Here is a 57,671-nt window from a genome sequence, read left to right as displayed (position 1 = left end):
TTGCCGATCGCCGCCAGTTTCTTCAGCGTTTCCAGGCGTCAAACGCGGAGTTCTCCAAGCATTTCGCCGGTGGAGAAGAGTTCGCGGATCCTGGTGTCGAAAACGCAGGGGAAAGAAAGATCGGCGAAAATATTATTCCTCATTTACTCTTCAAAAATCTGCGCTTGCGCCTGGCTGAGGAGAAAATTATCTGACACTGAATGGAGGATACGATGGAGTTCCCATTGTCTCTAAAGAAATTGCAGCATTCATCGCTATCAGGTAGTCTTTCGCTGCTGATAGCGATCACATTATCCAGTATATCCAGCACACCGGTGGTGGCGCAAACTGTCACTCCTAGGCTGTTTCTTTATGATGGAGGAGAGCTCTCTCACTTACGGGACGAAATGGCGGATGACAAGGATGGTGATGGACTCTTCTATCTGGCTAGCTGGAATCCAACTCCGTCAGAGGTAAATCGAGGGGGAGATTCGTCTTTTCTTGTGAGCTTCTGGGGGGAGGGTGTCGGGTGTGAGCCGTTGGCTGAAAACGGACCGGTGAGCAATGGACCATTTGATTTGTTTGGGAAAGCTAAAGTCTTGACCGGGGTTGCTTTGGATACCATGCATCCTCTCACTCGTTGGACACCTGTTGGAGAGCATCCTGGTTGCACCGGAACTGCGCGCTCAGCAACGAGTGACACATTTGTTCACGTGAATCAGCAAGGTCCGGGAGCCGGTGGCATCGGACTGTACACCTATACTGGACCGAGCCAGAAGGGAATACCTTTCTGGCAGCCTAGGGGCGTATTGGGTCAGTGGGGGTCGGGATTCAACCAATTCATTGAGGGGACCTTTGCAGTTTTCCGCCTTAGCAGGAAGGATAAAGACGCCATGGTGCCATGGGGCGGTAGGAATGGCACTCTGGAGATTACCACCAGACAATCCGTGCCTCAGCTTTATGTGGAATTACGGAGCGATGATGCCTCCGTAGTCCAGGCCAAGCAGGAGCTTACACTAGGTTTTGTCAATTCCGCATGTTCAGTGCCGGGCAAGTGGAAACGTGGTTGTCAGATCAAGTTCTTGTTCAATATTGCGATCCAGCGAGCGGGTGGATGGCGAGAACAGGAAAAGCGCCGCTTTTTTCGCGCGAAGGTGATGTTTGATCGTGGGCAAGGGGGATTGCCGGTGATAGGCGGGCCGCTGGGAGCATCGGGAAATACAACCACTGCCGCTGGTCGTGAGCAGGTACCATTGTGGACCTCCAATGGAGAACCGACGCAATTTGAATCATTTTCCAACAAAGTATTTTCTGTATCTATCTCTCACACTCAATTCAAGGATGCGCTGCGTTATGTCGCCGCCTCTAAGATGAGCAAAACGTTTAGTGACACAACGCCAGAGGATGTTGAAAAGTTGTTTGGCCAACACTGGAATGACCCACAGTCTTGGCGTTTATCCGGGGCTGCGTTAGGGCAAGAGGTACATAACCCGGTTCCTGGGCGGGTGGCCTATATTGGGGGGAGTGTAACCGAGATTCGGCTGGAGGCGCACTAATTCCACTTCTAAATCAAACCTGACTTTGTCGGCTCTCCTTGCCGTATTATTTATACTGTCTGCGGCTCGCCTTCGTGTCATGTTTGATTTAGAAATGGAATAACTATGTTGTTGCGGCCTGAAGTGGCGAGGTGGCCACGTACCTTCACCAATATCTGGCGGTATAGCTACGATAGGTTACGCGCGAGGACTGTGTTGTAACCATTAACCCAATAATGCATCCAGAAAGAATGTATATCGGAGCAGAGTGGGTCATGAAGGATTATCTGAACTAGTAGATCGTTCTAGTAAACTCTTTACCGTTCGCGGTGAGCTTGTCGAACCGCTAAGAAACTGATACCGGCCTTCGACTAGCTCAGGCCGAAGGTACTATTGTAAATGTTATTCTGGAACGATCTACTAGTACAATTCATAGTTGGATTACAAGAATCCAGATCAATTTGAATCTGAATTGCCAGAACTTGGAAAGGTTGCTTAACTGAGTTGCTATAGAATGCTTGACCAGGTCAAAAGCTACCTTCAGTAAATAAACCGCATACCAGGCAAAAATTTTCGCTCCCTTTAGAGCCTAATTTTTGTTGTCTAATATAAAGACCCACACCGATTGTACTTACAATACCTTCGTGTTCCTCATTATTTCATCCCGCTCAAGAGCAAATCTAGAGGTCCATTCCATGCTCTGGCGGTCTCCAATTTTCTTGAAAATCGACTCAACCGAATTTGTTGAACGAGCTTCATTCTTAATATTGAGGTAATTAAATATTCGATCGATAACATTACCAATATTTTCTTCGATTTCTTCATAAATAATGTAAAGGGGAAAAATATTTGTCAATAAAAAGAAACGTCGCCAACTGGACTCCTGTACGATTATATGCTTATACCACTTTCCCAATTTTCCGTAATTATAATCAAGCTTATTAAGCTTCAATTTTGCTTCTTCTTTATGTTCCACATTTGTATGGAATACGCCAGACTCAGTTGCCTTGTAGAGAGAAACTGATTGAAGATATAAATCACGGCGTATAAGATAGATATATTTGAATTGCCTAAATACTACTGCAGGTTTTTTCATCGCATTACAAAATTTTATGAACTGAAACCAGCTTGCATTCAAGCCTGAAACTTATTACTAGTGTTTAATTGCATTAATTCATTACAAGCTTTCTGAGGTTTATATCTATAAAAAACAACTGGTTAACTAAGATAATAAAATAACTTATTTTTGCAATTAAACACTAGATTGAGAATTTTTAAGCATATTTTTCAAATAATCATCAGCATTATTTGCTGGTACATTCTTTAATATTTCTGGTATAAATTGATGATTCAAGTACTCATCAGGGGTTCCCAATAAATGACTCTGCTTTATTAGATCGTACAAATAACTACTTCCTGAGCGGGGTGTCATAGCAATAATGTATTTCAACTTTGGATCTGTTATTTGATTAAATTTATCGGCCAATATTTGGTCCTTAGTTTCTTTAAGAAATAGTTCCGCAATATTTTTCTTCACGCTCATTCCTTAATTAATTTTGCAAGTAGTTTTTTTAAATGTGTATTGATCAATGTCTATATGCTTATTAACTTATTACTTTGGAGTTGATAAGAAAGAATTATTTCAGGCGTTATGAAATTGCATAGCCGTACTTCTTATTTGATCAACTGAATCCAGAAACGCTAAAATATCGTTTCTCCGTGTGCACTTTAGTGCGCCATGACATAAAATCTATCATGATTGCAACCAACGCTTGATTCTATTTTTTAGTATTTTATACTTCTTGATTCTGGCTAATAATTTTTCAATAAGAGGCATAATGCGGCATATGATGAGCTGTCTTCAATATGATCACAATAAATGCTTTATTATTGACATTAATAACAGGCAAAATGAACACTATATAGTGTACAAAAAATAAATGACCTTTTTGCTAAAGTGAAATATACGTAAAGCCGTATATTTAGTCAAACACGCACTGAATATGGTGACCAAATAAACTGAGGCACTTTATTAAGTTCTTTTTTAAATAAGGTAATTCCTGGATTTTTCTAGGAATTACCTTAATTATTCATAAATTATGAAACATCCAAACTAGATTGTGTGTTCTGGAAGTAAAATTCAAATGTACTATCTTAATGGAATTAGGGTAGTATCATGAAATTGAAATTCTAATAAAATTTTATATTGATTTCTGCTAAAGGAGATTCATAAGATGGGAAAAGGCATTCTACAAATTTTTTGGGAGAAGATACAGGAGGCTCTTGGTGGGCAGAAAGCTTCCTCAGAAGCTGCTTCTCCTCAAACTACCTCTCCTAAGGCTACTTCTCCGGAAGTAGTTATCCCTCCTAAAGCTATTTCTCCTGAAGTAAGAGAAGTAGCCAAAGTATCCGCAATACCAGTCAATCTGGCAGAGCAGCTTCGTGGCAAAATTGCGCAGAACGCCGCTTTCCTTTATGTTTTTGAAACGGGTGAAGCATCAACTACCCCGGTAGGGATGATCTGTTCAAGTCATGTCGGTACAAATGGCGAAACTGGTTATATTACTCTTGCCAATGGTAAAGCCAATGCTCCGACCGGTGGAATCACAGGTGGTTATAGTATTCGTCTTCCTGATGAAATCGAAGCTACTGCCAGTGGTCACCATATTACCGTGAGTATCATTGCTCGTGCTTCCGGCAGCGATCAATCACGCTTTGCCGTAGCTTATTCAACTAATGAGGTTGGCAATTCTGGCTGGCGCAGGTTCACTGGGGGTGCAGAATGGGCAGTTTACACCATGGAATTCGATGTGGGCGTCATGAAGGAAGGTCGTGGTGATTTTGTAGGCATTTTACCCGACAGTGAAGGTAATCCGGCTACCGATTTTTGTTATTTTGCTATCACCATATCCTGAGCTCTGAGAAGTTTACGCTTGCTTATTCATTTCCAAATCAATCATGACAGGAAGGCGAGCCGCAGTAGTATAAATAATACGGCAAAGCGAAGCTGACAAAATCAGGTTTGATTCAGAAATAGAATTCCTACTCAATACCCAGAAAAATACATACTAATTGATTGGAAGTCATATCAAAGCTGGCTGCAATTTCTATTGCGCCAGCTCGGTGAAATATCAATTCTCTTTGAAGTGAATCAACCGAGTAAGTATCCTGGAGTCGGCTAAATCTACTGATGAACGCTTCTACTCTTTTAGTCTGCGCTTCATTACTACCTAATTGAGCTACTCACTCCTCTGGTATTAGCAGCTTTGCAAACAGTTTGCTGTCAAGAGTAATCTTTCAGGTTGGGGCGTTATCAAGGATATATCAGCAATTCTTGTTCCTCTGCAATGCGATGAATGGCGCTTTGCATCAGATTGGGAGCACGTAACACGATATCGACCTTTCTGTCGCCAATAGTAATAGTAAGCACGCAATACACGGATGGCTAGCTGAGCAGAGAGCATTGCTGGATGCTCAATGGGATGGTCAAAGTTGAGCATGAGATCAGCATCTCCACCGCGTATATCCTTAGTTAACCATGATCCGAACAGCTGGATAGCTTGCGCATCCAGTGCTACGGATTAAATGATCTGCCGTAAGGCAGTAAAGCCTTAAGGGCTTAACAATAGCAATACACTCCACCTTAACTTAAGGGTGCCTCAAACAATCCAAACCTCATTACAGCATTTTCTTACTCGCAAGAAATATTTCGTGAGCTCACTTTTCGCTCATTTTCCACTTTGCCTGGTCCATTCATTTGGAAGAATGTGTAGAGCGCTCTTGCTGATGAAGAAAGTCATTTTCTGTCATCTGCTTCTGCTGGTGGCTTTGTGACAGCTTGGGAGGTGGCAGATTTCAGTTTAGCTTCCTGTTCGAGTGCAGCCAGATTTTCAATGGCGCCTTGATATCCAGGCTGGAGCTTGATGGCTTGTTCCAGTTCCTTGCGCGCGTTGACCAGATCTCCCTGAATGCGTAAGAGGTTGCCAAGATTGTTGTGCGCAGCCGAAGAGTTAGGTTGCAATGTAATGGCCTCGCGGTAGGCAGCAATGGCATCATCGAGCTTGCCCATGCGTTTGTAGGCGACACCAAGATTGATGTAAGCGGGGACAAAGTCTGCTTTAATTTTCAGAGCACGCTTATGGAAGCTGATTGCTTTTTCAAGCTCACCACGCTCCTGGAAGAGTATGCCCAAGTCATTGTAATAGTCAGCGCGGTCCGGCGCCAGCATAATTGCTTGTTGAAAGAGGGGGAGGGCGCCATCCAGATCTTTTTGAGCACGCAATGCCAATCCAAGCCCATGAAGAGCCTCCGGCTGGTCAGCATTGAGCTGCAGTGCAGCATGGTAGACCTTAACAGCTTCTTCCACCTTACCAGAACGTAGTAATTGGCTGGCCTGGATCAGCAGTTGGGCGATAGTATTTGGATTTTCGATGACACTTTCCAGTTTCTGGATACGCTCAGCTAGTTCGGCAGAGGGAAGCAAGACATTCGCTCGCCGAAAATTTTGCAAGGCTTCAATTGCTCGGCCCAGTTGTTGCTGCGCCAGACCAATCTGAGCAAGGACAGCTGCTTTTGGCGCGACAGCCTTTTTTCTTCTACTGCGTGAGATAGTTTTCCATACGCCCTGGAGAATTTTGAGCGCTTCCTCTGGTTGCCCTGTCCTGTTATGAATCATGGCAATGCCCATGGCTGCGGCAGCATTGCCAGGCTGTAATTTCATTGCTTCTTGGTAGAGGGATGTTGCGTTGGTGTAATCTCGACCTTCAAGGAGAGCGCCGGCTTCTTTTAAGATTTCTGTAAGTGTTTTAGTCATAGATTTTCACTACCATTCAAATTGTTTAATGAGCTGTTTGAATGCTGGATAGCAGATAGTATTAAAATCATAGCGAGAAACTACAGTTTGTCGCGCTGTATTGCGTAATTCCCGATACTGTTCTGGATTACTTAATGCTTCGATTGCATAGTTTGCCAGAGTGGCTGGTTGATTGAATGGAAATAACAGGCCATTTTTACCGTCAATTATAACTTCCTGTACCGTTGGGGTGGCAGAAGCAATGACCAGACAGCCACTAGACATGGCCTCAAGCATGGACCAGGAAAGAATGAACGGATAGGTCAGGTAAACATGTGCTCGAGATATCTGCAATACTTTGAGATAATCATTATAAGGGAGACGACCAGTGAAATGAACACGTGATTGATCGATTTTATCAGCGATTTCGTCGAAGTAGCGTTGACGATAAGTCTGGCCAGGCGGCGGTTGCTTGCCATAGCTGACGTTATCGCTGCCGACGATGATGACTTGACAATGAGGTCGCGCTTCAAGAATATGCGGCAGAGCACGCATGAACATATGAAATCCGCGATAAGGTTCAAGACTGCGGCTGACAAAGGTGAGTATTTCTTCTCCAGCGCGATGGGTAGAACCATCAGGAAGGGTGATTGCTGCACTCGCATCCGGTGCAACTATGGCGGTGTCGATACCGTCATGGATAACGCTGAGCCGTTCCTGATAATGAGCAGGAAAGCAACTACGCTGCCAGGCTGTCGGACAATAGCCGCTATCGCAGGATTCCAAGGCTAATAATTGGGTGGCATTGAGACTGTGCACTCGAAAGATATCATCGAAATTCATCGGGAACTCTGGATCAAAGCCAACATCGGCACCTCTTGCCCGATAGTAGTATTCGAATAAGCCAATGACTTTTGCCCCAGGAAAAATATCTTTTAGATAAAAAGCATCCCCCCAACCAGGATGGGCAATGATTAGGTCAGGCTCCAGCCCTTGTCGCTTATGGGTAAGAAGTGTCTGCACGATTTGTTGTCCACGCCTGACAGCGGCATCGAAGTTGCGTGCATAGGGATGAATATTGTTACCAGTCGCATTCGGTGTTGGGTAGGCGATAACTGGAATATCTGGCAAAGGCAATGTATCCTCCATCCATTTAGCATCGCCGACACCATGTATCCGCATTTCTGGCTCGCGTGCCAAAGCTGCCGCAAAACGGCGAAATTGCCCAGGGAAATTAGGATGAACAAAAAGTATTTCCAACTTCTTTCTCTAGTTCGTTGCGTAGCCAATCTACCTGCGGCATTTGATTGACGATTTGCCATCCTATTAAATTCTCGGTGCTTTGTGTTTGCGTGAGGTATGGTGCCCAGAGGATATTCAATGTGTGAGGCTGAGCTTCGGGTTCAATTTTCAGCAGTGATTTATTGAAACAAATGGCGATTCGTATATCCGCTAGTCGCGTTGATCCGTCAGGAGTATCGAATGGATCCTGCCAGACAACAGCGCCAGCAGCTTTCAGGGATTGTTGCAATGTATCGATACGAGTTTTGTGTTGGGCTGAGATTTTGTGCGGCATGAGCAGGGCAACTCGCAGTGGCGGTGATTGAGGGTTGAATAATGGTCCAAGGGGGGTTGCAGCTGTTGTTTGCACTATGGGGCTACTGACGGTGGGGGCAAGATATTTTATAGCATCGGCTTTAGCCGCAAGATAGCCATCAAAATGGGGCCACCAAGGAGCTTGACTCCATAGATCAGCATCATCCCTGATCCAAGCTAGGGTGAGGAGATCTTCGCGGCAAAATATAGTTTTACCAATATCGTATTCAGGATGCCCAACGATGAGAATGTGAATATTGCGTATATTGTACCAGCCACGACTGGGAGGCAGAAAAACAATTTGCACTGAGGGGTAACAATGAAGTACTTGCTTGGCCAGTTTGCTCGCGTCGGATCGTAAATGAGTAGTTTTACCGTTTGCCAGAGGCTCATCAACGATAAAACCAACGGTCGGTTTATCGACCGTGAGGTGTTGATCAGCATTGAAGAGACTTGTCCAATAACGTTGTTTTAGCCATAAGCCAGCGTGTGTCTGTAATACATCTGCGTTATTGATGAGACGATCAGTAATATCTCTGGCTCGCCCGGAAAGACGAGTATAGCCATGATGGTGTAGGGCCAGCAGATCGTTGCGGCAAATAATTTTCTTGTCGAGCCTGTTGCTAAGGCGCAGACAAAATTCTACATCTTCAAAACCATAAAAATAACTTGGATCAAACTTTCCCACATGAAAAAAATCTTTTTTGCGACAAAGCATGACAGCGCCCGTGACAGCTGGAACAGTCTGAGTAGAATATTCTGCTTCGTTGTTGTCGTCAGGGGTGGCTTCATAGGGCCAGTAGGCTACATGGGAAAGTTTAAAGCGTACTCCCAGGTGTTGCACTAATGGTTGACCAAATAGTTGTTTATTATCTGTTGATTTGATCAGTTTTAGACCAAGCACACCGATTTTCTGATCGTTTTCAAGAGTATCGACCATCGTTGGGAGTACATCCTGCAGCCAGATAATATCGTTATTTAGGAACAGTAGAAATTTGCCACGAGCTTCTTCCGCTGCACGATTACATGAGGCGGAAAAAGAATCGTTAAAGGATAGCGGTATAATGTGCAGCGGCAATTGAGATTGCCAACGATTAAGCAATCCCAGACTACCATCATCAGATGCATGATCAACGACAATGAATTCAACGTTGGTCAGGCTATTTTTTATTTTCCAGCTTTCGAACAGGGCAGCAAGTAGTTTTTCTCCATTACGGTTTAGAATGATTACCGAAACTACTGGTTTATTCGGTCGCGCAATTTTTCTTGCCTGCCGTACTATCCTTTTTGGCAGGGAAACAATTTCGTCAAATGTTAAATAGTTTTTGGGTATCTTAACCAGTTGCCCACTGCCGCGTAATGGATGGTTTAACCCGGTAAATTCGACACTGATACGATGCTCTTTACCATCGAATAGAATTTCTGGTGGTGTTAGTTGAAATCCGATAATACCCAGTCCTTCTTCTGGTAGTTTCAAGTGGTTTGCAACGTCGGGACGGTAAACATTAGGGCGAAAATGTTGGGCGGTCTGGCCATCGATTATTAGGGTCAGTTCTACTGGGTTTGTTGGTTGATTCATGTCAAAAGCCCAGCCGTGTATGGCGTGTGCATTGAATCTCTCAAGATGCCCGATCAGTTTTTTCTTCGGTTGACAAGGTGAACCGGTTAGTTCAATTTCTCCACAGAAAATTCGTAAAGGGAGCGGTAAATTTTTTTGCGGGATACGAAAATTTGCTAAATATTTATTTGGTTGTCCATTTTCTGTTGGCAAAGGAATCAGTGGTATCTGCTTACAAAAATTTCCCTCTTGATCACTTAGAATCAGTTGGGGTAGAGGAGTGGGACGATGACTAAAGGCAACCCAGCCCTGAAAATGGCCATCAACAAAGCTGACTTGACCATGACGGTCGCCATGCTGGAATGCTAATCGACTTTCAAGCAGCCAATATTGTGCTAAGTCGCTTGCTGTGGATTCGACAGTTTTTCGGTCAGGTTTGCACAACCGGGTAATCAGTTCATGTGGCGCCCCGTCAAATAACCGGGCTGGCAATGGTACAAGAAACCCCTTGGTAAGACCTGCTGGCCCACCTAGTGATTCCCGATAAATATCCGCTATGGGGAACTCGCAAAAAACTTTCGTCAGAATCTTACCATCTATCAAAACGGCGACTTGAGCCGGTTTTGTGCCTGGAATAAAAGCACATCCCCTCAATAACCCATTATGTATAATTATCGGCGAAAGATACGGTGCTAGGTTATTTCCTTTGGTTTTTTTCATAAAAAAGCCCGCATATTTCTAAGCGGGCTTTTAAAAGTGTATGTTTGTAAATTACGATAAGTTAAAGATTACCATATCATCAGTAATTTCACTAGCAGACATACCCACTAGCGTAATTGAAGCTTCACCATCGAGGAATTCAAAAGTGACGTTGCCATCTGCTTCAGAAATGTTAGTAACGAAAGGCAATATATCTGCAACGGTATGGATATTATCGAACTGGAAGGCAAGCTTGTCACTGTTGTCAATTTGAACAGTGTAATGACCTAATGCATTGAAACCTATGACGTCATCACCACCGCCACCCAGCAAGGTGTCATTACCGCCACCGCCAACCAAGGTATCATTGCCGCTGCCGCTAGTGATATTCTGATCACTATTGTCACCTTGCAAATTCACATCACCGTCATCACCCACTTTAACAGTACCAGAACCAATCAGCATTGCATTCTCTACACCCTTGAGTTCAAGTGTGTGGCCTTCCTGAATGCTATTCAATAGTAAGGCAAAAACTTCATTATCTGCTGAACCGCTCGCATCAAACTCAATTTCATTCTCATCGTGTGGCTCTATGCCTTGTGTGGTTTGTGCAGCAATAGTTGTTAGAGATTCTGAAAGTGAATCAGATATATCGGCGAAACTAATAATACTGAGAACACTTTCACCAACACCGCTGGCAATCAAACCGTCGAAGATATTGTTAAGCGCATTTGTTAAGCTAGCATTAAGCGCTAGAACAGCAGGATCTGAACTACTTGATGGTAATGCTTCTTCAATTCGTGCATTGAGATAAGCTGCTATCTCTTGGGGTGTTGCTTTATTACTTAAACTTTCAAAGGCAATGTGAACACCAGACGGTAACTGAATCGCAAGCTTCATCACGCCAGCTTCCATTTCTATAGCGATTGCGGCGTCACCAGTAACGATTGCACCTTGTGTTTCACCATGATGACCTTTGCCAATGATCTGTACAGCACCATTGCCTAGATCTGTTCGTACTACGCTATTTTCGTCGGTATCAGTTAAAAACTGATCCAATAGGGCTTTTACGTCATCTGCTAAATCGTCACCTACACCTCCCAATAAAGACTCTGCTGCCATAGGCCTTACCTCCCTTCAAAACGTCATTTAGAAAACTGCATGGCGAATATACGGTATTAATTAATATAATGCAAGTGTTATATGACATTTAAAAACTGATCCAGCAGGATTTTTACATCGTCTGCTAGATTGTCACCTACACTTCCCAATAAAGACCCTGCTGCCATAACTATTACCTCCATTTTGAAGCGTTTAGAAAATCGCCTGGCGGGTATACGGTATTAATTAATGCATTGCAAGTGTTATATATGACATTTTGCTTAAGTCTGTAGAAATCCAGCCTTTATGCGGTTTTGCAGTTCAGCGAGCTTGCTACGAACAAGAGCAGTTTTATTGGAATAACCTCTTTTTTTAAATTGCATAAAAAAGATGACAATTTACTTTTTCTATAATTTGGTTTCTGCGGTTAAATATAATTTTAGATATCGGCAGCTGCTAAAAAAACTTTAATCGATTTTGCTATCCAGTCCATTTTCAGCAATTTCTGCCGCACGTAATATGGCTCTAGCTTTATTTTGTGTTTCGATCCATTCGTTCCGAGGTACAGAGTCGGCAACGATACCGGCGCCTGCCTGGACGTATAGCTTGCCATCCTTGATAATGCCAGTACGGATCGCAATAGCAAGGTCCATATCGCCATTAAAACCTAGGTAGCCGACTGCACCTGCATAAATACCACGTTTGGAGATTTCCAGTTCGTCAATAATTTCCATTGCTCTGACTTTGGGCGCACCACTGACTGTTCCAGCGGGGAAGGTGGCGCGTAATACGTCAATCGCATTCAAACCTGATTTGAGCTTACCTTCTACGTTGGAAACTATATGCATGACATGTGAGTAATGCTCGATTTGCATATTCTCAGTAACTTTGACTGTGCCGGCTTGAGCGACGCGGCCAATATCGTTACGTCCTAGATCCATCAGCATGACATGTTCGGCCCGTTCCTTGGGATCTGCCAGTAAATCAGCCGCTAACGCTGAATCTTCCTGCATACTCTTGCCACGAGGACGGGTTCCTGCGATCGGGCGAACTGTAACCATGTCATTTTCAAGTCGCACTAAAATCTCGGGAGAGGCTCCGATGATATGAAAATGATTCAGATGATAATAGAACATGTAAGGGGAGGGATTGATGCTACGTAGTGCGCGATAAAGCGCAAGCGGAGAGGCTGAATAGGGCTTACTGGTGCGTTGTGAAAGGACGACCTGCATAATATCGCCCTCAACGATATAGTGCTTGGCTCGTTCTACGGCGGTGATGAAATCGGCTTCCTTAAATTCACTGACAGCAGTACCCGGCTTGCTTGGCTTTTCTATCGGTATGGATAAAGGTTGCCGCAGCCTGGTCAGCAGCTCTTTTAACCGATTTTTCCCTGCCTGATAAGCATTATCCGAATGTGGATCGATATAAATGATGAGATAGAGTTTTCCAGAAAGATTGTCCACTACGGCCAATTCTTCAGACAGCAACAGCAATACGTCCGGCGTATGCAAGGTATCGGACCGAGCATGGCCCGCTAGTCTCGGTTCGATATAACGTACGGTATCATAGCCAAAATAGCCTACTAATCCTCCGCAGAAACGGGGCAGGCCAGCGTAGGGTGCAATTTTAAAATCAGCCAGATAGGATTCAATAAAGTCCAGTACATTCCCGACATTGACTTTCTTAGAAGCGGAATCATTGATGATATCGACTTCATTGCCATACGCTTCTATGCGTGTCTTTGCAGGTAATCCAATGACGGAATAACGTCCAAAACGTTCACCACCCAGCACCGATTCTAACAAGTAGGAGTAAGGTTGATTAGCCAGTTTGAGATAAACTGAAAGCGGTGTATCAAGATCAGCAAAAGTTTCCAGTACCAAGGGAATGCGGTTGTAACCCTCTGCTGCCAGCTTATTGAATTCACTTTGAGTCACACGCTCACCTTTTTTTAAAACAGATGTAATTTAACGATGTGTTTCTTACTGATTATCATCGAGCAGATCATTTATATGCGGATGAGTAGAGTGACTATCATGAAAATTATTCAAATCCCTTTTAATTATTGTTTGATTAATTTCGTTGCCTCTAGTAGTGAAGAAATGATCGCATCGCAATCCAATTCATGAACATCCTGTCCCTCATTATAACCGTAGGGAACGCAGAAGATATTGCAACCCGCTGCACGCGCTGCAATCGCGTCATTGAGTGAGTCGCCAATTAACAACAATTCACATGGTTTAATTTGAAAGTGGTTGCAAGCATGTAGCAAGGGCAGGGGATCGGGTTTCTTTTTGGGCAGAGTGTCGCCTGACAATACAATCTCAAAATAATGCAGCAGGTTGGCTGCGCGTAACAAGGGCAAGGTGAATGCTTCAGCTTTATTGGTTATACAGGCTAACTTGAACCCATTCTTTTTGAGCGTATCCAATCCGTCAACGACCCCTGGGTAGGGACGAGTGTGGGTATATAAATTCTCACGATAATTTCGCTCATAAATAGGCAAAGCCTTATTGAATAATTCAGGTTCTGGTTCCTCATCCAGACTATTCGTCAATGAACGTTTTACCAGTTTCTGAATACCTTTTCCTATAAAGGTCTGGATCGTAACAGGCGGTAATTCTGGTTTGCCAAGTTCCGCCAGCATCTTGTTCGCGGCAGAAGCAAGATCCATCGCTGTATCAAGCAGCGTACCATCCAGATCGATGACAACAGCCTTAATGGGGAGAGGAAACTCAATTTCTGAAGGGTGCAAGTTGTTTTGATTCATTCGTTTTTATTCAGGTGATGGTAGTAAAAGATACTAAATTTTTGCTAACTCTGCTCGCATTGCCGAGATAATCGTATCATAGCGATGGGGGTCACTGTCTTTACCTGCACTATAAATGGCTGATCCAGCAACAAACGTATCGGCACCTGCGCGCGCGATTTCAGCGATATTATCAACTTTTACACCACCATCGATTTCCAGCAGAATGTCTTTGCCACTGGCATCGATGCGTTTCCGGACTTCTGTTAATTTATTGAGTGCTTCAGGGATAAATTTTTGTCCGCCAAAACCGGGGTTGACTGACATGATTAACACCAAATCAAGCTTATCCAAAACATGATCAAGATAGCTAAGAGGGGTGGCGGGATTGAATACCAATCCTGCTTTGCATCCTTGTTCTTTAATAAGACCAATAGTGCGGTCGATGTGCCTGGAAGCTTCCGGGTGGAAGGAAATAATATTGGCACCTGCCTTGGCAAAGTCAGGAACGATGCGATCTACTGGCTCAACCATCAAATGGACGTCAATCATTGCCTTGGTTAAAGGGCGTATCGCTTCACATACCAGTGGGCCGATCGTCAAATTGGGGACATAATGGTTATCCATGACATCAAAGTGAATGATATCTGCACCTGAATCAAGTACGTTCGTGATTTCCTCTCCCAGTTTGGCAAAATTTGCAGATAGAATGCTTGGAGCGATGCGATACATATAATTAGTCTCTCTAATAATTAAATGCTGCATTTTAACCATAAATGATCATTTCGCGGTAACGTTAATCATGTAGAGCTGACCGAATCTTTGAGAAAATTATCCTATCAGGGCTATTTGTTGCGTAACCACCGGCTATTTTAAGATTTATTCGCCTATCACTGATGCTGATTTCCTCAGCCTCTGAAATTTTCCGCCGTATATAAAAGACGATTCTTCTTTTTTGTTGATTGCAAAAATTCATTACACACCTTTTATTCTGTTTCCAAATCAAACATGACACGAAGGCGAGCCGCAGACAGTATAAGTAATACGGCAAGGAGAAGCCAGCAAAGTCAGGTTTGATTTAGAAATGGAATTACATGGAATCAAAAATTGCTGAGACAAATCTATAGCCTTGCCTTTGTCTTCGGTGTGTGCTTATTACAGCTTCAGGCTGAATTGCCTGAAATGCGATGGGTGGTAGTGTTATTTTCTGCCGCAGTATTGTTATCTTTTTACAGCTATTTTTACCCCAATACCTTCCTTGCTCTCCGAAAAACTCTGTCATTTGGCCTTTTTCTTGGGTTAGGTTTTTTCTGGGCGGCGATGTTTGCTTACTGGCGTATGGCAGATACCTTACCTCATGAATGGGAAAGTCGTGACATCGAGTTAATAGGCGTCATCGCAGAATTACCGCAAATAATGGATCGAGGTGTGCGTTTCCGGTTTGATGTCGAGCAGGTGTTGGCATCAGAAGCAGCGGTGCCTACACATATTTTGCTGACTTGGTACAAAATGGGTGGGAAATATGAGGAAATCAGCACGTCGACTCTTCCTCAAGTCAATGTCGGTGAGCGCTGGCGACTAACAGTACGATTAAAGCGCCCCCATGGCAATGCCAATCCCCATGGCTCTGATTTTGAAGCAAAAGCCATGGAGCGCAATATACGAGCGATAGGTTATGTACGCATATCAGCAAATAATGTGCGCCTGGATGGATGGGTCAATTATCCCAAATACCTGATTGAACATGTTCGTCAGCAGATTCGCACACGCTTTAGTCAAGTTTTGGCAGACCATTCTTATACGGGTATTCAAATTGCCCTGGCAATAGGGGATCAACAAGCTATTCCTCATGAACAGTGGCAAATTTTCACTCGTACGGGCACGAATCATCTTATGTCTATCTCAGGGCTTCATGTCACGATGGTATCAGGGATGGTTTTGGGGCTTGTTTATTGGTTATGGCGTCGAAGTTTGCATTTATCTTATTGGCTACCGGCACGTAAAATGGCTGTTGCAGCAGGCGTTCTGGCAGCACTATGTTATGCGTTATTGACTGGTTTCTCAGTGCCGACTAGGCGTACCTTCCTGATGCTGGCAATCATAGCCATTGCACTCTGGAGTGATCGTAGGGTATCGATGCCTGCTGTACTAGTGGGGGCGTTATTGATCGTAGTGGTATTCGATCCTTGGGCAGTGATCTCACCTGGTTTCTGGTTATCGTTTGGTGCGATTGCGCTGATTACGCTTGTGACGTTTGGCCGAATTGGCAAGATGGGTGCGATCATCAGTTGGGCTCGTGTTCAATGGGTGATTACACTGGGATTGAGCCCTTTATTGCTAGTCATGTTTCAGCAAGTGTCAGTGATTGCGCCGATAGCGAATGCTATCGCTATCCCGCTAGTGAGTTTGGTGGTAGTACCGCTGACGTTACTTGCAATTGTGCCATTATTTGATTTTCTACTCTTACCTGCTCATGAAATATTAAGTGCCGGTATGCTGCTGCTGAAATGGCTAAGTGAAACCCCTCAAGCTGTTTGGCAGCAACCTGCTCCTCCCTTATGGGCGTTAATTGCAGGTATGGCAGGCGTCGTCTGGTTGTTTTTGCCTGGTGGTTCGGGTATGGGAATTTTTTCTGGCTTTCCTGCCAGATGGCTTGGGGTGGTTGCATTGCTGCCAATGTTCATGATTTCTCCTCCCAAGCCAGCAACTGGTGAAATGTGGTTGACTATGCTGGATGTTGGGCAGGGGCTAGCTGTGGTGGTACGTACCGAACATCATACGCTGTTATACGATGCTGGGCCAAACTATGGAGAAACCGATAGTGGGGCACGTATTATCGTGCCATTTTTACGCGGTGAGGGAATCAGGCAGCTTGATCTCATGCTGATATCCCATGCTGACTCAGATCACAGTGGCGGTGCTTTATCGGTGCTGGCAGCAATACCCGTGCAATCATTGCTATCATCGCTAAATAGCGATCATCCAATTCAGCAGGCCGCTACAAATAGTAAACCATGTCATGCAGGTGAATCATGGCAATGGGATGATGTTCACTTTGAATTGCTGCACCCTTTAGCGCAAAGCTATAATCTTGCTAAACGAAAAACTAACGAAACCAGTTGTGTATTGAAAATTACTACACGCCATGGCAGTGTGCTGTTGCCTGCTGATATCGAAAAGGATACAGAGCGTGACTTGTTAGTGCGTGCGGGTCAACAGCTCTCCGCAACGGTTTTGATTGCGCCTCATCATGGCAGCAAAACTTCTTCGACGGAAACTTTTATCCGACAAGTCAATCCCTGGCTTACGCTATTTAGCGTTGGCTATCGTAATCACTTTGGGCACCCAAATGAGAAAGTGGTTGAACGTTACCGTGACCTGGGGAGTGAATTGATGCGCAGCGATCGCGATGGAGCAGTTTTGCTACAGTTTAAAGAGGATAGCATAACAGTGAGCAGTTGGCGTGAGATTAGTCGTCGCTACTGGTATGATCGCTAGTTATTCTAATTCCCAATAGAAAAGTAAAAATATTTAACATAAAACCTTTATTCATAGAATATTACCTTTTCCTGCTACTGCTATTTATATTAAAAATTGAAATAATTACAAACTTGGCTTTACAGGAGAAGGATAAGAGAAAAATATCCTTTAATCGTAACAATGTGATTATCGGTTAGCGATCGTCAATATCGGTTTGACAGCAATACGTTGTGTGATCTCATTAGCACTTTTTCTGGCGGATATTTCACTCGGATAGGGGCCTGTGCGGATTTTGTATAATCCATCCTCATTAGTGATGCCAGTTTGATGAGTGATTGAGGGTAATTCGGAACGTATTTGTGAAAGAAAGTTGTGCGCATTGCTGGCAGAACCAAATGCAGCCAGCTGTAAATAGATTTTAGTATTTTGTGTACTAGGCGGTTGGGTAGACACGATTTTTTCTGCTTGAGGAGACGATGCCACTCCTGGAATGATTGCTTCAACTTTAACTGGAGCGCTTCCCTTTGTGAGTACATCCAGTTTGTATGCTGCAGTATAGGAAAGATCAACCACTCGATTAGCCAAGAAAGGACCTCGATCATTAATGCGCACGACGATCGACTTGCCATTTTTAAGGTTGGTCACACGCACATAACTGGGAATGGGTAAAGTTGGATGAGCAGCTGTCATGGCAAACATATCATACACTTCTCCAGAAGCAGTTTGTTTACCGTGGTAACGGCGTCCATACCATGAGGTAATCCCTTGTGCTGTGTAAGGAGTGAGGGATGTCATGGGGGTAAATGTCTGCCCCAAGGCATCATAAGGACGCATGTTGGCTGGCCTTAAGGGTTCAATGCGGGGGATAGCGTCTGGAATAGAATCCAAATTGGCTGGTGGATTGTCGGGAGGGCCATCATCAAGATAATAGCCTCCCCCTTTGATTCTTGCAGAGAAAGTTGACGAAGTAGTAGAGCCTTTTTCCCGTGACCCAGCATATTGCGACAAGTTACTACAACCTGCCAGTATGATCAGGATAATGATGAATATGAGTGGAATGGGACAAGCTATCCAGCGATGAGAAAAAGAATGAAGTGTACTTGTCATCATGGGTATACCATCCTTATGTTTTTACCAGTTTAGGGTGCGTTTGTATACTCATCAAAATGCCAAAACCTAGTAACATTGTTACCAGAGATGTGCCTCCATAGCTGATCAATGGAAGGGGTATCCCTACCACCGGCAGGATTCCACTGACCATTCCCATATTGACAAATACATAAGTAAAGAAAGTCAATGTGATCGAACCAGCAACGAGGCGGGTAAACTGTGTCGGTGCATTGGCTGTAATGATTAAGCAGCGCCCGATGATTACCAGATATAACAATAATAACAAACCATTCCCGATTAAACCAAATTCCTCTGAAAATACTGCAAAAATAAAATCGGTGCTTTGCTCGGGTAAAAAATCTAGCTGGGATTGTGTTCCATTTTGCCATCCTTTGCCAGCAATACCTCCGGAGCCGATGGCAATGCTGGATTGAATAATATGATAGCCAGCTCCCAACGGATCTTGAGAAGGATCAAGCATGGTTAGAATACGCTTGCGCTGATAGTCATGCATTGCAAATGACCAGAATAGCGGCAGTATGCCGCCAGCGGTAACAAGCAAACCAGCCATGACCCGCCAGGATAAGCCTGCAAAATAGATAACATAAAAGCCGCTTGCTGTAATCAGTAAGGCCGTTCCCAAATCAGGTTGGCGTGCGATCAGAAGCACGGGTAAGAGTAAAATTAAAGCAGCACCAGCATAATCACGTAGGCGCAGGGCTATTTCCGATTTATCAAAATACCATGCCATCATAAGAGGGACAGCAATTTTTAACAACTCGGAAGGCTGTATCCTAGTGATTCCTAAGTTTAGCCAGCGTCGTGCTCCATTTTGTATCTCACCAAATAATGCCACGCTAATCAAAAGTATGATCCCCAGTATATACAATGGTAAGGCAAGGCGCATAATCTGCTGAAGCGGAATATTGGCTATTAACCACATAATTATCAGCGCCACGATCATATTTAAAATTTGGCTGCTAACCCGAACTAAATTTCCACCGCTCGCGCTATAGAGCACGACCAATCCAACCAGCATCAATAGAAAGATGCCCGCTAACAGGAAATTATCGATATAGCGTGTGAGATAATGCCATAAGCGTTTAAATTCAATCATAACAACTAATCATCAATACGATAATTGATCGATGGTAATGAACTGCTAAACAAGCAGTTGTTTTAGTTAATGTATGTTATTTCATTTCTAAATCAAATCTGACTTTGAGGTTATGAATAAATCTACTACGCACTCCAATTACTGTGTTGGGCGGTACTCGCTCCTCGCCTATCTACTCGATATGTCTCATCGCTGCGTTCCGTCCGCCTTGCGCTTGGAGTGTTCGCTACGATTTTTTCACAACTTCTTTGTCGGCTTCTCCTTGCCGTATTATGAATACTGTCTGCGGCTCGCTCTTGCGTCATATTTGATTTGGAAGTGGAATTGATCGTTTGTTATTTTCTTAATGTGATCGATTATTTGCTTTTTCAGTAAGCATTGGTTCAGGTGTTTTCCCGAGAAAAAAATAATCCAATACCTGGCGTGCAATGGGGGCAGCAGTCGAGCCACCAGAGCCGCCATTTTCAACCAATATCGTCAGTGCAATTTTGGGATCTTCTGCTGGTGCATAAGCTATAAATAGCGCATGATCACGATGACGTTCCTGTATCTTGCTAGCCACGTAGCGTTCGCCTTGCTTAATATTTATCACTTGTGAGGTGCCTGTTTTGCCGGCAAAAGTATAAGCGGCATTCGCACCAGCTCTTGCTGCTGTTCCACCAGGGCGAGTTACATCGACCAACGCATTTCTGACGCGTATCAAATTCTCTTTTTTTAAATTAAGCGTATACATCTGGCTGAGCTTATTCTCATATAAGCGGCCAGTCTCATTATCTTGAGTCTGTTTCACAAAATGCGGACGATATGCTACACCATTGTTGGCAAGAAGCATGGTGGCGAAGGTCAGTTGAGCCGGGGTGGCTAAATTATAACCTTGACCGATTCCAACGGAAATCGTGTCACCAGGAAACCAGTTTTGGTTAAACCGTTTCTTTTTCCAATCAGGTGAGGGGAGTAAACCAGTGACTTCACCTGGAATATCGATTTCGGTTTTTCTGCCAAACCCAAACTGACCGATAAAACTGAAAATGTTATTTATTCCCAGATCGTTTGCAAGAGTGTAGTAGTAGGTATCGCAGGAAATAACAAGCGATTTGTGTAGATTAACTCTGCCATGCCCGCCTGGTCTCCAATCCCGAAAGCGGTGGGAGCTACCAGGCAGGCTAAAATAACCTGGATCATTAATTGAATAGTCGGCCGTACGCTTGCCTAATTCTAGTCCAGCCAGCGCCATGAAAGGCTTAAAGGTAGAGCCAGGGGGATAGATGCCTCTCAGTGCACGATTATTGAGAGGTTTGTCAATGGATTCATTGAGTAAGCGCCAGTTCACATGATCGATGCCATCTATAAATAGATTGGGATCAAAGCCCGGTTTACTGACAAAAGCAAGAATTTCACCATTCCTCGGATCCATTGCTACCAATGCACCACGATAATCACCAAACGCTCTTTCTGCTGCTTGCTGTAATTTGAGATCAAGGGAGAGGATTAAATCATTCCCAGCTACGGGAGGGGTATGGGATAATGTTCGTACGAGTCGACCCGCTGCATCGGTTTCAACTTGCTCAAATCCGGTTATTCCGTGTAATTCTTTCTCATAGCTTTGTTCAATGCCTATTCTTCCGATATGCAGAGAACCGCGGTAGTTTTCAAGCTCATTATTGCTTTCGAGTTGCTCAAGATCCTTATCACTGATACGGCCAATGTACCCAATTACATGTGATAAAAGCTCGGCGTGAGGGTAATGACGAAGTAATCGTGCTTTGATTTCCATTCCAGGAAATCGGTAACGATTAACTGCAAAGCTCGCTACTTCAACATCTGATAAGCGCGTTCGAATGGGTAAACTTCTAAAGCGCGTGCTTTCCCGCCTCAGTTTATTAAATCGTCGACGATCTTCCGGTGAGATTTCAATCACAGTTGCTAATTCATCTATGGTCGATTCCAGATTGGGAACTTGATTCGGCACAATTTCCAGAGCATAGGTCGTATGATTCTGCGCGAGTATTTCCCCATTGCGATCAAAAATGAGGCCTCTGTTGGGAACGAGCGGCATGATGGATATGCGATTAGCTTCTGCCAGGGTAGTGTAATGCTCGCTTCGGAGTACCTGCAGATAAAAGAAACGAGCAAGCAGCAGGCAAAATAACAGCACAACAAAACCCGCAGCGATCGCAAGTCTGATGTGGAAATGTCGTAATTCATGCAAATGATTACGAAGCTCAACCCCATAATTCATAGTTCGTTAGGATCGCTCTTCGGTTTTTGAGGAATGCTCAGCAAGAATGAAATAACAGGCCACAATAATGCACCTGTAATGCTAGGAAAAAAGTAATACCAATCCGGAAAATAAGTACCCCCCAGCAAGCCTGTCAAGAATACCGCAAATTGAGCTATGAGCAATACCCAGAAAATTTGGGGTGCCTGTTTAAAGACATTGAATAATCGTAGACGTCGATGCAATATCATTCCAAAGAATGTGATCACGCAATAAGCCAAGGCATGCTGACCCAAAATGCTGCTATTACTTACATCCATTACTAAGCCAGCAATAAAAGCAAGGCTCATTCCGATACGCTGTGGGTGATGAATACTCCAATAAAGTAACGTAATCGCAACAAAATCCGGACGAAGTAACAGGATAATTTCTTGTAGAGGCAATAGATTGAACAAGAGCGCAATCAACAAGCTGAATAGAATAAAGCTGCTTTTTGCCTCTAGAGGAAGCTCCTGATCAAGATAATCATCGGGCACGGCTTTTCCTTTTTTGTTCAGCAGTATTTTTTGGCTCTTCTTTGGACTGCTCCGGTATGGGCGATGACAACGAGAGGATCAATACTTGTCTGTTTCTATTTACACCCGCGATAGGCGTGCACGTAATGATGGCAAAATCTCGTGAGCGATCATGCTCAATATTTTCTACTCGCGCTACTGGCAGACCGGGAGGATATACTCCTCCGATGCCAGAGGTGATAAGCAAGTCGCCTTTTTCGATATCTGCATTGACCGATAAATAGCGCAGCTCTAACTCATTATTTTTCCCAGTACCTGAAATAACTGAGCGCAAGCCATTACGGGCAGCCTGTACCGGAACAGAATGATCTTTATCCGTGACAAGCGTGACTTCGGATAAAAAAGGATGAATCTGTGTGATTTGTCCGATGACTCCTAGATCATCTACGACTACTTGACCTGCTGCAATCTCACTAGAGCTTCCCTTGTTGAGTGTAACCTTGCGATTAAAGGGGTCGCGTGGGACATACAGAATTTCTGCCATGATCGCTTTGATTTCTGTTTGCTGGGCAGCACCCAGCAATTTTCGCAATTGGGTATTTTCTTCTTCTAGTATCTGTAAGCGAAAGAGTTTTTGCTGGTTAAAGAAATATTGCTGTCTGAGATAAGCAATTTCTTTCGTCAGTTGGAAATCGTTTATTAGCTCTTCTACCTGGTCAAATAAAGTCGCAGGTATATGTGCGAGTCGTTGCAGAGGATAAATGATCGTACCAACAGTCTGACGGATTCCAGAAAAGGAGCCAAGACGAGTATCCATTACCATTAGAAGGATGGATAACAATGCAAAAAAAAATAAACGTACCTGGGGACTTGGACCAGCCCTGAAAAATTGTGGAACCGTCTCCATCACATTTTAAATTTTAAAATTTCGTCACTGGGTTATTTATTTAAATAATCCATGATAAGAAATTGAAATCGGATTAAAATTCGCGAGCAAAAATACCGATAGATCGATCGATATTTTCAAGTGCGATACCAGCGCCCCGCACTACGCAGGTGAGCGGGTCCTCTGCAATAATGGCTGATAAACCAGTTTCTTCCATCAATAGACGATCAATATCACGCAATAGAGCCCCACCTCCTGTCATGACCATTCCCATTTCAGCAATGTCAGCACCTAGCTCCGGCGGGGTATGTTCCAGGGCAATTTTAACTGCACTGACAATGCTGTTCAATGGTTCAGTCACTGCTTCCAGAATCTCATTACTGGAAATCGTAAAGCTGCGTGGAATACCTTCTGCCAGATTACGTCCTTTGACTTCGATTTCACGTACTTCTGATCCTGGGTAAGCTGAGCCAATTTGTGTTTTGATGATCTCGGCAGTGGCTTCACCTATCATCATGCCGTAATTGCGACGAATATAATTGATGATTGCTTCATCAAATTTATCACCCCCCACACGTACTGAGTTTGAATAAACAATGCCTCCCAGAGAAATCACCGCAACTTCAGTCGTGCCGCCGCCTATGTCAACCACCATGGACCCCGTCGGCGTCTCAACAGGTAAATCCGCTCCAATGGCAGCAGCCATCGGTTCTTCTATAAGTTCTACTTTACGTGCGCCTGCTCCAAAAGCTGCCTCACGAATTGCGCGTCGCTCTACTTGAGTTGAGCCACAGGGAACAGAAATAACAATGCGTGGGTTAGCAGAAAACAGGCGAGGAGGGTTTACCTTTCTGATGAACTGTTTCAGCATCTGTTCAGTTACGGTAAAATCAGCAATTACCCCGTCCTTCATAGGACGAATTGCAGTAATGTTGCCAGGTGTTCGCCCAAGCATTTGCTTTGCTGAAAGTCCAACTTGCTGGATCACTTTCTTGCCGCTGGATCCTCCTTCTTGTCTAATTGCAACAACGGATGGTTCGTTCAATACGATACCGTGACCGCGAACATGGATCAGTGTATTGGCTGTGCCTAGATCAACTGCCATATCCGTTGAGAAATAATTTCCTAGAAAGTTATTATTCAGGAGGTTAAACATGAGGGCAAAATTCCATTAATGATGACAGATTCAAAAAAAGAAGTGGTTCAAGCACTATAGGGTTTACAAAAAGTATGTGCTCATCAGGCATGTCATGATACTCTATTACGTGTTTGAATATAAAGCTTATGACAGCAAATGACTTTATCAGTAGATGATGTAAAACGTGTAGCCAATCTTGCTCGTATTGAAATTAATGAAGATGAATCAAAACAAGTGCTTGCACAATTGTCTGGTGTTTTTAGCCTGATCGAACAGATGCAGGCTGTAGATACATCCAATATTGTACCAATGAGTCATGCGCAAGATATGATACAACGGTTGCGTGAAGATGTCGTTACAGAATCTGATCAACACATTCTATTTCAATCTATTGCCCCACAGGTAGAAGCAGGACTTTATTTGGTTCCTAAGGTGATCGAGTAAAAACATAGGCATGTTACCTCTTTTCAGTTAATTTTTGTAATTCTCCTTTGAATCCCCATGTTGAATGCTAGTCTTAAGCAGCTCGCCACACAGCTTTTGGAAAAGAAAATTTCCAGCGTCGAGCTGACTGAAGCGTTTCTTAAACACATTAAGTCGCTTAATCCAGAGTTAAATGCTTTTATTACCATCAATGAAGAGATGAGTCTTGCGCAGGCGCAAGTTGCTGACAAAATGATTGCATCAGGTCAGGCGCATCCTCTCACAGGAATTCCTGTGGCACAAAAAGATATTTTCTGTGCCACAGGATGGCTGACGACTTGTGGATCGAAAATGCTCTCAAATTTTGTCTCTCCCTATGATGCGATGGTAATCGAGCGCTTCAATCAAGTCGGAGCAGTCAATATCGGTAAGACCAATATGGATGAGTTCGCTATGGGGTCAAGTAACGAAACCTCCTATTATGGGCCGGTCAAAAATCCATGGGATACCCTGGCCGTTCCCGGCGGTAGTTCTGGTGGATCTGCATGTGCAGTAGCTGCGCGGATGGTACCCGCTGCAACGGGGACGGATACGGGTGGCTCCATACGCCAACCAGCAGCGCTATGCGGTATCTCGGGCATCAAGCCAACGTATGGATTGGTTTCTCGCTATGGCATGATCGCATTTGCTTCTAGCCTGGATCAGGGTGGTCCGATGGCTAAATCGGCTGAAGATCTGGCGCTGTTATTGAATGTAATGGTAGGGTTCGATGAGCGTGATTCAACCAGTCTGCAGCGTGAACCTGAAGATTATACGCGTGATCTGGAAAAACCACTTGGGCAGCTACGTATTGGACTACCCAAGGAATACTTTGCTAAAGGAATGAGTAATAATGTGGCAAGTGCCGTAGAAGCCGCTATTGCTGAGTATCGTAAGCTAGGGGCTACGATGGTTGAGGTTTCTTTGCCCAATACCAAGCTTTCTATTCCGGTTTATTATGTTTTGGCGCCGGCCGAAGCATCCAGTAATCTTTCTCGCTTCGATGGGGTACGTTACGGCTATCGTGCTTCCCGCTATACTGATCTCGAGGATATGTATAAAAAAACTCGAGCCGAAGGTTTTGGTGCAGAAGTCAAACGTCGTATCCTGATTGGTACTTACGTGCTTTCCCATGGTTATTACGATGCCTATTATCTCCAGGCGCAGAAACTGCGCCGTTTGATTGCAAGCGATTTTACTGAAGCATTTAAGCAATGTGATGTCATCATGGGGCCGACTTCACCGGCAGTAGCATTCAATCTTGGAGAAAGAAGCAACGATCCATTACAGATGTATTTATCGGATATTTACACCATTGCAGCGAATTTGGCCGGTTTACCCGCCATGTCGATTCCTGTCGGGTTTGGGGATAAGAACAGGCCGGTGGGACTGCATATTGTTGGTAATTACTTCAAAGAAGCTCGGATGTTAAACATTGCGCACCAATATCAGCAAGTAACAGACTGGCACTTGCGCGCACCTGTCGGCTTGTTTGAAGCAAAGTAAACAATTATTCATGATTTATCGGCTATTCCAGAAGTAAGAGAGGTTTTTTGAACATGCAATGGGAAATCGTTATCGGTCTTGAGATACATGCTCAACTCTCGACGCAATCGAAAATATTCTCAGGCGCCTCCACCGCCTATGGAGCGCAACCCAATACCCAGGCATGTGGAGTCGATATCGCATTGCCGGGGATATTGCCAGTATTGAATTATGGTGCAGTTGAGCGTGCAATTAAATTTGGCCTGGCGATTGGCGCAAAAATTAATTCACCTTCTGTCTTTGCGCGAAAAAATTATTTTTACCCGGATTTACCCAAAGGTTATCAAATCAGCCAATTTGAGCTGCCTGTGGTACAGGGCGGTAGTATCAAGATCCAGGTGGGTAATATCGAGAAAGCAGTACGGCTGACCCGTGCACACCTGGAAGAAGATGCCGGCAAGTCTTTACATGAAGATTTTCATGGGATGAGTGGTATCGATCTGAATCGTGCCGGCACCCCATTACTGGAAATTGTTTCTGAGCCTGATTTGCGCAGTAGTGCAGAAGCAGCTGCATATGCGAAAGCATTGCATACCCTGGTTCGATGGATCGGGATTTGTGATGGCAACATGCAGGAGGGATCATTTCGCTGTGACGCTAACGTCTCTGTCCGGCCGCGTGGAACAGAAAAGCTCGGTACCCGCTGTGAGATTAAGAATCTCAATTCATTCCGTTTCCTCGAAAAAGCAATTGATTTTGAGGCTAGACGACAGATTGAAATCCTGGAGGACGGCGGCAGCATCAGACAGGAAACGCGACTGTATGATGCTAATCGGGATGAAACCCGTACCATGCGCAGTAAGGAAGAAGCGCATGATTATCGTTATTTTCCTGACCCTGACTTACTACCGTTGAGTATTCCCAAAGAATGGATTGAGCAGGTCAAGGCAATGTTGCCAGAGTTACCGGAAGCAAGGCGTAATCGTTATATCGAAGATTATGGACTTTCCAGCTATGATGCAAGTGTTCTGACTGCAACCAGAGAAACAGCTGATTATTTTGAAAATACAGTCAAGCAACTGCCCGCACAGGCTAAGCTTTGTGCCAACTGGATCATGGGTGAAGTCAGTGGCAGACTCAATAAAGAGAATATCGAGATATCACAATGTCCAGTTAGCCCTGTGCAACTGGCAGGATTACTTGCGCGTATCAGCGATGACACCATCTCTGGAAAAAGCGCCAAGGATGTCTTTGATAGTATGTGGCAAAATGAGTATGGTGGTAGTGCTGATGCCATCATTGCTGCCAAAGGGCTTAAGCAGATTTCCGATGATAATGAAATCGAAAAGCTGATCGATGAGGTTCTTGCTGCTAATCCACAACAAGTGGCAGATTATCGTAGTGGCAAAGAAAAAGCTTTTAACTCGCTTGTTGGTCAGGTCATGAAAGCAACCAAGGGGAAAGCGAATCCTGCTCAGGTTAATACGATACTCAAGAAAAAATTGCTGGAATAAACCACTTTAACAGCGGGTAATTCTATTTCAAATCAAACATGACGCAAGAGCGAGCTACAGGCCGTATAAATAATACGGCAAGGCAAAGCCAACAAAGTCAGGTTTGATTTAGAAATGGAATAAGATGTCTGAAAGCTACTTATGTCCTGCCCCAGATCTAAAATTGAGCAAGATAAGAGGGAGCGAAAAACTCATTGATTGGGTGGAACGGGCAATCGGTGAATCCTGCTTCCTGTATTTCATTTGTTTTCTAATTCATCAGGATGCGCTACCAAGGGATTATTTGTCCATCATAGGCAAAAAATTTTCCAGAATCTGCTAATGTTATTCCCCTTAATACCTGCCGCATGCCTGTGACGCTTTGTTCCGTTGAAATCAGTGCATCTGGTCCGCCCATATCGGTTTTTACCCAGCCTGGGTGTAACAGTACTGAAATGATATCACGAGTTCTCAAATCAATAGCAAGACTCTTGGCAACTATATTGACTGCTGCTTTGCTCGAGCGGTAGATATAGCTGCCACCACGCTGATTGTCAGCAATGCTTCCCATTTTACTGGTAATGGTAGCAATTGTTTTCAGGCTACTGTTGCTGATTTGATTGACAAAAGCTTCAGCCATTTTGAGTGGCGCCATCGTATTGATTTGGAAGGTATTAGTCCATCCAGTATAGTCGATGCTGCCGAAACCGCCATCATCAGAAGGTGGATAAACTCCGGCATTGTTGATCAGCAGATCAATGGTTTCGTTAGCCAACGACCTGGATAATTGATCAATTTGTTGATGATCTGCAACATCAAGTGCATAAATTCTGATGTGATCCGGGTATTGGGTGGCGAGTCGATTAAGATTTTCTGCTTTTGCAGGTTGACGGCAACAGGCTATTACCTGCCAGCCATCTTTAGCATATTGACGGACATACTCTAATCCAATCCCACGATTTGTACCGGTAATCAGGGTGGTTGCCATATTGTTATTACTCCTTCACCTTGTGAATAAATAGTCTACTTGATTCAAAATTACGATATAGCAGCACAAAATAAATTGTTTAGGGGAATTCCAAGTAGTCACTACAATCGAACGATAATGTTATACTCATTTTTTTAACAGTACTTTTGGAGATAATTGTGAAGAAAATACTGACACTTCTGACTTTAGCCATGTTTACTTTTACCTTACTTCCATTTGACGACGCCGAGGCAAGACGGATGGGTAGTGGTAAAAGTATTGGGAAGCAACGCGATTCCATCAATCAACAGGCTACTCCAAAACCAGCACAATCTCAATCAGCAGCGCCTGCATCTGCTGCTGCAGCGGGTGGCGCTAGCAAATGGGGCGGAGCATTAGCCGGGTTAGCTGCGGGTGGTTTGTTGGCAGCTCTGTTCATGGGGGGAGCCTTTGACGGTATCAATATGGCGGATATGTTGGTGCTGGTGGTACTGGCTGCCGTCATATTCTTTATTATCCGCATGATGCGTAAACCCAGAACAGATCAGGTGTCTCGTCCAATACAGTTTTCGGGTGCCGGGGCAGATCGCGCTGGCAGTATTCTCACTCCAACTCCTCCAACCTCGGTAGCACCCCCAGCTATGGAGCAAACTGGCTCGACTACTACAGATAGCAACGGTGCTACAAATAGTATTCCTGCAGATTTCGAGGTAGAGCCGTTCTTGCGTAATGCTAAACTCTCGTTTATTCATTTGCAGGAGGCGTATGGTGCACATAATTTGGATGATATTCGTGCATATACTACACCTGAAATGTTTGCTGAGCTTAAAGCACAAATCAACGAGAGTGGTGACAAGCCTCAAAAAACAGAGGTGCTCTTCATTGATGCAAACTTACTGGATGTCACAGTTACAAATGATATGGCCATTGCCAGCGTGCGCTTTAATGGGCAATTGCGTGAATCACCCGATGCATCGCCAGAGTCATTTGATGAGATTTGGCATGTGGAGAAAGATCTCAGGGGTCGTAATGCAGCCTGGTTACTAGCAGGAATCCAACAACCTTCCTAAGAGGTTGTAAACAAATCTGCAGGCTGCCCCGATAGCTGCGTTGGGCGGTATTCATCCCTCGCCTATCTCATCCTAGGGTAGGTGGGGTTATACATTGTAAATATCGTAAATATTAAGGCTAACGTTTTTCTAAGCGGAGGCTTGCTATGAGAATAGCTGTCGTGTCAGATATCCACGGTAATTTACCTGCACTGGAAGCGGTTGTTGCACATTTTAAGCAAAGCGGTGTTGATGCTGTAGTAAATCTCGGTGATAACTTGTCAGGCCCACTGCTGCCATTGGAAACAGCACAATATTTAATGGCACAGGATTGGATACATATCTCGGGTAACCATGATCGCCAACTTCTCGCATATGGTACTGAGCAATGTACCGATGTGGATGAATTAGCCTATTCCCAGTTAACGCCGAAAGAACTTACCTGGCTCAAATCTCTTCCGCATAAAGCAGATTTGGGAGAAGACATCCTGCTTTGTCATGGTACACCGGCAAGCGACTCAACCTATTTCCTGGAAACCGTCGAGGCCCAAGGAGCACGTATGGCAACGCGTAAAGAAGTAGATGAGCGTCTGGGGACAACGCTGGCAAAACTGGTTCTGTGTGGACATACTCATAAGCCACGAGCAATTCGGGCTTCATCTGGCCAGCTCGTTGTTAATCCGGGTAGTGTAGGTTTGCCAGCTTATGATGATGCAACGCCTTATTTTCATGTCATTGAAACGGGCTCACCAGATGCGCACTATGCCATTGTGGAGCGCATTAAGGATCAGTGGATAGCTTCCCTTATCACTGTACCCTATGACCATGATTCTATGGTCAAACTGGCAGATTCACGCCACTATTATGATTGGGCGCAGGCGCTTGCAACAGGGTATATGTTCTAAATAGTAGTAGAAATTGGACTGATAATATTGCCTGAAAATCCTGATCGCAAGTAGATCTATATTGCTTTTTAATAAAGTTAACATCATTTATCCTATGTCTGCTTTATAATCTCAGCTTTTGTCATTTTGCTTCATGAGTGCTAACCGGTCACTGGCGTGGCATCCTGTTCCCGTCAATGCGGCAATTAACATCCGTTGGTGGTTGTTGCATCGAGACTCGCTGACACGCTTGATACAGCAACGCTGTAGCAAATTTTTGGTTGAGCCGGTCTTTCAATCGCTTGCACCTGCATGCGCCGATGAATTGGATATAATGAATTTACGTCGCAGTGAATTGGCTTTAGTGCGCGAAGTGTATCTTTACTGTAACGATACCCCCGTGATATTTGCTCATTCAGTGGTTGCAAGGAAACACCTCGATGATGCATGGCGTGGGTTGAGTCGCCTGGGCAATCGATCATTAGGTACCATGCTATTTACTAATCCGATGATCAAACGCGCTGAATTTGGTTATAAACAGCTGAATACCCATCATCCGCTTTTTAAACGAGCATGCCAGCGATTGCAGACCCCACCGCCTAGTTTATGGGCACGGCGTTCACTATTTACATTACAGGGACAGCCGATACTGGTCACTGAGGTCTTTTTGCCAGCCATTCTGAGGTTGAAAATATGATGAATAAAGAGCGGTTTATCGCCTACGCAAAACTGATAAGGCTGGATAAGCCCATCGGTATCTTGTTGCTGTTATGGCCTACCTTGTGGGGGCTGTGGTTTGCGGCTGATGGTCTGCCTGATTTGATGATTCTGGTTATTTTCGTTATAGGCACGATATTGATGCGTTCAGCCGGGTGCGCGATCAATGACTTTGCCGATCGCCGTATCGATCCTCATGTTGAGCGTACTAAGAACCGCCCGTTGGCTGTCGGTATTGTCACCCCTAAAGAGGCCGTGTTGCTGGCAGCAGGATTGAGTTTTTGCGCATTTTTGTTGATATTGCCACTGAATCAATTGACATTGCTGCTTTCTGTGGGCGCATTGTTTCTGGCTGGAACTTATCCTTTTACCAAACGCTTCTTTGTCATGCCGCAAGCGTATCTTGGTATTGCCTTCAGTTTTGGCATCCCTATGGCATTTGCGGCGCAGACCGGTGAACTACCTGCTATCATCTGGTTATTGCTGCTCGCCAACTTATGCTGGGTCATCGCCTATGATACGGAATATGCCATGGTTGACCGAGCGGATGATCTCAAAATTGGCATCAAAACATCTGCAATTACCCTTGGGCGTTTTGACGTAACTGGTATCATGCTGTGTCATACTGTCTTTCTGGGCGTGATGGTTTATGTGGGATGGCTGTTGCAACGAGGTGTTCCTTATTATCTCTCACTGGCAGCGGCATTGGGCTTGGTGATTTATCAGTATTTTCTGATTCGTGAGCGTAACCCTGCTAATTGTTTCAAGGCTTTTCTGCATAATAACTGGGTTGGTGCTACAGTATTTGCTGGGATTGTGCTGGATTCCTTAATCATTTCATTTCTAAATAAACCTGACTTAATCGGCTTCTTCTTGCCGTATTATTTATCCGTCTGCGGCACGCCTTCGTATCAGGTTTGATTTGGAAATGGAATAACAAGAAACTTCTAGGCTATTTATATCAATGAGATACAAAGATCTGCGTGATTTTCTCGTGCAACTGGAAAACCGAGGAGAACTGAAACGAGTGAGGGCCGAGGTTGATCCTTCGCTGGAAATGACCGAAATTTGTGACCGATTACTCAAAAAAGCCGGTCCTGCTGTGCTGTTCGAGAAACCGAAAGGGCATAGTATCCCAGTCTTGGGCAACCTGTTTGGCACGCCTGAGCGTGTAGCATTGGGAATGGGGCAAGAATCCGTCACTGCGCTACGGGAAGTGGGCAAATTGCTGGCTTATCTCAAAGAACCTGATCCCCCCAAAGGCCTGAGAGATGCATGGGAAAAGCTGCCAGTGCTGAAGCAGGTGCTCAACATGGCACCAAAGGTAGCTTCCAGCGCCGCATGTCAGGAGGTCATCTGGGAAGGGCAGGCAATCGACTTAGCCAAATTACCTATTCAGACATGCTGGCCAGGAGATGTCGCTCCGCTGATTACCTGGGGGCTTACCGTTACGCGCGGCCCACATAAAGCACGGCAAAATCTTGGTATTTACCGACAACAAGTCATTGCACCAAATAAAGTAATTATGCGTTGGCTTGCGCACAGAGGGGGAGCGCTGGATTATCGTGATTTCTGCATGGTCAATCCAGGCCAACCCTATCCTGTTGCAGTCGCCTTGGGAGCTGATCCGGCAACAATCCTGGGGGCTGTTACTCCGGTGCCTGATAGTCTCAGTGAATATCAATTTGCTGGATTATTGCGTGGTGCCAAAACAGAAGTCGTCAAATGCTTAAGCCATGACTTGCAAGTGCCCGCCAGTGCAGAAATCGTGCTGGAAGGTTTTATTTATCCCGATGAGACCGCTATTGAAGGACCCTATGGTGATCATACCGGTTATTATAACGAGCAGGAAACTTTTCCAGTTTTCACCATCGAACGCATTACCATGCGCCGTAACCCGATTTATCATTCCACCTATACTGGCAAACCACCTGATGAGCCGGCTATTCTGGGCGTAGCACTAAACGAGGTATTTGTGCCTCTGTTACAAAAGCAATTTACTGAAATTGTCGATTTTTATTTGCCACCAGAAGGCTGTTCCTATCGCATGGCTGTGGTTAGCATGAAAAAGCAATACCCAGGGCACGCCAAAAGGGTGATGTTTGGGATATGGAGTTTTCTGCGTCAGTTCATGTATACCAAGTTCATCATTGTCACAGATGACGATGTCGATATCCGTAATTGGAAAGAAGTCATTTGGGCGATTACGACACGCGTTGATCCAGCGCGAGATACCTTGATTGTGGAAAATACCCCGATTGATTATCTGGATTTTGCAAGCCCCATCTCTGGTCTGGGTGGTAAGATGGGATTGGATGCTACCAACAAATGGGCGGGAGAAACGACACGTGAATGGGGCAGACCGATTGAAATGGATGCTGCGGTCAAAATGCGTATTGATCAGCTCTGGAGTGAGTTGCCTTTTTGAAATAATGCTAGCTTAATTTTTTAGTGGATAGAGGAAGAAACCTGATCAAAGTCTATTACAACTCAGCCTGTCCGGTTTGTAAAGCTGGCATAGAAAGCCAGAAAAGCAAGATGGAAGGATGTTCGATCGAATGGAAAGATATACATTCGAATCCCCGATTAGTTACTGAGATCAATTCAGAGATTGAGCAGGTGCGCGAGCGACTGCATGTCGTTGATGAGCATGATCAAATTTATATCGGTTTCGATGCGTTTCTTATCATTTGGCGGCATTCTCCTAGCGAAAAATGGAAGGCAACGCTATTGGGTTTGCCTATTATTAAACAGCTAGGGCGGATTGCTTACAATCAATTCGCTGTCATGTTGTATAAATGGAACAAAGCGAAGAAGCATTGGTAGCTTTTGATGAGCCACAAAAGGCAAGGCGCGCCCTTTGTGCTAGTTACCACATGCCATACTACATACTAAAATATCTCAGCCAAAAAATTGGTAATCGACTGATAAGCCCGTTTTGCCGCTATTTCCTTGTAGATTGTTCCAAAAGCGGGATTATTAGCAATAGGGTTGGTAAAGGCATGCATGGTACCCCCATAGACATGCACCTGCCAGTCTACCCCTGCTTCGGTCATTTCCTTCTCAAAAGCTAACACTTGCTCTGGTGGTACCATAGGGTCATCATGACCATGTAAACAGAGTACTTTAGCGCTCATTTTCTTATTGGCTACATTACCAGGTGCAAAAATGCCATGAATACTGATTACACCTTTTACATCAGCACCAGATCGAGCCAGTTCCAGTGCACACATTCCACCAAAACAGTAGCCCATTGCCGCGATTCTTGCCGCATCGATTTGTGGTAGTTTTCGCACTGCATGTAATGCTGCGTTAATTCTTTGCCTCAGCAGGGCTCTATCACTTGCGTAAGGATTCATGAGTGCCGCGTTACCTTCAGTGTCCCCGTCGCGACCAAAAATACCTTTACCATACATGTCCAGCGCAAAACCCACATAACCCATTGCTGCGACTCTTTCTGCTGCCTTACAGGCAAATTCGCGCCGACCACTCCAGTCATGCGCAACTAATACGGCCGGTTTGGGGGTGTTTGTTTCGTGATAGGCCATATAACCTTCCAGCTGGGTATCGCCATCCTGATAATCAATGTATTTTGTAAGCATATTTATTCACTCCTTATTAATTGATATGGAAGAAACAATCATTATCTTATGCTAGCTTGATCAGCTAAACCCCAAAGCAATCTTTTGAGTCACCAAATAATGCATGAGCAATTGAATGCCTGCAATGATCAAGAAATATCTGCATCCTCGCCGTGGATAAAGCAAATTACTCGAAGTCATTATAAAACCCATATCCAGTATTTATGATTCGAAGGGTTCCAGAGGTGTTTTAACATTAAACGCATGAGCTGCACAATCTAGCCTTATGGATTGCAGCATTTTCCATGGCAGCCGGGCGCTGCGCTGAAGATTCCCAACAAGCTTATAAAATAGAACTGGTACCACTGCCTGCCGATACCATCAAAAACGTGAACAATTAGTGCACTTGATAAAAAGTTGGGTGATAGGTTGGAGGTTATCGCTAAGTTAGTAGCGAGTATTTTGTTTGTGCTATTGATAGAGGTTGTCAAATAAAGCAACCTCAAAAATCCTGGAAGGATTTCCAGGATTTTTGTTCTCTGGCGTGCAAGTGCATCGATACAAGCTTTTAATCAGGCAAATGCTGGCAAAAGCGTAATAACTAATCGCTTATTCGTCCTAACAGAGTTGCACGGGTGTGCTGAGCTTTTTCAGCAATCAATTGAGTAGCAGCCTCAAGCTGACCCCATGTATTCCACAGCAGTACACCGCGTACCTGCCCATTACGCAAATAGTAGATCACGCCTTTGCGAAAGGGCTCTTTCCAGTCTTCAATGATATCAAGGCTAGCATCAAGCTCACCTATTGCTTCATATCCCAGATCAAATAGATCAGAGTAGAAATAAGGGTGATAATGATAAGGATTTGATTGACCAGCCATGTTTTTGCCAGCCATTTCCCCCATGATATTTGCGTTGTCTTCATGTTCTACCCGTATTCGTTTTTCCAGGAGAGGGCTATAGAAATTCGCTACATCGCCTGCAGCATAAATATCAGGATTACTCGTGCGCAGCCATTCATCGACTAGAATGCCATTATCTACTGCAAGTCCGGCTTGTTTGGCAAGGTCAGTGTTAGGTTGAATTCCTAGTCCGGCTACGATTCCATCAGCGGCTATTTCAATACCATTTTCAGTAATCACACTCATTTTGGCGCCTTCTTTCCGAATGGCTTTAACCCTGTCGGCTGCATGGATGGTGACGCCTTTCTCTCGATAATAGCTATTCAAATATTCTGAGAGTGCTTGTGGATAAACACGCGCGCTTATACTTTTTTCAGGAAAAATCATGGTTACGTGTTTATTGTTCATTGCAAGTGCAGCAGCAATTTCTGAACCTATGAAACCACACCCGATGACAACAAAATTTGAATCTTGCTCGCATAGTTCGCGTAACTTCTGGTAATCATCTACGGTTCTATAGTAGATGATATTTGCATCTACATTGGGCAATCGTCGGACTAATCCGCCAGTGGCGAGTAAAAGTTTTTCATAGGTATAAATATTTCCGACATTATCAGTCGCGGTCTTTTTGGTCGGGTCAAGATTGACTATTTTTTTGCCTATATGGACAGCAACATCAAGGTCACGCTTGCTACGCCAGATTGATTCAAATTTCGCGCCTTTCCATAATGACTTAGTTAGCGGAGGGCGATCATAGGGCGAGTGTAATTCTTCACAGATCATGGCGATGGTACCATTTGGGTCAATTTGGCGAATACCGTGAAGAGCTGAATCGGCAGTCATCCCACCACCGACAATAAGGTATTTGTGATGTTTCATGGTAGCTCCTTTATAAGATGCACGCTAAAAACTTATCACCTCTGCTTGTCAAAGCACCTTGAAATATATTACCTCGAAAATCTCACTTATATTGGCTTTTTAATGGCTTTGGATAACTAAATCATCCATAATAGATTCGTTTCGTATCAATAAAAAGCCAGCGTGCTCTTCTTTGCTTTGTATTTAATCAAATAAAGCAACGACATAGCTTGACGATATGGTTTACTGTTGGCATAGTGCTCAAAACTATGCAGCAAAGATTGGGATCTTTTTAGTTTTCAAATCAAATAGGCGAGGTTTTTGATGAAGATAATGTTTTTTAAAGATCTCATGACGCTCATAATAGCTTTGCTAGTCATTGGCTGTGTCCAGCATGCTACGCAAACGGCAAAAGAACCACCTTTTTTCAGCCAGTCTAAACCTGAAGAAGTGCTAATCTATGATTTTGCAGTTAACTTAGAGGACGTTAATCAAAATTCCGCCCTTTTTGCAAAAATCGACAGGAGGTTCATCGGGAGTGATCAAACAGCTGAACAAATTCAGATTGGGCGCGAAGTAGCTGATGCTCTGGCCGCCGAATTGATGGCAAAGATAGCCGCTATGGGTTTTAATCCAGTGCGAGCCACAGCCAATAAGCCCATTGGCAAAGACGCGATTATGATTACAGGGGAATTTATCGACATCGATGAAGGTCATCGCCTGCGGCGTACTGTAATTGGTTTAGGTGCAGGCAAATCTTTGCTTAATAGCCGTGTGCGGGTTTTAGCACAGGGAGATTCTGGCATTGAGGAACTGATCGCCTTTGATGCCCATTCCGAAAGTGACAGCATGCCTGGAGCAGCTATGTTGGGACCGACTGGTGTGGCAACAGGAGCTGGTACAGCAACAGTGGTTTCCGCCAACGTAGCACTGGGTGCTGGAAAGGCTTATAAATCGGCTTCCGTACAACAAGCAAAAGGTATGGCTGATAAGATAGCTGTAGAACTGGCAAAGTACTTTGCCAGCCAAGGTTGGATAGATCCCTCTTTGGTAGAGTAAAAAAATGTGAAATAGCAGTATTTTTCTATCAGCTTTTTTCCCCTATGGTGAAGGGTCGAGCTAAGCTCATGACATAGGGGACATTTTCGAAATTTTCTCATTCATCAGAATGGTGAGACCGCTACGAGGTGCATCATATGTCGCTCCAGGCGCGAATGCGGCGTTGCTCTTTGTTGCAAGGGGCGACTCTGCGGCCTTATCGTGCCTTGCCTGCACCTGAATCATTACACGCTTCACTTCATCCAACTGCGGTTTTAAGATTATTTGTTTTCAGCCAGATAGCTTCCCATTCAGAAACTCCAGCATTTCGCCTGTTTCTGTGTGTCGTATCCGGGTAATTCCGCCATTATTGACTTTAATTCGATAGAAACCAACCGAAGCTGCATGGATTGTTCTTGCGATGACTGCACGAATTACGCCTGCATGCGCAACGATGAGATAATGCTTACTTCGATAGTGCTCCACGATTTCGTCATAAGCTGAGTTGACTCGATTGATGAAATCGTCAAGTACTTCTGCACCTTGAGGTCGATGATTTACCGGGTTTCTCAGGAAGGCCTGAAACTCATCGCTTCTACCTATTTTAATTTCATCATGGCTAAGCCCTTCCCACGAACCTAATCCCACCTCTTTAAATCGAGGCTCAACAGTAACGTCTATTCCGTGACGTTCTCCCAGCGCGCGCGCAAACGCCTGGCAGCGTTGTAGCGGAGAGGTGATAATCTGCTCCCATGCGTTATATTCACCAACTGCATCCCACATTTGGGACCAGCCTTTTTCGCTGAGTGGATCGTCGACGTTGTGACCTCGATAACGATGCCCGCCAACAGGCTCACCGTGACGAATCAAATCAATAACAGTTTCTGTCATAAGAAAAACTTTGATGGTAGTAATTTTTGATGATGTAGTTTATCTGATCGTGATGAAAAGCGACATGGTGCAATAGAATCGATCAAACCTACTAACAAATTATTCAACTGAAATTGATGTTGCCGCTGCGGTGTTAAAAACAGGCTCAAAATGCTCATTTATCAGGTATAAACTCCGCTTTTTTCGCCTGCTTTTGCCTATCATCAACTGCCTCGAATACGTTTTTCAACAGCCTGTTAGATAAAGTATCGATACAATATGGAATATCGCCGGTTTAAAAAAGTCTGCTGCCTGAGATTGAAAGAAGCTGCATAATTTCAAGAAATTGGATAGATATTTTATGTGGATACAAAAACAACTTTATCTTAGAGCCCGCGCACGCGGCTTTCACCTGGTGACTGATGAAATATTGCAACAGCTGCCGGAATTAAGGGAGGTCAAGGTAGGGATCATGAATATCTTTATTCAACATACTTCTGCATCATTAACCCTTAATGAGAATGCAGATCCTGCCGTGCGCCAGGATTTTGAAGATTTCTTCAATCATATAGTACCTGAGGATGCACCTTATTACAGACATATGGACGAAGGAAGCGATGATCTTCCAGCACATTTAAAATCTAGTTTGTTAGGCTGCAGTTTGATCATTCCCGTCACCAATGGACGACCCAATCTAGGCACATGGCAGGGAATTTATCTTTGTGAGCACCGGAATCACGGGGGAAGCAGAAGACTTGTTATTACCATTAATGGTGAATAATATTATCGATTATTCTAAAAACGGCCTTTAGGATTATTTAAGTTCAAGGAGATCTTTATCGGCTCTTCGCTGTATTATTTATCCTGCCTGCGGTTCACCTTCGCATCATGTTTGATTTAGATTTGATTTAGAAATGGAATAAGAGATTAAAAATAAGCATTGACAGGTTACAAAATCTGAATTGACTGAGAAATGGTTATAGGTAGGCTTTAAAATAAGGCAGAAAAATAATTAAACCTATGATGACAGCGCCAATAGCGCTTATCAGTACGGCACCTGCGGCCACATCTTTAGATTTTTGAATGAGTGGATGCGGAGCAGGGGAAGCAACATCGCATAAAAATTCGATGGCAGTGTTTAAAGTTTCTGAAACAAACACTGCTAAGATAGCCAGAATGACAAGACACCACTCAACAGATTCAATCTGAAAAAATAGTCCGCAGCTGATTACTAGAGTGGTTGCAAGAAGATGAATCCAGGCATTATGCTGGCTTTTTATTAATACGGCTATGCCTGCGAAAGCGTAGCTAAAGCTTTTGATTCTGGCTGCAAAGGAGAAGGTAGATATCTTGTTCAAGTTTTTCCGTACTACCCGATTGTTGCGTGACATTGTAGCTTCATCCACCAAAGAATGATACTCACGGCTTTATTTTTGAACAGATACATGGTAGTAGAATTGAAGTAATAGTCAAAAAATGACCGCATAATCTGATAATGTGAGGGAAAAGCAAATGAATCTTATCTTTTGTAAAATTTTCTTTCGCCAAATTCTCAGCTTTTACAGCTAATTTTTCTAATTTCGAACAATCATTGTTTTTCATTAAAAATTTCCGATTCTTTTAATGTTCGATTGTGATACGGAATTTTAATTATTGTATGTGCCAATTTAGGTACTACTGACTAGATATGCTAGCTTGTGGTATACACTCGAACGGCTACTTAGCGATCAATTCCATTTTGATTGGGTTTTTCATCACGCCTGTTTTAGCCCAAGCACAACAATTAAAAATACCCGAACCTGTCATCTTTGCTCCCCTTACAGTAACTGCAACGCGCACAGAAAAAAAACCTGAACAAATACCCGATGCGATTACCCGTATTGAGCGGAGTAAATATACCGATCATCAGCCTGGTGCCACGCTGGATGAGTTCGCCTATGGTACGCCCGGTGTTTTTTTCCAGAATCAATATAATTTTACGCAGGACTTGCGGATAGCCATCCGCGGCTTTGGTGCGCGCTCACCGTTTGGTGTGCGGGGTATCCAGTTGCGTGTCGATGATATTCCGCAAACCTTACCCGATGGTCAGACACAGCTCGATGCTATTGATCCGGCTTTGATCGAACGGATGGAAATTCTGCGAGGCCCATCGACCACGTTATACGGTAATGCTTCCGGCGGTATGATCAGCATTACCACTCGCTCACCACGCGAAAAGTTTGAAGTCGCGCCCCGTCTAGTTTTTGGTCAGTTCGGTTATTTGAAATCGGAGTTGTATACAGGAGGGCGGATGAGAAATTTTGACTATGGATTGTTCGGATCGTATCTCCAGCAGAAGGGCTGGCGCAATCACAGCAGCATGGAAAACCTGTTTTCCCAAGTCAAATTGAATTTCCAATCATCACCTGATTCCGACTGGATGATTTTACTGCATGAGTTTTATTCCCCTGATTCGAAAGATCCAGGTGCATTAACACTCGCCGAGGTTAATGCCAACCCGAAACAGGCAGCAGCGAATAATCAGTTATATAACGCTGGTGAAGCCATCCGCCAGGAACAATTCGCCGTGCGCTACCGGAAAAGCCCGTCCTCTAACCAGATACTGACTATTGTTGCTCATGCGTTACACCGCGATTTTCAGAATCTGCTGCCATTTAACATTGGCGGACAGGTGGAATTCGATCGCTGGACAGGAGGATTGGCAGCCCAGTTTGCGAGTGATCATACTTTGCTAAAGCGTGCTAATCGCTTGCTGGTCGGTGTCGACTATGCCATCCAGAATGACGATCGACGACGTTTCAATAACCTTTTTGGAGTGCAAGGTGCATTAAATTTTGATCAAATTGAACGCGTACAGAATGTCGGGTCGTTTTTACGCAATGAATGGAGTCTAACTGACAAATTCGATCTTGTGGCCGGTGGCCGCTGGGATTGGTTTCAATACCGGGTAAAAGATGTATTTCTTTTGGATAGCGATCAATCGGGCACCAGAACGCTCTCTCAAGCCAGTGGCACAGGGGGGCTTGTGTATCGCCTGCTGGATACCCATCAGATCTATACCAATATTGCTTCCGTATTCGAAGCGCCCACGACCACAGAACTGATCAACAATCCTGCAGGAACGGGAGGATTCAATAATAACCTTGAAACCCAGACTTCCTTGAGCAAGGAAATCGGACTACGGGGTAGCCCAGCTGGTTTTGCATATGAAGCTACATTTTTTCATATCCATACCCGCAACGAAATCACACCATTTGAATTAGCCGAGTCTCCTGGTCGCATTTTTTTTCGCAATGCGGGAAAATCACGCAGACTAGGGGTTGAAAGCCGTCTGGCAACGCCAGTATGGCAGGGACTGCAAGGTGAAATCGCCTACACCTATTCGGATTTCGAGTTTGAGCGCTTTATCGTCGACAATATCGATCTGAAAGGCAATGAATTTCCCGGTTTACCAAAACATAGATGGGAAGGGAGGATACGTTACACCCATCCCACTGGAATATTTGGGCAATTGCATGTTCATCGGGTAGGAGAGTTTTTTGTGAATGATATCAATACTGTCACCAACCATGCCTATACCCTGGGGCAATTGTTGTTGGGGTGGGAAAAGAAACATCGCTGGCTCGAAGGTTCGGTATTCGTCGGCATTAATAATCTGTTCGATGAGCGCTACAATGCTAATACGCGTATCAACGCCGCATTTGGTCGTTTTTTTGAACCAGGCCCGCCCCTCAATGTTTTTGGTGGGCTGCGCATCCGGATGATACCGTTTTAATGCTTTATTTGCTCATGCCATCTATAAGGAAGGGATGAAAATGACTCGTATCTTACTGATAATCAAGTTGTTCGCTTTACTTACGTTGAGCAGTCTTTATTTTTATTCCACTGCACATGCTCAATCTTCCCAGGTGAAATTCGATGTACATGTCTTAGTAAGGGGGCTAAATCATCCCTGGAGCATGGCATTCCTGCCTGATGGACGGATACTTTTAACCGAGCGTATAGGGCAGCTTCGTATCGTATCGGCCGATGGCAAATTATCCGAACCCATCAAGGGTGTGCCGGCCGTGTTTGCCATGGATCAAGGCGGGTTGCTGGGTTTAGCACTTGATCCAGATTTTTCCAGAAATCATCTCATTTATTTTTCTTATGCGGAACCACAAGCCAGTGTAGCTGGCACTGCTGTTGCCAGAGCAAAGCTGGTCGATATGACGCTGGAAAATATACAAGTGATCTTCCGTCAGCAGCCCAAAACAGATGGCGCCAAGCATTTTGGATCTCGCCTGGTATTTGCGCCGGATGGCAATCTTTTTGTGACACTTGGTGAGCGTTTCAAATATATGGAGCAAGCTCAGCAGCTCGATAATCATCTCGGTAAGCTGGTCAGAATCCGGAGTGATGGCTCTGTGCCTTCCGACAATCCCTTTGTCAAAGATCAGAAAGCCAAACCGGAAATCTGGTCCTATGGTCATCGGAATATTCAAGGTGCCGCCATTCACCCGAGCACCGGAGAATTATGGATTCATGAGCATGGTCCGCGTGGGGGAGATGAAATCAACATTCCCAAGCCGGGCAAGAATTATGGCTGGCCACTAGCTAGTTATGGCATTCACTACTGGATGACACCCATCAAAAAGGAACATGCAGAGCAAGGGTTTGAAGAGCCGATTTATTACTGGACACCCTCCATCGCCCCTTCTGGCATGATGTTCTATAAAGGCACCATGTTCCCAGAATGGAAGGGTAATTTATTTATTGGTGCATTGGCAAGCAAGCATCTGGTCAGGTTGGTAGTCAATGAGAAGAATGTCATTAGCGAAGAAAAATTATTAAGGGATAGCGCACGTATTCGCGATGTCGCGGAAGGGCTCGATGGCGCGATTTATCTGCTGACTGATGAGGAGAATGGAAAATTGCTCAAGTTGACGCGGGCAACGGCGCAGTAAGTTCGCAGTAAGTTTTGTACCAGCTCATATATATTATTGGCCGAAGAGCGTCAATTGTTTTAACTATGCATTTGTGCACTTGAAATAAAGTATATTCCTACGATTGGATGATGGAAATTGGATGAATTGATAGGCTCATGTCCGGCTTTGCGAAGGACTGGGGTGAAATTTCCTTGGTCTACTCACTATTAGGGTAGTGGGCGTCTATTTCATTATAAAAATTTTATACTTTCATAAAAGTTTACAAAATATCCTGATTACTTGACCCCAATAGTTTATTTAAAGATAGTTTATAACCAGAACAAGAACGCTCTCCTTGCTCGGTTTTTTCAAACAAAATGCTCAAAGAGAGAATTTCCTATGTACATTTCAACGAGACAATTTTTGTTCAACAAAGCTGGTCAGGCTGCCAAGTGTTTCAAAGGTTTTAGCGCTGATTTCATCGTCATTTATTGAAATATCATAATATTCTTCCAGTGCTGTAATGACATTGACGACTGCCATTGAGTCCAGCTCAGGGATATTTCCAAGTAAAACTGTATCTTCTCTAAGTGAATTCTTACGCTCCTCCAGATTGAGGACATCAACCAAGATATTTTTGACTTCTTCTAGATGTTGCATGATTACTCCAAAGTTGATCCTTTTTCTCGAGCAAAAAATGGTTATTTAGTTTTTGTGTTTCGAGGTGAAATTTTAGAAAAGAATTAAATAGAAAAATTTGTGAATAAAAGGAAGTAGGGAAATAATTATTATTTGTCATTTACTGACGCGAAAATATATAGCTTATCCAGCTTACAAGTTTAATTTATTTTCCTTTCTTTATCGATAAAGAAACATAAACTGTAGTAATGGAATGAACGGAGATGGATTTCTCCGCTTTGCTATTACCCGAAATTCCACCACAAATTAAAGAAAGTAATTGCGTCTGTGATACCCCCCCTCTTCACTTATCACATTCCCAGTAGACCAAACAAGGGGAAACTGATTTGCCATATTTCAACATTGTTTAGAATCACGTGCTTCCAGCGTTGCAGGCGGTATGTAAGTTGTTATCAAGCGTTTTGTCAAATAGTTTCTTATTTAGGACTTCCTAAAGAAGCTTCACTGAGATATTCTTTTAGCATATTCTTTTAACCCGAATATTTAGCCAGGACATGGAATGATAGCGAGGCGGTTTGCGAGCAGATTTACGTATTCCACGCCAAGCCAATCTTCGCGGCAATTGGTGCAAAGTAGGAGTGGAAAGATGTCACAAATTTCCCGTCAGCGCGCGAAGGCCAACGATATAAATTGAATTTAAGTGAATCTAGCCGAAAGCGCTTGTTCATCAGCTTTTACATCATGTTACAGGCTAGCCTGGTGAAATATCTGGGTTAAATATCGGTAAATTACGTCGATTTACTATGCGTTGTTGCAATTCAAACTTGAATCTATCAATTAAGAGATCATATGTCTAAAATTATAATTTCTCCAAACACTATCCCAGCAGAATGGGATGAAGCTGCTTATCTTTCCATCAATCCTGATGTTGCTAAAGCTGTACAACAAGGAGTGTTTAGCTCCGGTTATGATCATTTTAAGCAATATGGTAACTACGAGAAACGAAATAATGCTTTTCGTAAACAAAATGGAAGCCAGAAATTTCATTTTGTCGAAGATTACCGAAACCTAGTGAGAAATTTGATGGAGCAGTATCCATTGGATGAGGCTATGTCGCGTGCTATCGGGGGTAACTTTGTTGCATGGGGTCAAATCGAAAAGCAATTGCTCATTCATTATGGCTTATTACCAGATCATACATTGATTGATGTAGGTTGTGGTTCGGGGCGCTTGGCAAAAGCCATGATTCCTTATCTAGTAAATGGAAAATATTTAGGAACTGATGTCGTTGATGAGTTGCTTGATTACGCCAAGAAAGATAGTCCTTCCAATTGGCAATTCAAAAAAGTTGAGAACATTTCTATTCCTTATCCCAACAGTTGTGCAGATTTTTGTGTTTTTTTCTCGGTATTTACTCATTTACTTTACGAAGAAATCTACTGTTATTTACTTGAAGCTCGAAGAGTCATCAAAAAAGATGGCATGATAATTTTTTCATTCCTGGAATTTCCCCAAAATTGGGATATTTTTGAAGCTACTTACGCTAATATTCTTTTGGGTAAACCAAATGTTCATCTGAATACATTTATCGGTCGCGATGCCATCAAATGCTGGGCAAGTCGGTTAGATTTGTCAATCGTTTCAATTACTGCTGGAAATGAGCCATTTATCTTATTACCCCAGCCAATTACTCTTGAAGACGGGAGAGTAATTGAAGGATTGCAAGCATTTGGCCAGTCTGTATGTGCGCTGAAAGCTTAATCAGAGAAGGCCGGATAAGTAATTCCATTTCTAAATCAAACCTAACTTTGTCGGCTTCACCTTGCCGTATTATTTATACTGTCTGCGGTTCGCTCTTGCGTCATCTTTGATTTGGAAATGGAATAGCAGCTTATATAGGGTTGGTCGGGGTGAGAGGATTTGAACCTCCGACGCCTGCGTCCCGAACGCAGTACTCTACCAGGCTGAGCTACACCCCGTGAATATCTTATGAATATACATTAGGCATGCTGAGTTTTATCTCAGACTTATTTTGGTGGCAACAAGGAGGATCAATTAAATTTCGTTAATGATTTCTTGTTACAGCGAAATGAGCCAATTGTAACAAACATTCCTTATAGCTAGAATCAGCCAAATTTGCGATAGCTTCTGAAGCTATTTCAGCTTCATTTTGTGCGCGTTGTTTTGCATAATCAAGAGCACCTGTTTCCTGGATAATCTCTAGAACAGTCTGGAATCCGCTTTCTCCGCCTGTTCTAATGGCTTCGCGTATGATATTTGCTTGCTTATCAGAACCGTTGCGCATGGCATAAATGAGGGGAAGTGTTGGTTTACCCTCTGCAAGATCATCACCAAGATTCTTGCCAGTATCCTGATAATCGCCTGAATAATCAAGCAGATCATCGATCAATTGGAATGCTGTACCCAGGTGCATTCCGTAAACTGCCAAAGCCTCTTCCTCAGGTTGAGTGGCGTTGCCAATGATTGCCCCAATACGAGCAGCAGCCTCAAAAAGCTTAGCGGTTTTAAAGCGAATAACACGTAGATAATTCTCTTCTTCTACATCAGGATCTCTACAATTGAGTAATTGTAGGACCTCACCTTCGGCTATGATATTAGTGGCATCAGATAGTACTTGCATAATGCGCATATTGTTTACTTCTACCATCATCTGGAAGGAGCGCGAATAAAGAAAATCTCCCACTAATACACTGGCAGCATTACCAAATAAAGCATTTGCGGTAGCTCTATTTCGCCGTAACTGTGACTCGTCTACTACATCATCATGTAGCAGTGTTGCTGTATGAATGAATTCAACTATTGCAGCTAGATTATGGTGATGCTGCCCGGAATAACCAAAGATACCAGCAGATAAAATAACCAGTGCTGGGCGCAGTCGTTTGCCTCCATTATGAATGATGTATTCACCTACTTGATGAATAAGTGCGACCTGAGAATGAAGCTTTTGTCGAATCACAGCATCAACAGCGCTCATGTCTTGAGCAATAAAGCTCCTAATACGTTCGATTGGCACAACAACCCCTTGAAGAAATAACTATAGTAGAAATGTCCCAGCTTAAGTGTCAAGCTAGATGGTGTAAATAGATATTAAATATTTGTCACACAAGATGTTCATAGAATTGTATAATTTTAAAATATATGAAAAGGGATGAATAGGATATGTATGCTGTAATAAAAACTGGCGGAAAACAATATCGTGTTGAAGTCGGTAATAAATTAAAAATAGAACAAATTGTAGCGGAAGCTGGCAGTGACTTGGTAATTGATCGAGTTTTGATGGTTTCCGAAGGTGAGAATGTATCAATTGGAAAACCATTTCTTGATAGTGCAAAGGTCAGCGCTACTGTTGTAGGACACGGGCGGCATGATAAAATACGCATCTTTAAGATGCGCCGCCGCAAGCACTATCAGAAGCATCAAGGACATCGACAAAATTATACCGAAATCCAGATAACTGGTATTTCAGCGTAAATAAAGAAGTGAGGAATTAAATGGCACATAAAAAAGCTGGTGGTAGTTCGCGAAATGGACGCGATTCACATTCCAAACGTCTAGGGATAAAAAGTTTTGGAGGAGAACTGATTAAGGCTGGGAGTATTATTGTTCGTCAACGTGGCACTCAGTTTCATCCTGGAGAAAATGTTGGCATTGGTAAGGACCATACCTTATATGCAAAAATTGAAGGGAAGGTTATATTTGGTGTAAAAAGTGCACTTAATCGCAAAACAGTATCAATTATACCTGTTTAAACTCGTTAAATTCTCAAAAGCCCCATTCAATATGATGGGGCTTTTTTTATTTGTGAGGCTACCGCTAAATACAATGCCTGCTTATTTTTGTACCTTGAACTGATTTCAGGTTGAGACAATTGAGACAAGTTTATGAAATTCATTGATGAAGCAAAGATCGAAGTATTTGCAGGTGACGGGGGCAATGGTATAGCCAGTTTTCGTCGGGAAAAATTTATTCCCAAGGGTGGACCAGATGGTGGTGATGGTGGTCGTGGTGGTAGTATTTACGCGATTGCCGATCATAATATTAATACTCTGGTTGAATATCGCTTTACACCTTTATTTCGTGCTAAAAAAGGTCAAAATGGGCGCGGTTCAGACTGTTATGGTAAGAGCGCAGACGATATTATTTTGCGTATGCCTGTAGGAACGATCATTACCAATATAGCTACTGGTGAAATCGTAGCAGATCTGCAACATCATCAACAAAAAGTACTTTTGGCTAAAGGTGGAACAGGAGGATTAGGTAATATTCATTTCAAATCCAGTACCAACCGCGCACCAAGGCAATTTACCCATGGTGAACCTGGAGAAGCTTTTGAGCTAAAGCTAGAGCTCAAGGTGCTAGCAGATATTGGCCTTCTGGGTATGCCGAATGCTGGAAAATCAACCCTGATTCGAGCAGTATCAGCAGCGCGCCCCAAGGTAGCGGATTATCCTTTTACTACGCTCCATCCCAATCTAGGTGTAGTCCGGGTAGATCAAGACCGAAGTTTTGTCATGGCAGATATTCCCGGCTTAGTAGAAGGTGCTGCAGAAGGGGTAGGGCTTGGTCATCGGTTCCTGAAACACTTGGCAAGAACGCGTTTATTGCTTCACGTTATCGACATTGCGCCTTTAGATGAACAGATAAGCCCAGTTCATGAAGCTAAGGCGCTTATCGAAGAACTCAGAAAATATGATGAAACACTTTATCAGAAGCCTCGTTGGTTAGTGCTGAATAAAATTGATATGCTGCCTGATTCGGAGCGTGATGCGTTATGTAATAAATTTATTCGTGATTTTGAGTGGGAAGGTAAGTGGTTTGGGGTTTCAGCATTGACAGGTGAAGGTTGTAATGCATTGATATATGCCATTATGAATTATCTCGAACAAGAATTAGCGGTGACTACTGAATAATGAGCCAATCAATATTGAAACAAGCTCGTCGTATCGTTATCAAGGTTGGGAGCAGTCTTGTCACCAATCAGGGTCAGGGGCTTGATCATGATGCACTCGCCCGCTGGGCTGCTCAGATCTCTCACCTCAAAGATATGGGGAAAGAAATTATATTAGTTTCTTCAGGTGCCATAGCTGAAGGCATGCAGCGGTTGGGCTGGAAAAAACGTCCCACCGCATTGTATGAATTGCAAGCTGCTGCAGCCATTGGACAAATGGGGCTGGCACAAGCGTACGCAGCCTGTTTTGGTCGCTATAAGTTACTTACGGCTCAGGTATTGCTTACGCATGATGATTTATCCGACCGCAGGCGTTACCTGAATGCCCGTTCAACACTCACTACTTTATTGAAACTTAATATCATACCAATCATCAATGAAAATGATACGGTTGCAATTGATGAAATACGTTTTGGTGACAACGATACTTTGGCTGCCCTAGTTACCAATCTCACTGAAGCCGATGTGCTCGTTATACTTACTGATCAAGCTGGATTATTTACCAGTGATCCGCGTAAAAATATGGATGCCAAATTAGTCCAGGAAGCCAATGCTGGTGATCCAGAAATAGCAGCTATGGCGGGAGGGGCTGGCAGCGAAATTGGACGGGGTGGAATGCAAAGTAAAGTTATTGCAGCAAAGCGTGCAGCGAGAAGCGGCGCGCATACCCTTATCGCTTCGGGGAGAGAGACTAACGCACTTGTTCGTCTAGCGCAAGGTGAGGCAATTGGTACTCTTTTGTTAGCCACCATGCCGATGCTCATTGCACGAAAGCAATGGCTAGCTGACCATTTACAGGTTCGGGGAAGTGTAATCCTTGATTCGGGTGCCATGAAAGCACTTGTCACGGAAGGAAAAAGCTTATTACCGATCGGTGTGATAGATGTCAGAGGTGGCTTCGAGCGAGGAGAAGCAGTGGCTTGTTTGGATCAAGAAGGGAATGAAATTGCGCGTGGTCTGATTAATTATAGCGCCAAGGAAACTCAAAAAATCATGCGGCGACCGAGCCATGAAATTCAGTCTATTCTCGGCTATGTGGATGAATCTGAGCTCATTCATAGAAATAATTTAGTACTACTGTGAATAGAGATCTAATTCAATAATTTTATCGACGAGGAAGGGGTATGACAGAAGCGGGAGTAGAAATTATACGAAAAGAACTGTGCTTCCAAGGTTTCTTTCGTATGGAGCGATACACCTTGCGCCATCGTCTGTTCAGTGGCAGCTGGAGTCAACCCATTATTCGTGAGTTGTTGGAGCGTGGCCATGCTGCCGCGGTTCTTCCCTATGATCCAGCAAGGGATCAAGTGGTGTTGATTGAGCAATTCCGAGTGGGTGCGATGCCCATATCCAGTGGACCATGGCTGATGGAGATTGTAGCCGGCATCATCGAAGCGAATGAGTCTGCAGAAGAGGTTGTGAGAAGGGAAGCGGTAGAAGAAGCTGGTTGCGATATCCATGAACTTGTTCCTCTTTATGATTATCTGGTCAGCCCAGGTGGAACAACAGAACGCATAGCTTTATTTTGTGGTAAGGTCGACTCTACGCATGTAGATGGGATCTATGGCAAAATGGAAGAAGGGGAAGATATCAAAGTCCATGTGATGACTGTAGATAAGGCCCTATCTTTATTAGCTTCAGGAAAAATTATTGCAGCCAGCGCGATCATAGCATTGCAATGGCTGGCTCTCAATCGGGAGCGCCTTCGTAAAATCTGGTTAAGTGGGTGATAATCCAATGTGTCCTGAGAGAAAAGTTGAGCAGGTTTTTTTTCGATTGAAAATCAAACTCAGCATTATCCTGCTGCTTTTCTCATATGGATTGTGCCCGCTGATAGTACAGGCTGGTAGCACAGCATTATGGTTGGATATTGAGGGTGCCATTGGTCCAGCTAGTCATGATTATATCAAACGCGGTCTTGCTAGTGTGGCAACATACAATGCTCAGCTTGTCATCATTCGGCTAAACACACCCGGTGGTCTGGATGCCTCAATGCGCGAGATCATTCAGGAAATCATTGCCTCTCCCGTTCCTGTTGTCAGCTATGTTGCACCAAGTGGGGCTCGTGCATCCAGTGCGGGTACCTATATTCTTTATGCAAGCCATATTGCTGCCATGGCACCCGCTACTACCTTGGGTGCCGCTACACCTGTGAAAGTAGGCGGTTTTTCAGGTGCTCCCGATTCATCTGATAAAAAATCGCAAAATAATCAGCATGAAGAAGCCAATATGCAAGATCCCACGACGAAAAAAATCATTAATGATGCAGTTGCCTATATCCGTGGTCTTGCCCAGATGCGTGGACGGAACGCTGAATGGGCAGAAAAAGCGGTACGTGAGGCTGCTAGCTTAACAGCTGATGAAGCACTGGCCGAAGGCGTGATTGATTTGATCGCGGTTGATATTCCTGATTTGCTGAGTAAGATTGATGGACGCATAATCAACATACAAGGGCAAGAAATAACATTATCAACTCAAGGAATCAATATCCAGCATCTTGAACAGGATTGGCGCACACGATTGCTGGCAATCATCACGGATCCCAATATCGCTTATATTTTGTTGCTGATTGGTTTCTATGGATTGATATTAGAGTTTGCCCATCCAGGCACAATTATACCCGGGGTGGTGGGTGCAGTTTGTTTATTACTCGCGTTATTTGCATTCCAAGTATTACCTATCAATTATGCCGGACTTGCGCTTATTTTTCTTGGTATCGTATTTATGCTGGCTGAAATGTTTGTGCCCAGTTTTGGTGCACTTGGAATTGGCGGTATGATCGCTTTTGCCATGGGTTCTATCATGTTGCTTGATATGGATATACCCGGCTATGGTATTTCTATTCCACTGATTGCTACGGTTACTTTAATGACTGCAGGATTTTTTCTAGTGGTGGTGGGTATGGCGATAAAAGCCAGAAAACGCCCTGTCGTGAGCGGCAGAGAAGAACTGATAGGTGATATCGGAGAAGTGGTTGATGATTTCGACAATGAAGGATGGATCAGGGTGCATGGGGAATTGTGGCGAGCAAAAACCAGCATACCATTACGTCGTGGACAGAAAGTCCATGTGACTGCAATAAAAGGTCTGATGCTGGAAGTGGAAACCTATAATCAGCATAATTCAAAGGAGAATTAGCATGGATATAGATATGGTATCAACGATTACATTGACTCTCGGATTTGTTGTTTTCTTTCTGGCTAGTGCTTTCAAGGTTTTGCGTGAATATGAACGGGGTGTCGTGTTTTTATTAGGGCGATTCTGGAAGGTTAAAGGACCAGGCTTGGTTATTGTTATCCCGATTATTCAGGCCATGGTACGAGTTGATTTACGTACTGTTGTCATGGACGTACCCACTCAGGACGTGATATCGCGCGACAATGTCTCGGTAAAAGTAAATGCAGTTTTATATTTTCGAGTTATTGATCCACAAAGAGCTATTATTCAGGTGGAGGATTACAATACTGCAACCAGTCAGTTAGCCCAGACTACTTTACGTTCTGTGCTTGGTCAGCATGAATTGGATGAGATGCTGGCAAGTCGAGAAAAACTCAACAATGATATCCAGAAAATTCTGGATGAACAAACCGGAGCTTGGGGTATTAAAGTTGCCAATGTGGAACTCAAGCACGTTGATCTCGATGAAAGCATGATTAGGGCGATAGCCAAACAGGCAGAAGCAGAACGCGAGCGGCGCGCAAAGATTATCCATGCCGAGGGTGAGCTTCAGGCATCGCAACACTTATTGGAAGCTTCGCAGGTTCTTGCGCGACAACCTGAGGCACTGCTGCTTCGTTATTTGCAAACGCTTACCGAAATTGCTGGTGAGAAGAGTTCCACGATCGTTTTTCCATTACCCATGGAGATGATGACAACCCTTCAGAAAATGGCGGAAAAACAGAGAGAAAAATAACCAATAAGGTTTAAAAGTTTGGATTTAATTTGACGTATTCAAAAATAGAATTGAATAAGCACTGGCAATTAGCATCATTGAAATGGCCGCTTCGTGCCAAAAAGATCCAATTTCAACTGCTCCATGAATGGCTGGTCAACTTCAGAAAGTGGTCAATCTGATGATAATGAAGAGCTTGTGCAATGCGCTGAGAAATTCTCGAATTTGCCAAATCTTATTTTGGACAATTTGTTCACAGCCTGTGAATTGGACACCTTTGCAAAATCAGACTCAGTTTTATTAAAAATATCATCAGTTCGCTCCAATGATAGAGGATGATTGGCAATTTAATTCTTTTTTGGTATTTTAACTACCATGTCTACAATTGCCATTGTCGGTGGCGGGCCCGCGGGATTAATGGCTGCGGAAGTGTTAAGTCAACCAGGCTTAGAAGTTCACCTTTATGATGCAATGCCTTCAGTCGGGCGCAAATTTTTATTGGCAGGAATAGGTGGTTTGAATCTGACTCATGCTGAACCTTTTAACGACTTTGTTTTGCGTTACGGCAGTAGACAGCCAGAAATAGAATCGTTACTGAATCATTTCACGCCACAAATGGTAAGGGACTGGGCACGTGATTTGGGCATTGAAACTTTTGTGGGTTCATCACGACGCGTATTTCCGCTAGAAATGAAAGCTGCTCCTTTATTAAGAGCCTGGTTACGTCGTTTGCGATCTGCCGGTGTAACTTTTCATACCCGCCACCGTTGGTGCGGTTGGGAGGCAAATCAAGCATTAAAGTTTTCAACGCCAGACGGTGAAATATTAATTCATGCTGATGCTGTGATTTTAGCGTTAGGCGGTGGTAGTTGGGCAAAATTAGGCTCCGACGGAGCATGGTTGCCATTATTGGCAGAACAAAGTGTAGTTATCGCCCCATTACAACCTGCCAATTGCGGTTTTCAAGTACTGTGGAGTGAGTATTTTCGTGGCCGCTTTGCTGCGCAGCCGTTGAAATCGGTGATACTATCTTTTACGGATGCTACCGGGAAAAGTTATCAAAAACTGGGAGAATTAATGATCACCGTGACTGGTATTGAAGGCAGTTTGATTTATGCTTTATCTGCGCCGTTACGTGACACGATTAATGCTTGTGGTTCGGTGACTGTTTATCTTGATCTTGTCCCTGATAAGAACTTGCCCCGTTTGGTCAAAGAGTTAGCAAAACCGCGCGGCTCCAAGTCTATGGCTAATCATTTGCGTAGTCGGATTGGTATTGAGGGAGCGAAAGCAGGACTGCTGCGAGAATATTTGTCTGCTACAGAATTTGCTAATCCAGAACTGCTGGCTGCTGCGATTAAGGCTGTGCCGATGAAATTAATTGCTACCCGCCCGATAGATGAAGCGATTAGTACCGCAGGCGGAGTTTGTTTTGAATCGCTGGATGCTCAATTAATGCTGAAAACTATGTCGGGTGTATTTTGCGCAGGAGAGATGCTTGACTGGGAAGCTCCAACCGGTGGTTATTTACTCACCGCTGCTTTGGCCAGTGGTCGTGTAGCAGGACTGGGAGCTTTAACCTGGCTGCAAACTGGAAAAAACTTTCATTAGTCACAGTTGAGACCTACCTCTAGTGAACAACATTGAAGAAATTATTCAAGCATTAGTTGAGTTTCGTGATGAGCGGGATTGGGCGCAATTTCATAATCCGAAAGATCTCGCCTTAGCGCTGAATATTGAGGCCGGCGAGCTTCTGGAAGCATTTCTTTGGAAACCTTCTGAGCAAGCAGACATCGACAAAGTGAAGGAAGAGCTTGCCGATGTCTTCGCATTTGCTTTTCTGCTGGCTGAAAAATACGATTTTAATGTTAAACAAATCATGCTGGAGAAGATTGAAAAGAATGCGCTGAAGTATCCTGTTGCAAAATCCAAAGGGACCGCAAAAAAATACACGGATTTATAGGCACTCTGCGTTCCAGCTCAATGGTCATTTTGCTGTTAACCGCCATAATGAGGTGAGTTCTGCTGCACGAGCAGCGTGCAGCGGGTCACTGGTATCCGCGACGCGTTTATGGTATGGCTTGACATCTGATTTACTCAGAACCTTCAGGCCCGCCGCGTCAATGGCAGCAAGTAATTCAGCACGAGTGCGCAACCCAAGGTGTTCGGCAAAATCGGAGAGAATCAGCCAACCCTCGCCTTCGGGTGCCAGATGTAGGCTGAGTCCATGCAAAAATCCCCACAGCATTCGACTTTCCGGGTCGAATATCGCATGTTCAAGCGGTGAGCTGGGCCGCGCGGGAATCCACGGCGGATTGCATACGATCAGCGATGCTTGTCCTTCCGGAAAGAGGTTTGTTTGCACCAGATCCACTTGGGTTGCTATGCCCAGGTGGGTCAAATTTTCGCGCGCGCAGTTAATGGCACGTACATCCAGATCGGTCGCGACAATGCGCTGGAATCCCCGACGCGCCAGCACGGCGGCCAGTATGCCTGTTCCGGTACCGATATCAAACGCGACAGACTGTGCCGTGACTTGCCTGGGTAAAGGGGTGTCTATGACCAGATCCACGTACTCATTTCGAATGGGTGCAAACACACCATAATGCGGGTGAATACGGTCACCCAACGCTGGCAACGCTATGCCCTTTTTACGCCACTCAAAGGCCCCGATCAGTCCCTGTAATTCACAAAGTGATGCGATATAAGCTTCTGTCCGTGGCCCATGCGCTTCCAGACACTCCAAGCGGACATCGGGCGCGCGGCGTAAAGGGATGCTGTGATCTGCATTGAAAGGAATCAGTAGGCTGCCCAAAATGCGGGCACGTTGGGATTGAGTCTGGCGGTACCGATGAAAGAGTTCGGTAGGTGACGAGGTTGTTTTGTGTGCGAGTCGTTTTTTATCTATTCGCCTTGCCAATGCCTGCAGTAATTGGCGTGCGTTTTGAAAATCACCCTTCCACAGTAGTGCTGTTCCTTCGCAGACCAAGCGGTAAGCAACATCTGCAGTCATGCGATCATCGATGACCAGCACGCGCCTGGGCGCAGGCATCCCCTTTTCTGAATACCAGCGAGCTGATCTTTCAATGCCAGCTTCGTTCCAGCTAATGAGAGAATAATCGCTCATGGTGATAGACGAGTTAGTCGCGATTGGGTAGGAGGGACTAAGGAATAGTCATATAAATGCATGACGGGATTCAGAGATCAGCAAGTAACATGAAAAGGTCCGATGGTTGGGCCTTTAGCCTTGTTCCACTGGTGAATGGCTTCGGGAGTAGGTGAGAGATCAACTCGGACCTCCTTTTTCTTGAAATACTCTGATGCCTCTTCCAAGAGCGTTATATTGCCATAGTGACCTGAGCCAATGATAAGCCGTTCAGCTCCCTTTTCGAATATGTGCTCAGCCTTTTCGAGCGAGATGATATGAGATGTACCGAATACTGCCTTGGATAGTTTTTTCTTTCTCTTCTTGATCTCACCTGCAAGCCTGATGAGAACATCGTGTTCGATATCAGACCCATCTATAGTGATGGAGCCAAATTTGGTACCGTCAATTCTAGGATTCATGGGGGCACTCCTGAGGGATGCTTCGTTATTCTATGGGCGGCTTATGTGCGCAACGATATGCCTACACATTTCGGTCATAGGTGACGCCCGGATCCAGCATTCGTTTCCATAGTCTTCGAGCTTTTCGTATCTTGCTAGCACTGCACTGTTGTCTCCTCTCAAACCAGCGAAGATGCTCGACGAGCTATGTGAATAAATTTACTGCTTTTAATATAGCATACTAATGGAGAAGGTTTTCAACAGTCGGGACTCGACCTGCCGCGTACGTACGAATGGTGACCTTGGAGCTGAAGCTTGGTCGTCTCTTTCTGGCATTTTTGAGACATTGGTAAGTAGCGGAATCGACTCAAATCAGCCGATCGATTTAGTCGGATGCTGTCATTGGAGGAGCGTTATCAACGGCATTCTCCAATCGCAGAATTGGGGCAGCTTCCTCTCCCTGCCAATGCTAAAAAACAACTGCTTGATTAGTCTGTGCGTAATTAGTTGATTTTAATGGGCTAAAAAATATGAGCTTGCGAATTTCGCGCTTGCTTGACAGGTAGGGTGGAGAGAATAATGACAAAATCGTGACCATTTGCTGCAAGCAGGAAGTCCGCAAGAATCCGCATAAACCCTCACAGACACGCGAGAGTAAGCGAAAAAAAACCAACCGGATGAAGGGTTAGTTTTGGAGCGTCGACTATCGAATAATTTATTTAAATATTTATTAACAAATAACATTTTAATTCTTGGAGTGCTAAGTTGCCCCAAAAGTTGCCCCCTTCACAAAGGTGATGCCATCAAGTCATATAGTCTTCAATTGAATTTTTATTGTTAGAGGAAGATTACTCTATAAGACTAGAGCATTCTGCACTTAAATAGAGTCGATAAGGGATTCTCAAAGGATGAGATATAGTTGATGATCTTGCTATAA

51 protein-coding genes and 1 tRNA gene (1 of these 52 running past the window's edge) are annotated in these 57,671 nt (G+C 44.1%); 27 read left to right on the top strand and 25 right to left on the bottom strand.

Annotated features, from left to right (window positions below):
* Together R2Q26_RS06925 and R2Q26_RS06920 are read left to right on the top strand one after the other, a co-directional pair.
* Window positions 1–194, top strand: the 3' end of a protein-coding gene (locus R2Q26_RS06925) for a hypothetical protein (RefSeq protein ID WP_317535616.1). It extends 760 nt beyond the left edge of the window; only the last 194 of its 954 coding nucleotides appear in the window; the start codon falls outside the window, past its left edge; the stop codon is at window positions 192–194.
* A gap of 18 nt (window positions 195–212) precedes the next feature.
* Window positions 213–1,535 (top strand): hypothetical protein, encoded by a 1,323-nt coding sequence (locus tag R2Q26_RS06920; RefSeq protein WP_317535615.1) that lies wholly within the window; start codon window positions 213–215, stop codon window positions 1,533–1,535.
* Between the two features lie 610 nt (window positions 1,536–2,145).
* Here the strand turns inward: R2Q26_RS06920 and R2Q26_RS06915 are convergent.
* Both R2Q26_RS06915 and R2Q26_RS06910 read right to left on the bottom strand, forming a co-directional pair.
* Window positions 2,146–2,610: a Stf0 family sulfotransferase gene (locus R2Q26_RS06915; RefSeq protein WP_317535614.1), complete on the bottom strand. Its 465-nt coding sequence runs from the start codon at window positions 2,608–2,610 to the stop codon at window positions 2,146–2,148.
* Window positions 2,611–2,766: 156 nt separating this feature from the next.
* The gene (locus tag R2Q26_RS06910; protein WP_317535613.1) at window positions 2,767–3,051 is read right to left on the bottom strand and encodes a hypothetical protein; all 285 of its coding nucleotides are present in this window, start codon (window positions 3,049–3,051) and stop codon (window positions 2,767–2,769) included.
* Window positions 3,052–3,748: 697 nt separating this feature from the next.
* Here R2Q26_RS06910 and R2Q26_RS06905 point away from each other — a divergent pair.
* Complete coding sequence (locus tag R2Q26_RS06905; RefSeq protein ID WP_317535612.1) at window positions 3,749–4,429, top strand: hypothetical protein; 681 nt, start codon at window positions 3,749–3,751, stop codon at window positions 4,427–4,429.
* 881 nt (window positions 4,430–5,310) lie between these two features.
* Here R2Q26_RS06905 and R2Q26_RS06900 read toward each other — a convergent pair.
* From R2Q26_RS06900 to rpe, 7 genes are all read right to left on the bottom strand, one after another.
* Complete coding sequence (locus R2Q26_RS06900) at window positions 5,311–6,327, bottom strand: tetratricopeptide repeat protein (RefSeq protein WP_317535611.1); 1,017 nt, start codon at window positions 6,325–6,327, stop codon at window positions 5,311–5,313.
* A 9-nt stretch (window positions 6,328–6,336) separates the two neighbouring features.
* Window positions 6,337–7,566 carry a glycosyltransferase gene (locus R2Q26_RS06895; protein WP_317535610.1) on the bottom strand — a complete coding sequence of 410 codons (1,230 nt, stop codon included), beginning with the start codon at window positions 7,564–7,566 and terminating at the stop codon, window positions 6,337–6,339.
* Window positions 7,541–10,180, bottom strand: coding sequence for a glycosyltransferase family 2 protein (locus R2Q26_RS06890; RefSeq protein ID WP_317535609.1), 2,640 nt, complete (start codon window positions 10,178–10,180; stop codon window positions 7,541–7,543). Before R2Q26_RS06890 ends, R2Q26_RS06895 begins: the two co-directional genes overlap by 26 nt.
* A 51-nt stretch (window positions 10,181–10,231) precedes the next feature.
* A complete protein-coding gene (locus R2Q26_RS06885; protein ID WP_317535608.1) occupies window positions 10,232–11,281 on the bottom strand; it encodes a hypothetical protein in 1,050 nt (349 codons plus the stop codon).
* A gap of 446 nt (window positions 11,282–11,727) precedes the next feature.
* Window positions 11,728–13,200, bottom strand: coding sequence for an anthranilate synthase component I (gene trpE, locus R2Q26_RS06880; RefSeq protein WP_317535607.1), 1,473 nt, complete (start codon window positions 13,198–13,200; stop codon window positions 11,728–11,730).
* Window positions 13,201–13,325: 125 nt separating this feature from the next.
* The gene (locus R2Q26_RS06875; RefSeq protein ID WP_317535606.1) at window positions 13,326–14,033 is read right to left on the bottom strand and encodes a phosphoglycolate phosphatase; all 708 of its coding nucleotides are present in this window, start codon (window positions 14,031–14,033) and stop codon (window positions 13,326–13,328) included.
* 33 nt (window positions 14,034–14,066) lie between these two features.
* Entirely contained in the window at window positions 14,067–14,744 is a 678-nt protein-coding gene (rpe, locus tag R2Q26_RS06870; RefSeq protein ID WP_317535605.1) for a ribulose-phosphate 3-epimerase, read from the bottom strand.
* A 375-nt stretch (window positions 14,745–15,119) separates the two neighbouring features.
* On the opposite strand from rpe, the gene R2Q26_RS06865 reads away from it, so the two are divergent.
* The gene (locus R2Q26_RS06865) at window positions 15,120–17,510 is read left to right on the top strand and encodes a DNA internalization-related competence protein ComEC/Rec2 (RefSeq protein WP_317535604.1); all 2,391 of its coding nucleotides are present in this window, start codon (window positions 15,120–15,122) and stop codon (window positions 17,508–17,510) included.
* Between the two features lie 168 nt (window positions 17,511–17,678).
* On the opposite strand, the gene R2Q26_RS06860 is transcribed toward R2Q26_RS06865, so the two are convergent.
* The 6 genes from R2Q26_RS06860 to R2Q26_RS06835 all read right to left on the bottom strand — a co-directional run bounded on the left by R2Q26_RS06860 (window position 17,679) and on the right by R2Q26_RS06835 (window position 24,494).
* Window positions 17,679–18,602: a septal ring lytic transglycosylase RlpA family protein gene (locus R2Q26_RS06860; RefSeq protein WP_317535603.1), complete on the bottom strand. Its 924-nt coding sequence runs from the start codon at window positions 18,600–18,602 to the stop codon at window positions 17,679–17,681.
* A gap of 13 nt (window positions 18,603–18,615) precedes the next feature.
* Complete coding sequence (gene rodA, locus R2Q26_RS06855) at window positions 18,616–19,719, bottom strand: rod shape-determining protein RodA (RefSeq protein WP_317535602.1); 1,104 nt, start codon at window positions 19,717–19,719, stop codon at window positions 18,616–18,618.
* Between the two features lie 343 nt (window positions 19,720–20,062).
* Window positions 20,063–21,958, bottom strand: a complete 1,896-nt coding sequence (mrdA, locus tag R2Q26_RS06850; protein ID WP_317535601.1) for a penicillin-binding protein 2 — start codon at window positions 21,956–21,958, stop codon at window positions 20,063–20,065.
* A complete protein-coding gene (gene mreD, locus R2Q26_RS06845; protein WP_317535600.1) occupies window positions 21,955–22,473 on the bottom strand; it encodes a rod shape-determining protein MreD in 519 nt (172 codons plus the stop codon). Before mreD ends, mrdA begins: the two co-directional genes overlap by 4 nt.
* A complete protein-coding gene (gene mreC / locus R2Q26_RS06840) occupies window positions 22,463–23,359 on the bottom strand; it encodes a rod shape-determining protein MreC (protein ID WP_317535599.1) in 897 nt (298 codons plus the stop codon). The genes mreD and mreC overlap by 11 nt, the downstream gene beginning before the upstream one ends.
* Window positions 23,360–23,432: 73 nt before the next feature.
* Window positions 23,433–24,494: a rod shape-determining protein gene (locus tag R2Q26_RS06835; protein ID WP_090569269.1), complete on the bottom strand. Its 1,062-nt coding sequence runs from the start codon at window positions 24,492–24,494 to the stop codon at window positions 23,433–23,435.
* 138 nt (window positions 24,495–24,632) lie between these two features.
* Here R2Q26_RS06835 and gatC point away from each other — a divergent pair, with 138 nt between their 5' ends.
* From gatC to gatB, 3 genes are read left to right on the top strand one after another with little or no spacing between them, the layout of a single operon-like run.
* The gene (gene gatC / locus R2Q26_RS06830) at window positions 24,633–24,920 is read left to right on the top strand and encodes an Asp-tRNA(Asn)/Glu-tRNA(Gln) amidotransferase subunit GatC (RefSeq protein ID WP_090569266.1); all 288 of its coding nucleotides are present in this window, start codon (window positions 24,633–24,635) and stop codon (window positions 24,918–24,920) included.
* Window positions 24,921–24,977: 57 nt separating this feature from the next.
* On the top strand, window positions 24,978–26,444 hold the full coding sequence (gene gatA, locus R2Q26_RS06825) for an Asp-tRNA(Asn)/Glu-tRNA(Gln) amidotransferase subunit GatA (protein ID WP_317535598.1): 1,467 nt from the start codon (window positions 24,978–24,980) through the stop codon (window positions 26,442–26,444).
* Between the two features lie 53 nt (window positions 26,445–26,497).
* On the top strand, window positions 26,498–27,937 hold the full coding sequence (gene gatB, locus R2Q26_RS06820) for an Asp-tRNA(Asn)/Glu-tRNA(Gln) amidotransferase subunit GatB (RefSeq protein ID WP_317535652.1): 1,440 nt from the start codon (window positions 26,498–26,500) through the stop codon (window positions 27,935–27,937).
* A gap of 268 nt (window positions 27,938–28,205) precedes the next feature.
* Here gatB and R2Q26_RS06815 read toward each other — a convergent pair whose 3' ends face one another.
* The gene (locus R2Q26_RS06815; RefSeq protein ID WP_317535597.1) at window positions 28,206–28,904 is read right to left on the bottom strand and encodes an SDR family oxidoreductase; all 699 of its coding nucleotides are present in this window, start codon (window positions 28,902–28,904) and stop codon (window positions 28,206–28,208) included.
* Between the two features lie 158 nt (window positions 28,905–29,062).
* On the opposite strand from R2Q26_RS06815, the gene R2Q26_RS06810 reads away from it, so the two are divergent.
* The 6 genes from R2Q26_RS06810 to R2Q26_RS06785 all read left to right on the top strand — a co-directional run bounded on the left by R2Q26_RS06810 (window position 29,063) and on the right by R2Q26_RS06785 (window position 34,359).
* Window positions 29,063–29,953 (top strand): Tim44-like domain-containing protein, encoded by an 891-nt coding sequence (locus R2Q26_RS06810; protein ID WP_317535596.1) that lies wholly within the window; start codon window positions 29,063–29,065, stop codon window positions 29,951–29,953.
* A 146-nt stretch (window positions 29,954–30,099) separates the two neighbouring features.
* The gene (locus R2Q26_RS06805; RefSeq protein ID WP_317535595.1) at window positions 30,100–30,837 is read left to right on the top strand and encodes a metallophosphoesterase family protein; all 738 of its coding nucleotides are present in this window, start codon (window positions 30,100–30,102) and stop codon (window positions 30,835–30,837) included.
* A 133-nt stretch (window positions 30,838–30,970) separates the two neighbouring features.
* The gene (locus tag R2Q26_RS06800; protein ID WP_317535594.1) at window positions 30,971–31,513 is read left to right on the top strand and encodes a chorismate--pyruvate lyase family protein; all 543 of its coding nucleotides are present in this window, start codon (window positions 30,971–30,973) and stop codon (window positions 31,511–31,513) included.
* Window positions 31,510–32,454, top strand: a complete 945-nt coding sequence (gene ubiA, locus R2Q26_RS06795) for a 4-hydroxybenzoate octaprenyltransferase (protein WP_317535593.1) — start codon at window positions 31,510–31,512, stop codon at window positions 32,452–32,454. Before R2Q26_RS06800 ends, ubiA begins: the two co-directional genes overlap by 4 nt.
* A 43-nt stretch (window positions 32,455–32,497) precedes the next feature.
* On the top strand, window positions 32,498–33,961 hold the full coding sequence (ubiD, locus tag R2Q26_RS06790) for a 4-hydroxy-3-polyprenylbenzoate decarboxylase (protein ID WP_317535592.1): 1,464 nt from the start codon (window positions 32,498–32,500) through the stop codon (window positions 33,959–33,961).
* A gap of 23 nt (window positions 33,962–33,984) precedes the next feature.
* Entirely contained in the window at window positions 33,985–34,359 is a 375-nt protein-coding gene (locus R2Q26_RS06785) for a DUF393 domain-containing protein (protein WP_317535591.1), read from the top strand.
* Window positions 34,360–34,424: 65 nt separating this feature from the next.
* On the opposite strand, the gene R2Q26_RS06780 is transcribed toward R2Q26_RS06785, so the two are convergent.
* A complete protein-coding gene (locus R2Q26_RS06780; protein ID WP_317535590.1) occupies window positions 34,425–35,135 on the bottom strand; it encodes a dienelactone hydrolase family protein in 711 nt (236 codons plus the stop codon).
* 580 nt (window positions 35,136–35,715) lie between these two features.
* Window positions 35,716–36,894, bottom strand: coding sequence for an NAD(P)/FAD-dependent oxidoreductase (locus R2Q26_RS06775; RefSeq protein ID WP_317535589.1), 1,179 nt, complete (start codon window positions 36,892–36,894; stop codon window positions 35,716–35,718).
* A 303-nt stretch (window positions 36,895–37,197) separates the two neighbouring features.
* Here R2Q26_RS06775 and R2Q26_RS06770 point away from each other — a divergent pair, with 303 nt between their 5' ends.
* The gene (locus tag R2Q26_RS06770) at window positions 37,198–37,932 is read left to right on the top strand and encodes a DUF4410 domain-containing protein (RefSeq protein ID WP_317535588.1); all 735 of its coding nucleotides are present in this window, start codon (window positions 37,198–37,200) and stop codon (window positions 37,930–37,932) included.
* A 270-nt stretch (window positions 37,933–38,202) separates the two neighbouring features.
* Here the strand turns inward: R2Q26_RS06770 and R2Q26_RS06765 are convergent, their stop codons facing one another.
* Window positions 38,203–38,802 (bottom strand): histidine phosphatase family protein, encoded by a 600-nt coding sequence (locus R2Q26_RS06765; protein WP_317535587.1) that lies wholly within the window; start codon window positions 38,800–38,802, stop codon window positions 38,203–38,205.
* 340 nt (window positions 38,803–39,142) lie between these two features.
* On the opposite strand from R2Q26_RS06765, the gene R2Q26_RS06760 reads away from it, so the two are divergent.
* A complete protein-coding gene (locus R2Q26_RS06760; protein ID WP_317535586.1) occupies window positions 39,143–39,562 on the top strand; it encodes a secondary thiamine-phosphate synthase enzyme YjbQ in 420 nt (139 codons plus the stop codon).
* 196 nt (window positions 39,563–39,758) lie between these two features.
* Here the strand turns inward: R2Q26_RS06760 and R2Q26_RS06755 are convergent, their stop codons facing one another.
* Window positions 39,759–40,172: a diacylglycerol kinase family protein gene (locus tag R2Q26_RS06755; protein WP_317535585.1), complete on the bottom strand. Its 414-nt coding sequence runs from the start codon at window positions 40,170–40,172 to the stop codon at window positions 39,759–39,761.
* Between the two features lie 347 nt (window positions 40,173–40,519).
* Between R2Q26_RS06755 and R2Q26_RS06750 the strand changes: the two genes are divergently transcribed.
* Window positions 40,520–42,556, top strand: coding sequence for a TonB-dependent receptor (locus R2Q26_RS06750; RefSeq protein WP_317535584.1), 2,037 nt, complete (start codon window positions 40,520–40,522; stop codon window positions 42,554–42,556).
* A 40-nt stretch (window positions 42,557–42,596) separates the two neighbouring features.
* Complete coding sequence (locus R2Q26_RS06745) at window positions 42,597–43,727, top strand: PQQ-dependent sugar dehydrogenase (RefSeq protein ID WP_317535583.1); 1,131 nt, start codon at window positions 42,597–42,599, stop codon at window positions 43,725–43,727.
* A gap of 369 nt (window positions 43,728–44,096) precedes the next feature.
* Here R2Q26_RS06745 and R2Q26_RS06740 read toward each other — a convergent pair whose 3' ends face one another.
* Window positions 44,097–44,348: an acyl carrier protein gene (locus tag R2Q26_RS06740; protein ID WP_317535582.1), complete on the bottom strand. Its 252-nt coding sequence runs from the start codon at window positions 44,346–44,348 to the stop codon at window positions 44,097–44,099.
* 828 nt (window positions 44,349–45,176) lie between these two features.
* Between R2Q26_RS06740 and R2Q26_RS06735 the strand changes: the two genes are divergently transcribed.
* On the top strand, window positions 45,177–46,088 hold the full coding sequence (locus R2Q26_RS06735) for a class I SAM-dependent methyltransferase (protein WP_317535581.1): 912 nt from the start codon (window positions 45,177–45,179) through the stop codon (window positions 46,086–46,088).
* Window positions 46,089–46,229: 141 nt separating this feature from the next.
* Here R2Q26_RS06735 and R2Q26_RS06730 read toward each other — a convergent pair.
* Together R2Q26_RS06730 and ispB are read right to left on the bottom strand one after the other, a co-directional pair.
* Window positions 46,230–46,306: transfer RNA gene (locus R2Q26_RS06730), tRNA-Pro, on the bottom strand.
* Window positions 46,307–46,392: 86 nt separating this feature from the next.
* A complete protein-coding gene (ispB, locus tag R2Q26_RS06725; RefSeq protein ID WP_317535580.1) occupies window positions 46,393–47,361 on the bottom strand; it encodes an octaprenyl diphosphate synthase in 969 nt (322 codons plus the stop codon).
* A 146-nt stretch (window positions 47,362–47,507) separates the two neighbouring features.
* On the opposite strand from ispB, the gene rplU reads away from it, so the two are divergent.
* From rplU to R2Q26_RS06680, 9 genes are all read left to right on the top strand, one after another.
* Window positions 47,508–47,819: a 50S ribosomal protein L21 gene (rplU, locus tag R2Q26_RS06720; protein ID WP_317535579.1), complete on the top strand. Its 312-nt coding sequence runs from the start codon at window positions 47,508–47,510 to the stop codon at window positions 47,817–47,819.
* A 20-nt stretch (window positions 47,820–47,839) separates the two neighbouring features.
* Window positions 47,840–48,097, top strand: a complete 258-nt coding sequence (gene rpmA, locus R2Q26_RS06715) for a 50S ribosomal protein L27 (protein ID WP_090568477.1) — start codon at window positions 47,840–47,842, stop codon at window positions 48,095–48,097.
* A 132-nt stretch (window positions 48,098–48,229) separates the two neighbouring features.
* Window positions 48,230–49,258: an Obg family GTPase CgtA gene (cgtA, locus tag R2Q26_RS06710; protein WP_317535578.1), complete on the top strand. Its 1,029-nt coding sequence runs from the start codon at window positions 48,230–48,232 to the stop codon at window positions 49,256–49,258.
* Window positions 49,258–50,379, top strand: a complete 1,122-nt coding sequence (gene proB, locus R2Q26_RS06705) for a glutamate 5-kinase (RefSeq protein ID WP_317535577.1) — start codon at window positions 49,258–49,260, stop codon at window positions 50,377–50,379. The genes cgtA and proB overlap by 1 nt, the downstream gene beginning before the upstream one ends.
* Window positions 50,380–50,420: 41 nt before the next feature.
* A complete protein-coding gene (gene nudF, locus R2Q26_RS06700) occupies window positions 50,421–51,026 on the top strand; it encodes an ADP-ribose diphosphatase (protein ID WP_317535576.1) in 606 nt (201 codons plus the stop codon).
* Between the two features lie 7 nt (window positions 51,027–51,033).
* Window positions 51,034–52,434, top strand: a complete 1,401-nt coding sequence (locus R2Q26_RS06695) for a nodulation protein NfeD (protein ID WP_317535575.1) — start codon at window positions 51,034–51,036, stop codon at window positions 52,432–52,434.
* A gap of 1 nt (window position 52,435) precedes the next feature.
* A complete protein-coding gene (locus R2Q26_RS06690; RefSeq protein WP_317535574.1) occupies window positions 52,436–53,209 on the top strand; it encodes a slipin family protein in 774 nt (257 codons plus the stop codon).
* Between the two features lie 354 nt (window positions 53,210–53,563).
* Window positions 53,564–54,799, top strand: a complete 1,236-nt coding sequence (locus tag R2Q26_RS06685; protein ID WP_317535573.1) for a TIGR03862 family flavoprotein — start codon at window positions 53,564–53,566, stop codon at window positions 54,797–54,799.
* Between the two features lie 22 nt (window positions 54,800–54,821).
* Entirely contained in the window at window positions 54,822–55,151 is a 330-nt protein-coding gene (locus tag R2Q26_RS06680; RefSeq protein ID WP_090568458.1) for a nucleotide pyrophosphohydrolase, read from the top strand.
* A gap of 24 nt (window positions 55,152–55,175) precedes the next feature.
* On the opposite strand, the gene R2Q26_RS06675 is transcribed toward R2Q26_RS06680, so the two are convergent.
* Window positions 55,176–56,315 (bottom strand): class I SAM-dependent methyltransferase, encoded by a 1,140-nt coding sequence (locus R2Q26_RS06675; RefSeq protein WP_317535572.1) that lies wholly within the window; start codon window positions 56,313–56,315, stop codon window positions 55,176–55,178.
* A 77-nt stretch (window positions 56,316–56,392) separates the two neighbouring features.
* Window positions 56,393–56,755: an MTH938/NDUFAF3 family protein gene (locus R2Q26_RS06670; RefSeq protein ID WP_317535571.1), complete on the bottom strand. Its 363-nt coding sequence runs from the start codon at window positions 56,753–56,755 to the stop codon at window positions 56,393–56,395.
* Window positions 56,756–57,671 lie beyond the last annotated feature (916 nt).

The organism is Nitrosomonas sp. Is37 (assembly GCF_033063275.1).
Taxonomy (GTDB): Bacteria; Pseudomonadota; Gammaproteobacteria; order Burkholderiales; family Nitrosomonadaceae; genus Nitrosomonas.
The sequence above is the reverse complement of the archived record's forward strand: the minus strand, read 5'-3'. Positions and strand labels throughout refer to the sequence as shown.

Coding starts and splice junctions, on each gene's coding strand:
- R2Q26_RS06920 (WP_317535615.1), top strand. CDS start 213: ATGGAGTTCCCATTGTCTCTAAAGAAATTGCAGCATTCATCGCTATCA.
- R2Q26_RS06915 (WP_317535614.1), bottom strand. CDS start 2,610: ATGAAAAAACCTGCAGTAGTATTTAGGCAATTCAAATATATCTATCTT.
- R2Q26_RS06905 (WP_317535612.1), top strand. CDS start 3,749: ATGGGAAAAGGCATTCTACAAATTTTTTGGGAGAAGATACAGGAGGCT.
- R2Q26_RS06900 (WP_317535611.1), bottom strand. CDS start 6,327: ATGACTAAAACACTTACAGAAATCTTAAAAGAAGCCGGCGCTCTCCTT.
- R2Q26_RS06890 (WP_317535609.1), bottom strand. CDS start 10,180: ATGAAAAAAACCAAAGGAAATAACCTAGCACCGTATCTTTCGCCGATA.
- R2Q26_RS06885 (WP_317535608.1), bottom strand. CDS start 11,281: ATGGCAGCAGAGTCTTTATTGGGAGGTGTAGGTGACGATTTAGCAGAT.
- R2Q26_RS06875 (WP_317535606.1), bottom strand. CDS start 14,033: ATGAATCAAAACAACTTGCACCCTTCAGAAATTGAGTTTCCTCTCCCC.
- rpe (WP_317535605.1), bottom strand. CDS start 14,744: ATGTATCGCATCGCTCCAAGCATTCTATCTGCAAATTTTGCCAAACTG.
- R2Q26_RS06860 (WP_317535603.1), bottom strand. CDS start 18,602: ATGATGACAAGTACACTTCATTCTTTTTCTCATCGCTGGATAGCTTGT.
- rodA (WP_317535602.1), bottom strand. CDS start 19,719: ATGATTGAATTTAAACGCTTATGGCATTATCTCACACGCTATATCGAT.
- mrdA (WP_317535601.1), bottom strand. CDS start 21,958: ATGAATTATGGGGTTGAGCTTCGTAATCATTTGCATGAATTACGACAT.
- mreC (WP_317535599.1), bottom strand. CDS start 23,359: ATGGAGACGGTTCCACAATTTTTCAGGGCTGGTCCAAGTCCCCAGGTA.
- R2Q26_RS06835 (WP_090569269.1), bottom strand. CDS start 24,494: ATGTTTAACCTCCTGAATAATAACTTTCTAGGAAATTATTTCTCAACG.
- gatC (WP_090569266.1), top strand. CDS start 24,633: ATGACTTTATCAGTAGATGATGTAAAACGTGTAGCCAATCTTGCTCGT.
- gatA (WP_317535598.1), top strand. CDS start 24,978: ATGTTGAATGCTAGTCTTAAGCAGCTCGCCACACAGCTTTTGGAAAAG.
- gatB (WP_317535652.1), top strand. CDS start 26,498: ATGCAATGGGAAATCGTTATCGGTCTTGAGATACATGCTCAACTCTCG.
- R2Q26_RS06815 (WP_317535597.1), bottom strand. CDS start 28,904: ATGGCAACCACCCTGATTACCGGTACAAATCGTGGGATTGGATTAGAG.
- R2Q26_RS06805 (WP_317535595.1), top strand. CDS start 30,100: ATGAGAATAGCTGTCGTGTCAGATATCCACGGTAATTTACCTGCACTG.
- R2Q26_RS06800 (WP_317535594.1), top strand. CDS start 30,971: ATGAGTGCTAACCGGTCACTGGCGTGGCATCCTGTTCCCGTCAATGCG.
- ubiA (WP_317535593.1), top strand. CDS start 31,510: ATGATGAATAAAGAGCGGTTTATCGCCTACGCAAAACTGATAAGGCTG.
- ubiD (WP_317535592.1), top strand. CDS start 32,498: ATGAGATACAAAGATCTGCGTGATTTTCTCGTGCAACTGGAAAACCGA.
- R2Q26_RS06780 (WP_317535590.1), bottom strand. CDS start 35,135: ATGCTTACAAAATACATTGATTATCAGGATGGCGATACCCAGCTGGAA.
- R2Q26_RS06775 (WP_317535589.1), bottom strand. CDS start 36,894: ATGAAACATCACAAATACCTTATTGTCGGTGGTGGGATGACTGCCGAT.
- R2Q26_RS06770 (WP_317535588.1), top strand. CDS start 37,198: ATGAAGATAATGTTTTTTAAAGATCTCATGACGCTCATAATAGCTTTG.
- R2Q26_RS06765 (WP_317535587.1), bottom strand. CDS start 38,802: ATGACAGAAACTGTTATTGATTTGATTCGTCACGGTGAGCCTGTTGGC.
- R2Q26_RS06760 (WP_317535586.1), top strand. CDS start 39,143: ATGTGGATACAAAAACAACTTTATCTTAGAGCCCGCGCACGCGGCTTT.
- R2Q26_RS06755 (WP_317535585.1), bottom strand. CDS start 40,172: ATGTCACGCAACAATCGGGTAGTACGGAAAAACTTGAACAAGATATCT.
- R2Q26_RS06745 (WP_317535583.1), top strand. CDS start 42,597: ATGACTCGTATCTTACTGATAATCAAGTTGTTCGCTTTACTTACGTTG.
- R2Q26_RS06740 (WP_317535582.1), bottom strand. CDS start 44,348: ATGCAACATCTAGAAGAAGTCAAAAATATCTTGGTTGATGTCCTCAAT.
- R2Q26_RS06735 (WP_317535581.1), top strand. CDS start 45,177: ATGTCTAAAATTATAATTTCTCCAAACACTATCCCAGCAGAATGGGAT.
- rplU (WP_317535579.1), top strand. CDS start 47,508: ATGTATGCTGTAATAAAAACTGGCGGAAAACAATATCGTGTTGAAGTC.
- rpmA (WP_090568477.1), top strand. CDS start 47,840: ATGGCACATAAAAAAGCTGGTGGTAGTTCGCGAAATGGACGCGATTCA.
- cgtA (WP_317535578.1), top strand. CDS start 48,230: ATGAAATTCATTGATGAAGCAAAGATCGAAGTATTTGCAGGTGACGGG.
- proB (WP_317535577.1), top strand. CDS start 49,258: ATGAGCCAATCAATATTGAAACAAGCTCGTCGTATCGTTATCAAGGTT.
- nudF (WP_317535576.1), top strand. CDS start 50,421: ATGACAGAAGCGGGAGTAGAAATTATACGAAAAGAACTGTGCTTCCAA.
- R2Q26_RS06695 (WP_317535575.1), top strand. CDS start 51,034: ATGTGTCCTGAGAGAAAAGTTGAGCAGGTTTTTTTTCGATTGAAAATC.
- R2Q26_RS06690 (WP_317535574.1), top strand. CDS start 52,436: ATGGATATAGATATGGTATCAACGATTACATTGACTCTCGGATTTGTT.
- R2Q26_RS06685 (WP_317535573.1), top strand. CDS start 53,564: ATGTCTACAATTGCCATTGTCGGTGGCGGGCCCGCGGGATTAATGGCT.
- R2Q26_RS06675 (WP_317535572.1), bottom strand. CDS start 56,315: ATGAGCGATTATTCTCTCATTAGCTGGAACGAAGCTGGCATTGAAAGA.
- R2Q26_RS06670 (WP_317535571.1), bottom strand. CDS start 56,755: ATGAATCCTAGAATTGACGGTACCAAATTTGGCTCCATCACTATAGAT.